The following is a 57,671-nucleotide window of genomic DNA, read 5'->3' as shown; positions in this document are numbered from 1 at the left end:
GCATTAAAAAATTATTGGCCTGATTTGGCCCTGCACCATAGTAAAAAAACAGTATTAACTAGTGATAGTAATTACTTTATGCAGCCTATGGATGAGTTACCTATTCACGCAGCATTTTACGAGCACAAACCTCAATTAATAAGCCCAATTAAGTATGAAATACTATTAGAGTTTGCATTTTTAACGCTATTTTTAAGTATTATGTTTGGTGTGTTTTTTTGGTTAAGTCAGCGCATTTTTATTAAGCCAATGACTCACTTAATGTCGTACCTAGAGAGTAACGGTACACAGCAAGAAGTGCAGCTCGATTATAAAGTACCGCTGAGCTGGCAGCCTTGGTTTTCTAAAGTGAAGCGTGTATTTACTAAAAACAAACAGTTAGTTGATTCATTACAAAGTGCAAATAAAGCTCTGGACGACCAGGTTCAGTTGCAATCAGAAAAACTAAGCCGCAGTTACGAAGCAAAAGAGCGCCACTTGGCTTTGCTCAACACTATGCTAAACAGTGTGCCAGATCTTATTTATTTTAAAAATATTGATGGATCATTCTTAGGATGCAATAAAGCATTTGAGGCGTACATCGGTAAAGATCAAACTGCATTAGTCGGTAAATATGTAGATGATTTAGGTGATAACGATCAACAAATAAATGCGCTTGAAAAACAAGTATTACAAAATAGAAACAGTGTTGAACAGCGAATAGAAACCGATAAAAAAACGTATCAACTTACTATTGCACCTTTTTATAACGAGCACCAACATCTGTTGGGGACTATGGGTATTGGTCGCGATATTACCGAACAGCAACAAGCATTATTGGCCTTAAAAGCATCAGAATCTAAATTTAGAAGTGCGATTGAATTTGCGGCTAACTGTGTGGTTTTACTCTCGCTTGAGCACACAATATTACAAGTAAATAAAGCGGCAAGAAAGCAGTTTTCTGAACAGCCAGTACTGGTTGGTGAGCAGTTAAAAGCATTGTTTGACGATACTCAATGGCAGCAAATAAAAAGCACTTTAGCGCAATTGCTAGATGACAAAAAACGCGTATACCACTTAACGCTTGCTCAAGGGCGCTTAACAAGTTGGTTGCAACTGAGTGTATCGCTTGTATGGGATGAAAACCGCGACCCAGCTTATTACGTTATTCACATTCAGGATGTGAGCGCATTAACTAAATCGAAACTAGATGCCGAACGAGCAACCCTTGCTAAAAGTCGCTTTATAGCCAATTTAAGTCATGAAATACGCACTCCTCTTAATGCTGTTTTAGGGCTGCTTGATATGCTTATTGAGCAAGGATTAACGCAAAAGCAATTACAACAAACGGATCAAGCTAAGCATGCAGCACAAAGCTTGTTGCTAATGCTCAATAGAATGCTTGATTTTGCACGCATAGAAAGTTCGCAAACCGATTTAAAACAAGCATCTTTTAGCATGGTTGAGCTGGTGGATATTTGTGAAAGTTTAACGGCTCCATTGTGCGAAGGAAAAGGTATTGAATTTGTTATTGATATTGACCCGTTAATAGCGACTGATTTGATATGCGACAGTATACGTTTACAGCAAATATTAGGTAACTTATTAACAAATGCTGTTAAGTTTACGAAAACAGGTTCTATCACTTTAAAAATGGAACTTATTGAAAGCGATAGCCTAGAGCAGCAACACATTTGCTTTAAAGTAATTGATACGGGGATGGGTATAGATGAAGCCGATCAAAGGCGTTTATTTGACGCCTTTACGCAAGGTGATGAGTCTTCAACACGTATACATCATGGTGTTGGGTTAGGTTTAGCGATTGTTAAACATGCGGTGTCATTAATGGGAGGGGAGATTGCTTTAAAGAGTAAAAAAGGCCATGGCTGTGAGTTTTACTTCAGCGTTAGCTTTTTGGTTGATACCACTAAAAATACGATGTTACCGACTAATACATTGGCTATTTTATCGGATCAAAGTAAAGAGCTTAAGCAAGTAACAAATGCTTATGCAAAGCTTGCTAATATTAATTTAGATGAAGTACTCAAATACCCAATTAAGCTCTCCAATACTCAGCAAATAATAATCGATGCGGCCGATTTACCTGCACTTTTAAATGTTGAAGCAATTAATGATTCGTTATCAGCTAAAGAAACATCGGTAATTATTATTAATCATCAGCACACACTTAATTTACCAACAAGTGAGCATTTAGCTGCGCATCACGTTAAAGCATCGGCATTGGGACAAAGGCTATTTAGCTTGAACTCTCAGCAACAGCCTAAAGCTAGTACCAATGCCGTAATATATAATATTGCTGAAACTAAAGTTGATATATCGGGTCTACTTGTATTAGCCATTGATGATAATCAACTTAATTTAGAAATAATTAGCAGTGTATTACGCCAAGCAAACGTAAGTGTTGTTACTGCTTTAAGCGCATCTATCGGCATGGAATTATTGCAAGTTTTAAAGCCTGACTTAATATTGATGGATGTGCAAATGCCGCAAATAGATGGCTGCCAAGCTACGGCTTTAATTCGTCAACAGTTTGACGCAAAGCAACTGCCTATTTTTGCTTTAACGGCTCATTGTGAACCCGCTGATATTGAACGTTCTTTAAAGTGCGGTATGAATAAGCATTTAACTAAACCAGTTGTTGCTAAGGTACTTATTGATGCAATTGCCGATTTAAACTTAGTTAAACCAAGCTTTTTTGAAAAATCATTCGCATTAACGCAGTTTAGTATGGATGAAAAGCTCCTCAATACAATGATTGGTAAATTTGCTAATTTATGCGAAACCCAGCTATTGCAAATAGAAGAAACAACCAATAAGGATGATTTGGTACGCTTAGTGCATAGTATAAAAGGTGTAGCAGGTAATTTAGGCTTTAGACGATTGTCTCACTGCGCTTTATTGTGTGAAAGAACACTTAAAACAACTAACAAGCCTGTTGAAATAACACTGAAAGAGCTTATTATGCATTTAGAACAGGTAATTGTTTTTATAAAAGGGGTAGGGGCTAGGGATGTCGAAAAGAGCTAAAGTACTTATTGTAGATGATGATCCAATCAACAGATTAGTACTTGAAAAAACACTTAAAGTAGAACACGACGTATTCTTAGTTGAAAGTGGTGAAAAAGCACTGACCTTTGTAAAAACTGCGCAAGTTGATTTAATTATCCTTGATGTGATTATGCCAGGAATTGACGGCTATGAAGTGCTTGTGCAACTTAAAGAAAATCCGATAACTCAATCGATCCCCGTTATATTTATATCAGCTAATCGTAGCCATGACGACGAAGCTAAGGGCCTAGAGCTCGGTGCTATGGATTATATCACCAAGCCATTTAGCCCTTCTATTGTGCGTGTTAGGGTTCGTAACCAGTTACTTATAAAGCAAAAAAATGATCTGCTAGAAATGTTAGCCTCAATCGACGGCTTAACTGAAATCCCAAATAGACGCTACCTAGACGAAAACTTAGCTCGTGAATGGCGCCGAAGTAAACGCAGTGGAACCCCGCTATCGGTGTTACTTATGGATATAGACCACTTTAAGCGTTACAACGATTGCTACGGACATCGTGCTGGCGATGAATGTTTAAAGGATGTTGCACAAGCACTCGCAGCTCAATGTGAACGTGGTAGTGACTTTATAGCTCGTTATGGTGGTGAAGAATTTGCAGCTGTATTACCTGGAATGAATAGGCATGAGGCTATGGAGTTTGCTAACAAATTACGCAATGCTGTAAATGCTTTGAATATAGAACATAAAGGCTCATTAAATGCAGACCACATCACTATTAGTATAGGTATCGCCACCACTCAAAGTGGTAAAGTGTATGCTGAGCAAGCGTTATTAGAAGAGGCCGATTTAGGCCTATATGCCGCTAAAGATGCAGGGCGAGATAGAATAGTTGCACTCTAAAAACTTAATATACAAAAACGCCAATATTCATATATTGGCGTTTTTGTATCAAACATTTTTTATTGGTTACTGCGTGATCATACCTAAAGCGGTTTCACCAATGCCCACTAACTTATCATTTTTAAATACAAGTGGCGTACATTCATCTTTCGTTGTTTTAGAATCTGAATGTTTGCTATGAGTTACATAAAAAAGTACTTGGTATACATCGTCATCTTTTTTTAATAGCTCTGTGAAATTAGGCGTTTTTAATTGCGTCAAAACAGATTGGTAACTGCTATCCATTTTTAGCTCTGATATAACTTCACGATTATTTTTATGTTGTGCTTGCCAGCTAGATGAATTCTTACCAGCCCAATGAGTCTCAGCTTCACCATCTGATACGGCAATAACACAGCCTGTTAAAAATGGAGCGATTAAAGCGGCTGCTAAAAGTGATTTTTTCATTTTTATTTACCTTAATAAGATTTTTAATTGGTTATTAGCTGTATTAAAGCAAAGAGTAGACCATATTTATAAGTTGTTATTAATCAGTTTGTTAAGTGGGTTAAGCTGTTTTTATCTAATAAAATATTAAATGTATTAGTAAAAACAGCCATTTTTTAGCTTATTTGATTACTACAATAAAATCACTACACCAAGCGGTTGCGTGATTCGCCTTTATTAAATGCAGCAATATTTAAACTTACTTCATTAATTAAACGCACAATAGATTCGGTGCTTGCCCATGCTATATGTGGAGTAAGTAAAAGGTTATTACCTTTGTAATTAGCAAGTGGGTTTGAAAGCTCAGCTGGTTCTTTAGTTAGTACATCAACACCGGCTCCAGCAATTAGGTTTTGCTCAAGCGCTGTCGCTAAGTCGGATTCGTTAATAATTCCACCACGTGCTGTATTAATAATTATAGCGCTTGGCTTCATCATTTTAAGCTCATTAAGTGCAATTAAATCACGTGTTTCATCTGTTAGCGGACAGTGTACGCTGATTATATCGGCTGTTTTAATGACGTCTTCAAAAGGCGTACGACCGTCGCGACATTTAACACCTTTGCGCTCTGCAACAATAACATTTGCGCCAAATGCCTCAGCCACTTTAGCAACGCCTTTACCTAGCGTACCACCGCCTATAATGGCAAATGTTTTACCTTGTAAGTCGTTAAAGCTGTAATCGAGTATGCAAAACATTTCACTTTTTTGCCACGCGCCTTGCTGGCAATCCGCCTGATAGCGGTGTGTGTTACCCAGTAAGTTAGTAATTAAAGAAAACGTATGTTGAACAACAGAAGGTGTTGAATAGCCAGCTACATTAGTTACGGCAATACCAAATTCTTTAGCGGCTTCTAGATCAACATTATTAGTACCAGTTGCACTTACACAAATTAATTTAAGCTGTGTAAGTTTGCTAATAGTGTCGCGGTTTAAAACGGCTTTATTAGTGATTAATACATCAGCACCTTGGCAATGTTCAATAACTTGCTCTGGGCTAGTAAGTTCATAAGTCGTTAATTTACCAAGTTGTTCAATACCAGTAAGAGACGTTTTAGCTAACGTTGCGTTATCAAGAATAGTAATGTTCATTATGAGCCCTAAAATAAGTGGATCTGAAAGAGTTAAAATCGTAAAAAGATGCCTACGATCCATCAAAAATCTAAAATACGAGCTTAAGGTACTACGAAAGAAAGGCTTTGTTAATGGTATTACTACCAAATGATTAGAGGGCTTTGTATTAGTGGTCTGCCCACTAGCAGATTGAGAACATGGTATTTTGCTAGACTGATCAGATTTTTGCACTTTTAAGCAAGCTCATGGTCATAGAAGGTAATTAAACTCGGCTTTAAAGCAAGTTGCTAAAAATAAAAATCGTTTTTTTGGTTATTTCGCATTTTAGATTGGCTGAGTTATAATCGGATATAGACATAAACGGTGCGCTTTGGCGTACCGTTTTTTAACATTGTAGATGTAGTAATGAGTGAATTAGAAGATAAATACGCAGATATACGCCCATACAACGACGACGAAGTTGCGGCGTCGCTTACACGTTTAATTAACGATGATGCGTTTATTGATGTAATAGCAAAGTATAATTTACCGCGCTTTTTATCGGCAGTGCCTTTTATTGCGCGTCCAATGGTAAGAAGTCAGTTACGCAAAAAATGGGGCAAAGTAAGCACCGTTGAAGATGTGCAAAATGAAGTGGCACAATACTTAGATAAACTAGTGAAACGCACCACATCAAAAGTTACCTTTTCTGGGTTAGAACAGTTAGATGCTAACCAGGCCTATTTATTTATTTCAAACCACAGAGACATAGTGCTTGATCCTGCATTAGTTAACTGGGGTTTATACCAACATAAAATGAAAACAGTGCGTATTGCTATTGGCGATAATTTATTGCAAATACCTTACATTACTGAGCTTATGCGTCTAAATAAAAGCTTTATAGTTAAGCGCTCTGCTAAAGCACCAAAAGAGATGTTAAAAGCACTGACTCAATTATCGTCATACATTTATGATTCTGTGGTCGGTGGAAATTCTATTTGGATTGCGCAAAAAGAAGGGCGTGCAAAAGACGGTTTTGATCAAACTGATCCTGCGCTTTTAAAGATGCTGCAATTAAATGGGCGTAAACAAAAGAAAGAGTTTGGCGATTATATTAAAGAGTTAAAAATAGTGCCTGTTTCTATTTCTTATCAATATGAGCCGTGTGCAATTGCTAAAGCCAAAGAGCTTTACCACAAGCAACATCATGGTGAGTACGTTAAATCGGCTGGTGAAGATATTGCGAGCATTGTTGAAGGCTTTAGTACTGCTAAAGGGCACGTGCATTTAGCATTTGGGCAACCAATTGAATCTAAATGTGATAGTGCTGAAGAGCTTGCTAAAACAATTGATAGGCAAATTGTTGATTCGTTTTATTTACACCCAGGCAATTACATCGCTGGTGGTTGTAAAGATGCGGTAATAGACTCTCCTGATACAGCGACATTTGAACAACGTTTAGCTTGTGTACCTGAAGAGTTAAAACCATTAGTGCTAGCTATGTACGCTAAGCCATTTCACCGTAAAACAGAGATAAATACTAATAGCTGTGAACATTAATACTCACAGCTCAATGAAATTAAGCAGCAATTAAATTGCTGCTTTTTTTTTGCTCAAAAATAACGCTATACTAATACCTCCTCTTCAACTGGGCGGTACTTATGCATGCAACAAATTGAAATATTTGATATTCCAAGTCCTTGCAAGAGTATTTGCTTAGTTAATAACAGAGGGTATTGCAAAGGGTGTTATCGTAGTCGGGATGAACGCTTTTCGTGGAATACCTTAACTAACGACCAAAAAAAGAAGGTGCTTAGTTTGTGCCAGCAGCGCTACAAACGTTATCTTCAAAAAAAGCAGCAAAATGCAGTGCCAAGCACACAGGCGCAGCAGCAAGGGTTCGACTTTTAAAAGCTTAATCCATACTTGGCTCTTAGTGCGTACACAGTGCCATTGTTAGTTAAGTTAATTAATGACATTTTAAGCTTTTCTACCAAGTTTTCATTACGCTTATTTAAATAATGATAAAGCGGATAGGTATTCAACACTTCTTTTACAAAGCAACCTTGAGGTGACGGGAGCTCATTGTTTTGCATTATAAAATTAATCATTAAAGCTCCCTGTACTTTTTTCTGAGCAAGCAAATTAAGTTGGGTATTCATGCTTTTAACTTTAATAATATTCCCTGCAAACTGTGTGCTTGCTAAATAATGTTCTTGGACAGGGTAGCCATCAACAATTGCGACGCTATCGAGCTGTTCTAAACTGCTAGGTAAACAGTTTTTATATAATACTAAGTCAAACTTAAAGAGCTCATAATCGACCCTAATTAAGTTTTCGTAATTTTCTTCAACGCTTGCATCTCTTCCTAACTGCCCATCAAGTACGCCATTATTTGCAGCTAGCAAAGCATTTTGGTGGCTAAAATCGATTATATGTATTTTAAAACCGATATCTGCGTATGCTAACTTTAATAACTCTAAGGCATAATCAGCTTGTGGTGTACTTTGCGGACGATTAAAAGTGAGGTTGTATTGATGACTAAAACAAGAGGCACTAAAAAATAAATTTACCAATAATAACAAGATACTTAAATGTCTATTCATTATCAGTTCCAATTACTACAGAAATAAATAAAATAAGACGCGTATAATAACAAGGAGATTACCTCTTGCCCAGTTTCGGGGTTAATCAAATAATTTTAAAAGCGAATGAGGAAGTATTGTGAGTTTTAATTTATGCCTATTGCCACGTGAAGAAAAATACCAAATTCAGTTAGATTATGAAGCGTCTTTTTGGGCGTATCAAATTAAGCGAAATAAAAAAACGAGAGAGCAAGTTTATAATACAATCCATAGCCGTCCAATGGCTGAACAAATGGTTTTGAAGCAAAAATTTGAGCAATATTTAGCGCTAATGCTTAGCTAAGTGTTGATATAAAAATGTATATAGTTGAATTGCTGGATGGGCTAAAAGTTCCACTCGTTAATAAATTTTATAAAAAACATAATGTAAGAGGACGGGCTAATAAACAAGATAAGGTATGGGTTACTTACTATAATAATGAAATAGTTGCAGCATGTAGGCTGCAAGATAAAACAGAGTTTTTATTTTTATCTACCGTGTTTGTTGCGCTGGAACATCGCGGTAAAGGTGTTGCTAAACAGCTATTATCAACACTCTTAAAGTCGCAAGATAAGATGATTAATACCTTCGCATATAAAAACGTAGTTGATTTATATTGTGCTATTGGTTTTAACCAGGTGTTAACATATACTCTTGCTTTACAAGTACTTTTTGATACTTACAAACATCGAAATATAGTCGCTCTAGAGTACCCATAATAATAAATAATAATATGGAATAAGCATGAGTAAATGCGTTAATGGGATCATTAGTTGCTTTGTAGTTTTAATAACTATCCTAAGTTGCCAAGTAGGCGCACAAGTAAAACGTTTATCTCCAAGCGAAGGCTTATCGCAAAGCTACGTTAATACAATGCTTATCGACACTAATGGTTACCTTTGGCTTTCTACTGAGGCTGGGCTTAATCGTTATGATGGCTATCAAGTTATTCCAATAAACGGCCCTAATGGTGAATTAGAAGAAGCGATCATTGATCGTATTTACCAAGACCCTCAAGGGCACATTTGGATAGCCTCTTTACTTGCAGGCCTATTTAGATACGACCCCGTAACAGATTCATATCAGCAATTTCTAGAAAAACCTACCAGTGAAGAAGAAATTATCAATCAGTCTGTTTTTAGTATGGTGGCAGTTGATAAAAAAACACTTTGGATTGGGCGAGGCCGCGATTTTGCAAAGCTTGATATCGCAACCGGAAAAATCACAACTATTTTTGAGCTGCCTGCTAAATATAAAAATACCCTTGTGAGAAAGCTGTTTGCTTACAATGGTTATATATTTATAGGTACAAGCCATGGCGCATACGTATTTGATATTGCCACAGAGCAAGTTAGACCCCTGCAGCATTTAAAAGGTGAAGCTGAACATATTTACCAAAATAATGTTAAGTCTTTCGCATTAGGTGAAAATAAACAGTTGTTAGTAGGGGCGGTACAAGGCTTATACGAAGTTGATATTAGTAACTTATCAAAAATGTTTGAACGCCCAGATTTACCTTTTAAAAGTAAAGTATTACTAAGCGATTTAAATGTTTGGAGCATAGTAAACGAACACGGAACAATAGATTTAGCTACCGACAAAGGCTTGTTTAAATTTGATTTAAACACCGGGGAGATGATTAAAAACACTCGAATAGCCCAAAGTAAGTACACACTTGCCGATACCAGTATTATTGATATGGCAAAAGATAAATCGGGTGGTACGTGGGTTGCGACTAAAACCGACGGTGCGTTTTACTTATCTCATGACAGCTACCATTTTAATAATGTCGATGGCACTTTGCTCGGGGGGGATGGTTTATCGCATCACTCTATCTGGGGAATTACCGAATATAAAGACAAGCTTTGGCTTGCAACGCATAACGGTATTACCGAGGTTGATTTAAAAACAAATATTGGTAAAGCTTATTTAAAAGATTACAAAGTCGACTTACTCACCACTGAGTTTACCGTATATGAAATAACGCCTTATAAAAATAATTTATGGCTTTATACAAATCGTGGTTTGTTTATTTTTGACCCTGTAACGCATCAAGTTAGTGAACCTAAAGTACATAACCGTGCTAATCAGGAGCTAATTACCGGTAGGGTACATGGCGTTACATTAATGCCAAATGGCGATCTATACTTTGTGCACTCAGATCATGGGGTATTTATATACAATATAGATTCTCAAGTAATAACGCGTTTGGGTGGTCAGTTTGATCAATTTGAACCCTTTTTAGCCCATGGCTTTTTACCTGCGCTGAGCAATAAACCAGATTCACCATTATTTTTTAATGCCGGTATTTTATACCAAGTAAACCCAAGTGATTTAGCACTTAAAATGATTTATAAAGTGCCAAAACAGCATGAAAACGTAGCCATTAGTGTGCTTTCTTACTTAATTGATAACAACAATATATTGTGGATATCACTTTCTAATTTCGGCTTAATAGGCCTTGACGCATCTACTTATCAATTAGTCCATACAATCGATTTAGAGAGGAATAAATTAGGCACTCTGCTATACGATATGGTGCTAGATGATGATGGCATGATCTGGATGAGTAGCCATAAAGGCATTTGGCGATTAAACCCAGAAACACTTCATTTTCAGCAATTTTCTACATCAGAAGGGCTACTCTCTGCTGAGTTTAATAGCAACGCCATGGCACAGCTTAAAGATGGCCATATTGCGTATGGTAGCTTAAAAGGCTTTACCTACTTTCATCCAATGGAGAACCAAAATTATCAATCGCTTATTGATCACGTAAATATTACGCGAGTAGATTTAATGTCACGAGATTTATCGCTTGATTTAAAACAACCGCTCAACGAGGTTGTTTTAAACCATGATGATATAGGGCTTGAAGTTGCATTTTCGGCCATGGCATTTAGTAATCAAGAACGCATCATTTATGAGTATCAACTTGATAACGGACAAAAAAGTTATACCCGAAATAACAACCGTGTATTGTTTCCAAAATTGAATCCAGGTAATTATCAATTAAAAGTTTGGGCTAAAGACCCCCTGACTGGCGAATATACCTCGCCTGCTATTTTAAAAATAAAAGTAAAGTATCCGCTTTGGCGTGCACCTTATTTTATGGTGCTTTACGGCATGCTGTTTATTGGCTTTGTTGCTATGTGGGTTATGCGCCGTAATAAAATTCAGCGTATTTTATTGGCAGCAAATAAAGAAAGTAAAGAAAGCGAAGCCCGTCTAAAGCTAGCGCTTGAAGGTAGCGAATCGGGTGTTTGGGATTGGGAATCAAGCAATCCAAGTATTTACCAACCTCGCTTAGCGAGTGAGTTAGGCTACGAAAATGAAACCGTGAGCCTTGATGAATATTTATCTAAAATTCATCCGCAAGATAAACAGCTATTTCGCTTAGAGTGGCTTGAGTTTTTATCTACCGATAAAGGTTACTTTAATTGTACCTACCGCCTGCGCCATGCAAAAGGCTATTGGCGCTGGTATAAGGATTTTGGAAAAGTCGTTGAATGGGATGATAAAACGCCACAAAAAGTAGCGGGTACCTACACAAATATGACCCGTGAGATGGTGTTTGAAGAACACGCTTTACTATTTACGGCAGCATTTGAGCAAACACGTGATTGGGTGTTTATCCTCGATAAAAATTTAAATATTCGGGCTTCTAATAAATCACTGCAAACCGCCTTTAACTTCTCTGCTGAGTCGTTATCTAGTCGAGCATTAAATTTAGGTATATCGCGCAGCAATCGTTTTGATTATTTACGCATAATGCAAAAGCTATCTATTGGAGAGCACTTTTCGTGTGAAGACAGTGTAGTTTTAGCAAGTGGTGAGTCGCGTCATGTACTTGTGAAAATAAGTGCAGTGGCGGATAACGAACAGCGCCTTAATAGCTATGTCATTATTTTAACCGATATAAATGCACAAAAATCAGCCGAAAACGAGCTGCACTTATTGGCCAACTACGATGCCTTAACAGGGTTGCCAAATCGTACATTATTTAATGACCGCGTTGAACACGCCCTTGAGCAAGCAAAATTTCACGAATGTAAAGTCGCTTTATTACATATAAATATTAAGCGTTTTAAATACTTTAATGACTCTTTGGGGCATGCAGTTGCTGATGAGCTAATTAAAGAAGTCGCTGAGCGTTTAAAATGCTCCTTGCGTCCATCTGATAGTGTTGCTCGATTTGGTGGCGATGAATTTGTAGTACTGGTGGAAGATATTCAGCAAATCGAACAAGTACTCATTATATGCACTAAGTTGATGGATTGTGTGAATCAAAATATTACGATTAATGGCCAAGTTGTAAACGTTAATTTAAGTATTGGTGTGTCTATATCACCAGATGATGCACAGCAAGGCTCTGCGCTTTTAAAAGCTGCGAGCATAGCGTTATATCATGCAAAAGACTCTTTGGAGGGCCGTTATCAGTTTTATAAGCAAGAGATGAATCAGCATGTTCAAAGAGCGTTGCATCTTGAGTCTCAGCTAACTAAAGCGTATCAAGAAGAAGAATTTTGTAATTACTACCAGCCTATCATTAACGCTGAAAGTCAAAAAACAGAAGGCTTTGAAGTACTGCTGCGTTGGCCTGAAAATAAGCTTGTGCAAACTCAAGAGTTTTCGGTGGCAGCAGAAGGTATAGGCCTAATTACAAAAATTATGCTGCAGACTTTTGCGCGCGCTTTATTAGAGCTAAAAGAGTGGCGAAAAGCCTCACCTAGCCTGTATTTATCTATTAATTTATCGGCTCTTGATTTTGAGTTTAAAGATCTTGTTCCTGAAATTAAAAAAGCGTTAAGTAATTCAGGAGTGTCGTCTGAGGCAATTGTTTTTGAAATAACCGAATCAATATTAATGCGTGATTCAAAAGAAGCGCTACACAGCATGGAACAACTTAAAAAGTTGGGCTGTAGATTGTACATGGATGATTTTGGTACGGGTTACGCATCGCTTACTTATTTAAAGCGTTTTCCTATTGATGTATTAAAAATAGATAGAAGCTTTGTACAAGACATAGGCATAGATTCTGACGATGAAGCTATTATTCAATCAATACTCGCGCTTGCAGATAGTTTAGGTAAAGAATGTGTAGCTGAAGGCGTAGAAAGCTCGCACCAACTCGCCTTTTTAAAGGCGCGAGGATGCATGCATTTTCAAGGGTACTTATTTAGTAAACCGGTACCTAATACCGAAGTACTACCGCTTATTAATCGCAATTGGAGTGATATATTTAATTAATAATAGCAGTACTTATTTAAGGCCTTTTACCGCAGTGCCTGCAAAACAAATGGCTATTATGCTCATTCAACTGCGTTTTAATGGCCTTATTAGCTTCTAGTTTACTCAAGCCTAATTTATAGCGTAGTTCTTCTAGGTGTTCTTGTTGAGTATTATTAAGGGTGCCATCTTGAATTTGTTCATGTACGGCATCTTCAAAAAATTGGCGGCGTTTACGTATTTGTTCTGAAAAACTAGACGCCAGTAAACCGGTAGGTATTGCAACCATTCCCATGCTCAGTAGTGTAATAACCCCGCCGAAAAACTTACCCAATGGCGTTATAGGTACTACATCGCCATAACCAACGGTTGTTAGTGTTGCCATTGCCCACCACATAGCCGCAGGAATAGAGCCAAATTTATCGGGTTGTATGTCGTGCTCAATTAAGTAAATTCCGCATGAAGCTAAAATAAGCACGACGGCCATAATAAAAAAAGCAGCCATTAATGAACTACCTTCATCGTTAAAGGCTTTTAAAAGTAGCTGCATGGCGCGTGAGTAGCGAGTGAGTTTAAATACCCTTAATAGTCGGAGCACGCGTAAAAAACGTAAATCGAGAGGAAATAAAAACATCATTAAGCTTGGTAAAATCGCAATTAAATCAACAATTGCCAAAGGAGAGAAAAAATAGCTAAGCCGACGTTTGGTATGAGACCCTTCCATTGCTGCATATCGTGTTTTATCTACGCAAGCCCAAAGCCTGGCTAAGTACTCAATAGCAAAAATAGCGACCGAGACAATTTCTAAAACTAAGAATTCGTTGTAATACTGCTCTGCCACACTTGGGATTGATTCAATAACAATGGCTACAACGTTGATCATTATTAAGCTAATGAGTGCAATATCAAGAATATGTCCCGCTCGATGGTACTGGCCTGTGCCTTCAAACAGGCAAGCCATTTTTTGTCTTAAAGTGTGTGGTTCATTCATTATTTAAGTTTAAGTACCATGTTAATACTGCCTTCTTCAAAGTCGCGACTAATTTTAAAACCTAACTTACGGGCAAGCTCAATCATCCCTGTATTCTCTGGTAAGGTTATGCCTTCAATCGATTCCACACCTTGACGTTTACAGTGGTTAATTGCTGCACTCATTAGTATGCGACCAAGCCCTAAACCTTGGCAATCTGAGCGTACTACAATGGCAAACTCAGCATGCAGGTTATCGGGGTCCATAATGACGCGAGACACACCTAATGTGCGAGTTTTACCTTCAAAGCGTTGGCAAACAATAAACGCCATTTCACGGTCGTAATCAATTTGCGTCATTTTCGCGAGTTGATCGTGGTTAAATTGTGGTAGTTCGCCAAAAAAGCGTTTATATCTGTCTTCTTTATTAAGTGACTCGTCAAATGCTTTATGAGCTTGTTCATCTTCTGGCTTTATTGGTCTGAGCGTAGCTTGGGTGTTGTTTTTAAGTGTTACCACTTCAACAAGTTCAATAGGGTAGGGACGAATAGATAAGCGCTTACGATTGCTCTGAGCTTGATAACGGCTAAGTGTCATGGTGGCATCGAGCACTAAAAACTGTCCATTACTGGCAAGTATAGGATTAAGTTCCATTGAGCTTATGTCAGGTTGATCAATAACTAACTGAGAAATACGCGTTAGCAGTGCACACAAACGATACTTATCAACTTTTTCGGGTAATATGCGCTCCTTTAATACGCCTTTATCGTGCGCTGCGGCAATTAAATACTTTGCTAAGTTCATATTTAGTGGAGGCAGAGCAACGGCGGCTTGCGCATATTCAAGGCCGGTGCCTGCTTCACCTAATAATATAACAGGACCAAAATTAGGCTCGGTTTTAATCGCAATTCGCAGCTCATTTGCGCCTGCTCGCGGCGCCATTTTTTGTAATGAAAACCCTTCAATAACAGCATCCGGATAAGTGTTTTTAATACGGATAAGCATTGCAAAAGCAGTTTGTTCAACCTCGTTCGCGTCGTTTAAGTTAAGCACCACACCACCTACTTCAGACTTTGAAGCAATACTTGGGCTAATAAGTTTTAACGCGACCGGAAAACCAAGTTCTATGGCTTGCTCTCTGGCTTCTGTTGGGGTGTAAGCCACCTCAGTTTGAATGCATGTAATACCATAGTGATTTAATACTTGGCTTGCCTGATGGGTAGGTAAGTAGCTTTGTCCGTCATCTAAAAACTCATTAATAAGCGCTTTAGCTGCTACTTTATTTATTTTTGCGTCATCTGTATTCGACTCAGGTGTTTGCGTTAAATGCTTTTGGTTACGGCGATACGTTACCAAGTGCATAAACGCGCCAACAGCACCCTCTGGTGTTCTATAAGTTGGTATTGCGTTGTTTGAGCACACTTTTCTGGCGGCGTAAGATGCGTCTTCACCCATAAAATTAGTTATAACGTAAGGGCGTGCCATTTTGGGTAATGTTTGTAAGGTTTCTACAATAATGTTGGCATAGTCTTCGCTGGGCGCAAGCGCTGAGGGGGTATGGATAATCAGTAAGTTTTTAACTTCTTTTGCGTGCAGTAAAATTTCTAATGCTTGCTTATAACGCGCTGGTGCTGAATCGCCAAAAATATCCACAGGGTTTGAGGTGGTTTCTGATTGCGGAATTACTTTATTTAGCGCATTTCGGGTTTCAGCGCTCAACTCGGCTAATTTACCGGAGCTTTGAATTAGCTCATCAACGGCCATAACACCGGGGCCGCCACCATTAGTTAAAATTGTCAGTTGCTCTACTTTTAATAATTTTGGATGCATGGCGAGTGTTTGTGTTGCTGCAAATAGCTCTCGTAAATCATTTACGCGCAGCATACCCGCTCGTTGAAATAACGCATCGTAAACAGCATCAGAGCTTTGCTTTCCGCCGGTGTGAATTTCGGCTGCAAGTGCGCCTGCACTTGTTTTACCTGTTTTAATTGCAATTACAGGTTTACTAAAGGCCGCAGCTCTTGCTGCTGATATAAAGCCACGAATATCTTCAATGTTATCAATGTAGAGTAAAATAGCTTTGGTTTTAGCATCACGACCTAAAAAGTCGAGTAGTTCATTAAAGTTTATATCAAGGCAATCACCTACCGATACAAAATATGAAAAGCCAATTTCTTTGTTTTTAGCCCAATCTAAAATGGTTGAGCATACTGCTGCTGATTGCGATACAAATGCAATTTTACCTGGGCTTGCTACTGTATGTGAAAAGCTCGCATTTAAACCAATATGAGGGATCAGCAAGCCCAAACAATTGGGTCCAAGCAAAGTAACCTGTTTGGCTTGAGCGCATGCTTTAAGTGCGCTTTTTTGCTCTCCAGACAGCCCATCGGCAATAACAATAGCGGTTTTACAGCCAAGCTCTCCAAGCTGCTCAATAATATCAATTAAGGTATTTTTGTTAGTACAAATAACAGCTAGGTCGGGTACTTTTGGTAAGTCAGCAATAGAGGGGTAAGCAAGTACGCCATGTACTGCGCTATGGCTTGGAGTAACGGGCATTATCGGCCCTTTAAAACCGCCTTGAAGTAAGTTGCGCATAACCACAAAACCAGCACGAGTTGATATATTAGAGGCACCAATAACGGCCACTGAGCTTGGGTTAAAAAACTGGGTAATGCGCTTAAGGCTCATGGTTTTTCCTAGGCTGATTAAATTTTGCGTTATTTATAGTCTCAATGTACCCTGTTTACTGTGTTATTTCGAGCGTCTAGATGCTTATTATTGATATCAATCAAGGAGATTATTGTGAATAAAACCCCCGGTTTTTACATTGTTATAGCGGCTATTTGTTTAAGTATAGGCTTAATTAGCTTAGGATTTATTTTAAAGAGCACAGCTCTCAGTGTAAAAGAGATGGAACGTACTGTGCAGGTTAAGGGATTGGCCGAGCGAGAAGTTATAGCCGATACGGTAATTTGGCCTCTGCAATTTAGTGATGCCGACAATAATCTTGAAAAATTAGTAAGCCGAGTTGAGAAAAAAAATGATGCGGTAACTGCTTTTTTAAAACTGCATGGTTTTGACGACGATGAAATAACAATAGGCAGCCAGTCAGTTATTGATAAGCAAGCACGTGAATACAGTAATGAAAATCAGCAATTTAGATATATAGTGCGCTCAAATATTATTGTTTATTCTGATGCGCCAGATAAAGTAAAAAACGCGCTGAGTAAAGTAAGCCAGCTTGCTAAACAAGATATCGCAATAGTGCAGGACAGCTACGAAACAAAAGTTGAATACATTTTTACTGGCCTCAATGATGTAAAGCCTGCGATGGTGCAAGAAGCAACTGAAAAAGCGCGTGAAGTCGCTAATAAATTTGCTAAAGACTCTAATTCAAAATTAGGCAAAATAAAAACAGCTCGCCAAGGGCAATTTAGTATCAGTAATCGAGATTCAAACACACCGCAAATAAAAAATATAAGAGTGGTAACCAGTGTTGAATATTATTTAAATGACTAGGGCCTGTTGACCTTTCAGGATTAAAATTTGTTCAATCTAGGGGCCGATTTAATCGCGGCGTGAGGTTTGTAACCTAGCGGGCTAAGTAAAAACCGAGCAAAGCTTCCGCGTCCTGCTCACGCCCCTTACCTACATCCATGTAGGCAACAAAGAGTAAATTGCCCCTAGGCAGAACCCTTCGGGCAGCGCATGTTTGGCATTTATTCCACGTTATCGCCTATTAATGGGGAATAACCACACTGCATAGGCTCTGCCTTGACTAAATACCAAACATACTGCTGTAAATTTAACCTCGAAAGATAAACAGGCCCTAGGAAATAATATGTCAGAGTCTAAATATGGTCAGTTTGTACTGGCGCCCCGTTCGTATTTTTTTACTGCTATAGCGAGCGTGGTGTTTGCGTTTATTGGCTTTAGTTATAATGCATGGCGAATGGAGGCAAGTGAAGAGAACAACAATACACGCATTGCTAGCTTTCAAATATTACAAGAACTAGCCGAGCTTGAGCTTATTGTATTTGCCGCACATTACGATAATAACAAAATAGATGGCAGCCCTAGAAAAGGCTGGGTTAAAGTTAACTTAATTCATGACTTAAGCTACTTAGCCGTTGATAAAGTACATTTAAAAACAAAAGACTTACAAAAGGTCTGGCAAACAAATTGGCCAAATATGGTTGATCACGAAAGTGCTGCGCAATCTATTACACATGCCATAGACATTGTGCGTACAGAAGTTGTGAGTGAATTAAAGCGCCTTGATTAAGTGAGCAACTTGCGCCGTTGAGCGTTGCAAGTAAGCGGCGCTCAGTAAAATTGTGGTCTCGTTAACTTTTTGCCCTTTTAGTACGTTGGCAAGCTGCTGTTTTGCGTTAGGATTTTGTTTTTGCTCTATTTCCATTAATGCTAACAAAGCTGAGAATTCATGCTTTACCGGTGTGCTCGATTTATTTGCATAGGCAATGTAGCAGGCAACTGGTGTTAATCCGTGAGAGTTGGGCTGCGCCAACGCTTTAACTAAGTCATCATTTGATTCAAACAACATTAAAGAGCGTACATAGTTAAATGGCAGCTTTGTAGCATCGGCATGCTTAAACACATTGTGCAGTACATTATTTCCTTGAGTATCTTGTACTAAAAAGCCTTTATTTACTCTCAGCGCTGGGGTGAAAAAGCTCAATGCGTCAATATTAGTGAGTTGGTTAATAAATAGAGAAGGTGCTGTATTAGTACTTAATATACGGATTGCTATGTTTTGCATAAAGTCATACTTAACACTCAACCGTTGGGCGCTGTCATATAAATGGTTAAGCTGTAAAGTTTGCTGGGCAGGGCTTAACTGCCTAAAGTCGTTATCGAGCTCATTTAACTGCTGCTTTGAAATACGCGCATTAAGTAGTTGTATGCTTAAATCCATTATTATTTCCAAAATCTTTTTTACTACTATAAAACAAAAAAGGTCGCAAATGCGACCTTTTCATATTTAAAGCAATTGTTTAAATTGGTTTTAAGCCTTTTTGCTTGCTACCCATTCATTAACAAAGTTTTCTAGTACATTAAGTGGTACAGGACCATTTTTAAGCACTACGTCGTGGAACTGGCGAATATCAAATTTATCACCAAGTTGCTTTTTAGCTTCTTCACGAAGCTCTAAAATCTTAAGCATACCCACTTTATAAGCTGTTGCTTGTGAAGGCATTACAATGTGACGCTCAACCATTTTAACACCGTCAGATGTTGCATTAGGCGTGTTATTTACGTAGTAATCAATACCTTCTTGGCGAGTCCACTTCATTGCGTGAATCCCCGTATCAACAACTAAGCGACATGCGCGCCATAATTCCATTGAAAGACGACCAAAATCTGAGTAAGGGTCTGAGTACATGCCCATTTCTTTAGGAATGAACTCTGAGTATAAACCCCAGCCTTCAATATACGCTGTGTAGCCACCAAACTTACGGAACTTAGGAATACCTTCTAGTTCTTGCGAAATAGCTATTTGCATGTGGTGTCCCGGAATACCTTCGTGGTATGCCAGCGCTTCCATTTGATACGTTGGCATTGCTTCCATATCGTAAAGGTTAGCGTAGTAAACACCTGGGCGTGACCCATCTGGAGCTGGCTGTTGGTAAAATGCTTTACCTGCTGCTTTTTCACGGAATGCTTCAACCGCTTTTACTTTTAAACCTGCTTTTGGTTTAACAATGAATAACTCATCTAAACGCGTTTTCATTGTATCAATAAGCCCAGTGGCTTCATCAAGGTAGCGTTGTTTACCTTGTGCATCATTAGGGTAGTAAAATTGCTTGTCAGTTTTCATAAACTGCATAAACGCTTTTAAGTCGCCTTTAAAGCCAACTTTGTCTTTAATTTCACGCATTTCATCATGAATACGTGCCACTTCAGATAGGCCAATTGCATGGATTTCTTTAGCAGTTAAATCTGTTGTAGTTGTGCGCTTAAGTGCGTTGTTATAAAACGCTTCGCCATCAGGTAATTTCCATGCGCCATCGCGATCATCTGCGCGTTTTTCAAGCTGTGCAAGGTAATTAATTAACTTAGAGTAAGATGGTTTAACAGCTGATTTTAATGCATCTGATGCATCGCTGATTAACGAGTCTTTTTCGTCTTGGCTAATTTCAAGCGCTGTTACTTTACGTTTAAAGTCAGCAAGCAATGTAGAATCATCGCCTTTTTCAAACGGTGCACCGTGAATAATGTTTTTGCTTGAATCAATAACATGCGGGAATACAAATTTAGGGGCTATGATGCCTTTTTCTGCACGTACAGTTAAATCAACGATAAGCTGATCAATAACACCAGTTACACCATTTAAACGTGAAATGTAGTCTTTAGCTTCTTTTACATTGCTAATTGAGTGCTGATTAATTAAAAACGCAGGGATCATAGAATGCGTACCAAACATTTGGTTCACAGGGTAGTTATGGTAACGCCATTTAAAGTCAGCAATTGAGCTTTCAAGATCTTGTTTTTTTAAGTCGTAGCTAACTTTTGTTGCATCATCTAATAAATCACGGCTGATTGCTTTTAGTGCAACTAGGTCAGCTTTTGTTTGCGCTAAATCTTTAAGCTGTCTTTCTTCGCTGCCATCATCCCACTTATCGTAATCTTGCTTAATACCCATGTATGTTTGATATACAGGACTGCTCATTACGTCGCGGTTAAATGTATCTTCAAAAAATGCATTGGCTTTGTCTATTTCACTTTGTTGTGATTGAACTGCTTGTGCAATAGGAGCTGAAGTCGCTTGTTGTGTTGTTTGCTGGCAACCAGCAAGTAGTGCAACGCTTACTGCGGCCGCAATAAAAGTAAGTTTACGCATTGTTTTCCCTTTTGTTGTTAGAAACCCATTAGGGTGTTTTATATTTATTTTTTGTGTAGCGCTGGGCGCTACACAAATAATTCTAGCAGGTCATTTAAAAAGCGATGACCTTTTAAGCTTACCTGCCAATGGCTGTCTGTTTGAGTCAATAAACCTTTATTAATTGCTTGGTTTAATGCGCTTTGCTGACTTTGCAGTGGCAGTGTTGTTAGTTTATTAAAATCATTAATTGGGCAAGGCTCAACAAGGCGAAAGCGATTCATAAAAAATTCAAACGCTAAATCGTCTTGCTCTACATGCCAGCTTTTGTACATATACGGTTTGATTAAATCCATATAGCCGCGTGGGTGTTTAACCTTTTCAGTACGCGTAATAAGCCCTGTATTTGCATCAGTAACCTTACCATGCGCGCCGCAGCCAATACCGAGATAATCGCCAAAACGCCAATAATTCAAGTTATGTTGGCACTGATAGCCCGGTTTTGCATAGCCTGATATTTCGTATTGTATGTAACCTGCTTGCGCGAGTAACTCGACCCCTTGTTCTTGTATGTCCCACAGTGTTTCATCTTGTGGCAAGGTAGGTGGTTTTGAAGCAAATTGAGTATTGGGTTCAATAGTTAGTTGATACCACGATATATGAGGAGGATCGAGCGCTATTATTTGCTTTAAATCGCTCAGTGCATCGTCAAGTGTTTGCCCTGGTAAGCCGTGCATTAAATCAAGGTTAAAGCTATTTAAACCGGCTTCTTTAGCTTGCTGCGCAGCATAATTAGCCTCGTCACTGCCATGAATCCGCCCCAGTGCTTTTAGCTTGTCGTTTTGCATGCTTTGCACACCGATAGAAATACGGTTAATGCCTGCTTTTACGTAATCTTTAAAGCGACCTGTTTCTACTGTGCCTGGGTTGGCTTCAAGGGTAATTTCGCAGTGTTCTTCAAGACCAATTAGGTTGTCGACTTCATTTAATAAACGAGTATAAGCCGCACCAGTTAATAAGCTCGGAGTACCGCCACCAATAAAGATACTGTGAATTCTACGTCCTTGCACTAAGTGCAAATCTGCTTTTAAATCATCAATTAAATGCTGAACATATTCAGCTTCAGGTATTTCACCTTTTTGCCCGTGGCTATTAAAATCGCAGTACGGGCATTTTTGCACGCACCAAGGTACGTGCACATATAAGCTCAGTGGTGGAAGGTTCACAGGCCGCCTTTTTGCTGTAGCTCTAGCAATAGTTTTTGTAGTGCTTGGCCGCGATGACTCACTGCATTTTTTTGCTCTTTTGTAAGCTCAGCACTGGTACAATTTTTCTCTGGTACAAAAAATACAGGGTCGTAACCAAAGCCACCGTTGCCATTTTGAGTGAGCGTAATTTCGCCTTCCCAGCTTGCACTGCAAATAAGGGGGGTAGGGTCATCTGCGTGGCGCATTAATACCAGTACACACCAAAAACGAGCACTACGGATAGGGTTATTACCCAAGTCTACGAGTAACTTATCAATGTTATCTTGATCGCTGGCACCTGGGCCTGCAAAACGGGCAGAGTAAACACCGGGTGCGCCATTTAGGCCATCAACTTCTAAACCTGAGTCATCGGCAATAGCAGGCATGCCAGTAATTTTAGCGGCATGACGCGCTTTAATAATGGCATTTTCAACAAAGGTAGTGCCGGTTTCGGCAACTTCACCTACGTTAAAATCGCTCTGTGGAACTACATTAATATTCAGAGGGCTTAGCATGTTAGCTAGCTCATTTACTTTGCCAGGGTTACCTGTAGCAAGTACTAAAGTTTTGGTCATGTTATTAATCTACGTAAAATTTTTGCTGAAACTGTAATTTTTGAAATTGATTACTTTGTTGTATTTCAATCTCAAAGCGTAAAATCTCTTCGTTGGTATAATCAACTTGGGCAAGGTAATAAATTGAATCACCTTCTTTTACTTCTTTAAAAGTAAGCGTTTGTTTGTTGCCAAGTAGGTTTTTAGCTGTGCCAGTCAGCTTTGCTGTTTGGGCTGTGTTTTCGGCATCATTTTTTAAAATAGAAATATTCACAATGCCTTTGTATCCGCTTCGCTCAAGGCCATACGCTTTTGCTATTTTTGGCTGAATAAAAGTAGAAGGAAAGGCGATGTAATGCACTTGCCAAGGGCCAAGCTCTTTATATTGTGCGCCTTGCATTTCTTCGCTTTGCGCGTTAAATACAAATGCTAAACAAGCAATAAAACAAAACTTAATTAAACGGTTCATTATGTATTCCTCAAAACATATAAAAAAGAGGCCTTTGGGCCTCTAATTAAAAAATCCATATTAGACTAAAAAATCCATAAGCAGCATTTGCAAAAACTGAATACCAATAATAAGTACTAAAACTGATAAATCTAAGCCACCCATTGATGGCAATATTTTACGAATTGGTTTTAGCATTGGTTCAGTAAGCTGATGGAAAACCGCTTCTATAGGGTTATAACCTTGGCTAACCCAGCTTAAAATAGCGCGAATAATAAGTACCCAAAAAACTAAGTTAAGGCCTTCTTTTAGTACCGTTATAAGTGCTTGTATAATTACAGGCTGTATTGCCCACGCATTATATATAACAAGCATTAAAGTACTAATTTTGGCTACAGCCACTATAAATGCCAGCAACAGAGATGCTAAATCAAGTCCGCCAAATCCCGGAATGATTTTACGCAGTGGTTTTACCGCAAACGAAGTGGCTTTAACCACAAACTGGCTCATTGGATTATAAAAGTCGGCTTTTGCCCACTGCAGCCAAAAGCGCAGTAATACCACCATTAAAAACAAATCAAACAGGGTACTGATTAAAAATTGCATGGCATTCATAGTGTAACCTTCAATAAAAAAGTGGTTTTAAAGTTCTTTTTCCATTTGCTCTGCACGCGCAATACACGCATCCATTGCATCGCCAACGGTTTTAGTTAAGCCTTCATCTTTTAAGTGCTCAACAGCTGCGTGAGTAGTACCGCCTTTAGATGTTACGTTTGAACGTAGTTGCGAAATAGTAATATCAGGCTGGCTAAGTGCCATTTCGGCGGCGCCAAGGGCTGTTTGCTGTACTAAACGACGAGCGTCTTCATCATTAAAGCCCAGCGCTTTAGCTTTTTCTTCTATGGCTTCCATAAATAAGAAAAAGTAAGCCGGCGATGAGCCAGTCACAGCAATAATATCGTTAATTTGTGATTCTTTTTCGACCCATACAACAATGCCCGTGCATTCAAAAACTTGTTGTACAAACTCGTGTTCGCTTTGTGTTTCGCCCGCGCCATATAAACCTGATACACCACGGCCTAATAAAGACGGTGTATTTGGCATACAACGTACCATTTTAACGTCTTGACCTAGCATTTCACGTAAACGTTTTACAGTTAAGCCAGCAGCAACAGAAATAAACAGTTTATCGCTAAAATCTACGCCCGACTCTTGAAACGATTTACATAAATCGCCCATCATTTGTGGTTTAACAGACAAAACAATTACATCAGCATCGCGCAGGGCTTCGTTATTGTCACTGGTGGTTTGCACCTTGAAATCAAAGGCTACCTTTTCAAGCTTTTCTTGGTTGCGGTTAGTCGCAATAATGTTACTTGCGTTAAAACCGTTTTTTACCATGCCACCAATAATGGCGTAGCTCATATTACCTGTGCCTATAAATGCGATTTTTTTATCTGACATAAATCTGTTATCACCTTTTAAGTTCGTGTTCCAAAAATGTCTGTGCCGATCCTTACCATGGTTGAGCCTGCACTAATGGCAGCTTCAACATCGTTACTCATACCCATCGACAAAGTATCTACTTGAGGATATTGGGTCTTTAGTTTATCAAAGCAAGTTTGTAATTGCTCAAAAGATTGAATTTGCGTATCCAGTTTGTCGCTTTTAGCGGGAATCGCCATTAAACCTCGAAGTGTTAAGTGCTCACATTGGTTAATAAAATCGGCAAGTTCATCTATTTCATCGCGGTGGCAACCCGACTTCGCTTCTTCATTACTTATATTTACTTGAATAAGTATATTAAGAGGCTGTTTATCGTCTGGGCGCTGGGAATCTAATCGTTTCGCTATTTTTATGCGATCAACACTTTGCACCCAATCAAAGTTGGCAGCCACTAAAGCACTTTTATTAGATTGAATAGGGCCAATGAAATGCCAAATGATGTCGCTATATGACTGTAGTTGAGCTATTTTATCTATAGCCTCTTGAACATAAGATTCACCAAATTCGCGCTGACCATGCTCATAAGCTGCAATAACATCTTCGCTTGGTTTAGTTTTAGACACTGCCAGTAGAGTGACTTCGTTAGTGTTTCGTTGTGCAATTTTTGCCGCGTCTGCAATTCTAGCGTAGGCGGATGTGAGTCGTTCTGCTATTGTAACCATATATTTATCAGTTAGTTGTGGAGTCATAAATGGATATTACCGAATTATTAGCGTTTAGTGTGCAACACAAAGCATCCGATTTACATTTATCGTCGGGTGTTTCACCTATGATACGCGTAGACGGTGATGTTCGCCGCATTAATATACCAGCCCTTGCAGACAAAGACGTAAACAGTCTGGTTTACGATATTATGAACGATAATCAACGCAAGGACTATGAACAAAATCTCGAAGTGGATTTTTCGTTTGAAGTGCCTAATTTAGCACGTTTTCGTGTGAATGCGTTTAACTCTAATCGCGGGCCTGCTGCGGTATTTCGTACCATACCAAGTGAAGTGTTAACGCTTGATGATTTAGGTGCGCCAGATATTTTTAAAACAATCTCCGATACCCCACGTGGACTCGTGTTAGTGACGGGCCCAACGGGCTCTGGTAAATCGACAACACTTGCCGCTATGGTCGATTATATAAATCAAAATAAACATCACCATATTCTAACAATAGAAGATCCAATCGAGTTTGTTCACGATAATAAATTAAGCCTTATTAATCAACGTGAGGTACATCGCGATACTCATAGCTTTTCAAACGCGCTACGTAGTGCATTGCGTGAAGATCCAGATGTAATATTGGTCGGTGAGTTACGTGATTTAGAAACAATTCGTCTTGCAATGACCGCTGCTGAAACGGGTCACTTAGTGTTTGGCACGTTGCATACAACATCTGCACCAAAAACCATTGACCGTATTATCGATGTATTCCCAGGTGAAGAAAAATCAATGGTACGTTCAATGTTATCTGAATCTTTGCGTGCTGTTATTTCGCAAACACTGCTTAAAAAGATTGGTGGCGGGCGAGTTGCAGCACACGAAATTATGATTGCAGTACCTGCTATTCGTAACTTAATTCGTGAAGACAAAATTGCACAAATGTACTCGTCTATTCAAACCGGTGCGTCTGTGGGCATGCAAACAATGGATCAATGTTTAACTAATTTAGTTAATCACGGCATTGTTACAAATGCGGCAGCGAAAGAAAAAGCACAAGACAAAACACAATTTGGCGGGTAAGAAACTATTATGACTTTATCTTTAAACGACTTTTTACTCATCATGATTGAGAAAAAAGGTTCTGACTTATTTGTATCGAGTCAGCTACCTGTAAGCGCAAAAATAAACGGTGAGCTAACAGCCCTAAGTGACGATAGGCTTACTGATGAGCAATCGCTTGAGTTAGTAGAATCTGCAATGAGCGAAAAGCAAAAAGCAGAGTTTCATACAACGAAAGAATGTAACTTTGCGATTGCCACCGACGAAGGGCGTTTTCGTATTTCTGCTTTTTGGCAACGCGATAAAGCAGGTATGGTTATTCGCCGCATTGTTACGCAAATACCTGATGTGAGTGAGCTAGGTCTTCCTTCTATTCTTACCGATGTAATTATGTCTAAGCGTGGCCTTGTTTTGTTCGTCGGTGGTACTGGCACGGGTAAATCAACCTCGCTAGCCGCACTTATTGGTTACCGTAACCGACATCAACGTGGTCATATACTGACTATTGAAGATCCGATTGAATTTGTTCATGAGCATCGCAAAAGTATTATTACTCAACGCGAAGTAGGGCTTGATACCGAAAGCTTTGAGTCAGCACTTAAAAGCTCATTACGCCAAGCTCCCGATGTAATTTTGATTGGTGAAATTCGCTCTCAAGAAACTATGGAATACGCACTAAGCTTTGCCGAAACTGGGCACCTGTGTGTTGCAACACTGCATGCTAATAATGCTAACCAAGCGATTGACCGTATTATGCATTTAGTTCCAAAAGAAAAACACGATAAGCTTAAGTACGATTTAGCACTTAACTTACGTGCAATTGTGGCCCAGCAATTAGTACCGACTGCTGATGGTGAAAGCCGTGTTGCAGCTATTGAAATATTGCTTAACTCACCAATGGTTGCTGAACTGATTAAAAACGGTGATATTGGTGGTATTAAAGAGGCAATGGCTAAATCGAAAGAAATGGGCATGCAAACCTTTGACCAAGCATTATTTGAGCTGTATAGACAGCAGCGAATTAATTACGCTGATGCACTGCATCATGCTGATTCGCCAAATGATTTACGTTTAATGATTAAACTGCGCAATAACGAGCAGCAAGGTGCGGGCTTTTTACAAGGCGTTACTATTGATGGCCTTGACGATAAAAATAGCGATCAATAATTTAAAAAGTAATAAATATAAATACTTAATATAAAAAAAGCGCCAATTGGCGCTTTTTATTTATATAACAGGTTATTTATATAATCTGTTTATTCACCGTAACTAGACTCAAAAAAACTTTCTAAAATAATAACCGCAGACATATTATCTACGTTACCTTTGCCTAAGTTTTTATAGCCACCACTTTCAAAAAGTCGCGCTTTAGCATCCGCAGTCGTTAAACGCTCGTCTTGTGTTTGCACTGGAATGCCATAATGATTATGTAATCTGTTGGCAAACTTTTTTGCTTTAAAGGTAACCTCTTGTGACGTTCCATCCATATTTAGTGGTAAGCCAACAACCATTAAGTCAGGCTGCCATTCGGTTACTTGTACAGCAATATTGTCCCAGTTAGGAATGCCATCTTGTGCTTTTACAGCTTTAAGGCTAGACGCGCTGCCTGTTAGCTCTTGCCCAATAGCAATACCAATACTTTTGGTGCCAAAGTCAAAGCCCATTACAGTGCGTTCGCCTTGCGGCTTAAGCGATTTTTTTGTCATGTGTATCTTGTTTAAGTTTGCTAAGGGTTAAATTACTATTATGCGTGACCAGCTTCAGGGCTGAGTTGGCTAATATCAAAGCCCAACATTGAAACTGCTTTTTCCCATCGTTTTTCAACGGGGGTGTCAAAAATGATCTTCGGATCGGCTTCTATGATCAACCAACTGTTATCAAGTAACTCTTGTTCGAGTTGTCCTTGCTCCCATCCTGAATAACCCAATGTAATAATAAATTGTTCAGGTGCTTGTGCGGTAGTTAAGCTTGCTAAAACATCTTTTGAGGTAGTGATCATAATATCGCTACTGAGTTTTTGGCTTGCTGAATAACCTGATTGAGGAGAGTGCAAAACAAAACCACGGTCAGTTTTAACGGGTCCGCCTGCAAACACACTTACTTTTGCTGCGTTTTGAGTTTTGTCGTTATCAATTTCTATTTTATCTAAAAGTTCGCCAACAGTAACATCAATAGGTTGGTTTATTACCAAGCCCATAGCCCCATCTTCATTGTGCTCACAAATATAGGTAACAGCACGTTTAAAAAAAGGGTCTTGCATCGACGGCATCGCGATTAAAAAATGATTTTCTAATGACTGCATAGATTTCACCCTTTTTAGTTAATGAACTTTGAGTATGGCACATACCTTTGTTTTTAAAACTAAAAAAGCACTTTCATACAGTTTAAAAATTAATAGTTAATAACTATATTAAAATTTATGACACAAAAGTGCTTTTAATAACGATAGGTAGATACTTATTTATCTAGCTAGCTTTCTTTCAATGGCATCAAACAAAATACCTGTAATAGAAATATCATAAGCAGCTTCAATTTCGCGTACGCACGTTGGTGCAGTTACGTTAATTTCAGTTAATTTATCGCCAATAATATCTAAACCTACAAATATTAAGCCTTTTTCTTTAAGCGTTGGTGCAACCGCTTGCGCTATTTTTAAATCTGACTCGCTAAGTGGACGCGCTTCGCCTCGACCGCCAACAGCTAAATTACCGCGTGTTTCACCATTTTGTGGAATTCGCGCTAAACAATACGGAATAACCTCACCATCAATAACCAATACGCGCTTGTCGCCTTGTTTGATCTCTGGGATGTAATTTTGCACCATAGCAAAGCGGCTGCCGTGCTCGGTTAGCGTTTCACAAATTACACCAATGTTGGCATCGTCTTCTCTAAGGCGGAAAATAGATGCGCCACCCATGCCATCAAGGGGTTTTAAAATAATGTCTTTATGCTGCGCTAAAAACTCACGAATTTGTTTTTGGCTACGTGTAACAAGTGTGTCTGGCGTATGTTCGCTAAACCATGCTGTAAATAGCTTTTCGTTAGCATCGCGAAGGCTTTGTGGCTTGTTAATTATTAACGTACCTTCTTGTTCTGCACGCTCTAAAATATACGTCGCGTAAATGTATTCGGTATCAAAAGGAGGATCTTTTCGCATTAAAATAACATCAAGGTCGGCAAGGGCTATAGTGGCTTTTTCTTCAAGCTCGTACCATTTTTCTGCATTATTAAACACTTGCGCTTTAGACGCTGTAGCGTACGACTTACCTTTACGAAGAGATAAATCATCCATCTCCATATAATAAATTTCGTAGCCGCGTTCTTGCGCTTGCATCATCATTGCAAAACCGGTGTCTTTTTTGATGTTAAATCCACTAATAGGATCTGAAATAATACCTAACTTAATTGCCATGCGCTGTGCCTTACTATAAATGTTACTGTTTATATGAGGGTGCTTTTAGTTATTTCAATTAGCTAAATCGCCAAATTGAAGTTGTAATGCACTTAAGACCGTTAAAGCGGCTGTTTCCGTTCGTAAAACGCGCGGGCCTAAGCGAATATCCACAAATTCTAGTTGTTTAGTTAGTGCCATTTCATCGTCGGTAAAGCCACCTTCTGGGCCGACTAAAAAGCGTACGCCATCTTTAGGTACCGTAATGGTTTTAATGCTGTGCTCAGCACGAGGATGAAGAGTGAGCTTAATTGCATTGGTTTGTTGTGCAAGCCATTGTTTTAAATCTACAGGAGGATGAATAATTGGCACAAAATTACGCCCAGATTGCTCTGCCGCTGCTATTGCAATTTTTTGCCATTGTTGGTGTTTTTTCTCAAGACGATCGCCCATTAGTTTCACGCCACAGCGCTGACTAAAAATAGGGGTGATTTCGGTAATGCCCAGTTCAACTGACTTTTGAATTGTAAAATCCATTTTATCACCACGGGATACACACTGGCCTAAATGAATTTTAAGCGGGGATTCTACATCATGAGGATTAAGCTCTAATGGCATTACGACGACTGTTTTTTTTGTTACCTCAATTATTTCACTAAGGTATTCGCCGCCTTCGCCATTAAAAATAGATACATGCTCGCCTACTTTCATGCGCAGCACTCTGCCAATATGCCCTGCAGCATCGTCATCTAAAGTTACAGGGGTGTTTAGGGCAATACTCGATGTTTGATAAATATGAGGAACTCGCATAGGGCGTCACTTATTACTTAGCGTAAAAATATATACTGCTATGGTAAGTAAGCTGGGAGCTGTGCGCAATTATTTATTTTTATTAAGTTGCTCTGCAAGGTCTATTAAATCTTGTGGTGTGTGCGCTATATCGTGGTGATTTTGCGAAGGTTCTGTTAACGTCTCGTCAGTAACTAGGCTTAGTGTATAGCCTGTATCATCAAAGCTTATTAAAAAGCGCTTTTCATGTAACGAGTTATAAATAAAGCGTTGTTTATCGCTTGCTAGTAAGTAATCGGTACTATTAAAAAGGACTCCGTGTAAATCGTGATGCTCTTTTAGATAGTTAATTAATTCAGAAACGCTTATTTCGTTTTCAAGGTCGCAATAACTATAGTCTTTAATAAGTTCGTCAAACATCATTTTTACTAACTGGCGGGTATTACTGCCTGCGGCAATAAGCGTACTCGCTTTTGTTTTACCATTATTATTTACATAGTATTCGGCAAATGCTCGGCTAAATTCGTTGTCTATGTCAATTAACAAGTAATTCGTTATTTCAAGTGGCATAGAGCTAGGACCTTGTTGCATTTAAGTAATTACCATTATTACTTAAATGCAGACTTTTAATGGCTGTATTTTAGTAAAAAGGTCTAAAGAGAAAACATGCTAATAAGTAAATAGCCTATAGCACAAAAAACAGCAAACTCTATACATGCTACCCCAATATTATCTTGATGGTCTATTTCAAGAGCCGTATCAATATTTGGTAAAGAGATAACTTTTATCACATACGTTAAGCTGTAAAGCAGTATCCACATTACACCGCAATGCATAACGAGTGTAAATATGTTTTCTACCATTTTACCGTTTTGAAATGCTGCGCTAGATAAACCAGCATACACAGCCAATGCTAAACCGATTGATTTGCCAGCATACCTTATACCAATAGATGTATTCTCTAGGTTAAAGTTACTTTGTAGCGAAGCTCCTTGATTTGCTTTTGCAAAACGGTGTTCTCGTATTTTACTATCCAGTGCAAACATTCCCTGAAGCGTAAAAAAGCTAACACAAGCAATAAGTAAGTTGCTGAATCCTTGGGTGTGCGTCCACGTGTACAAGCCAAGTGCGATAATACAGTTAGCGATTAACATGCCTGAATCTACCAATGCAGCACATACATTTTGTTTTAGTATGGCAGCTTCTTCGTTAAACCTGTGAAGTATCCATTTTCTGTGAATTAAATGACCCACTTTTATAAAAGTGAATAAAAGAATAATAATAATTAACACTTTTAACGGGTTTGACTGTGCGGTACTTATGCTTATTTCGTCAAATAAGAAAGCCATAGTGGCTATAACAACTGATATTTCAGATGCAAAACTAATACCCATGGCAAAGTTGTCGTGTTGTGCTAGCTCATCTTTAAGCGCTTGTTTTGCTTTGATTTGAGTGACAACTCGTAAACAAAAAATAGTTATGCAAATAACCGCAAAACTAATGGCAATCGCAATAAAACTAGTGTTAGATAAAGACAAATATGACATGGTGATCCTAATTAAGTTAACCTTTCTAGGTTTTAATCATTCTAGTACGGTTATTGATGATATAAAAGAGAGGATTGATGAGTAACGTAAAGCAACTTCCTATTCAATTACAAAAACTTGGCTTGATGCGCTTTGAACAGTTATACCTGCAGCAAAGTAAACAAAGTGAAGTTGTAAGGTTATTAGCATTAAGCGACTTTGCTTGGCGCAGTTTAGAATCACAACCTGATTTAAATACTTGGCTATTATGCAAAGACGAAATACAAAATAGAGTAATAGATTCTCCTTTTAAAAACCTTAACTTAGCTGACATTGATGAAGTACAGTGCCATAAAGTACTTCGCCAATATCGTGAAAAGTACTGGCTCAAAGTCGCCTTTTTAGATTTATGCTGTAACAATCCCATTGCCGATAGTATTAATTACATAAGCCAACTGGCTGACATGCTAATAAATAGTGCTAACCAATGGGCGCATGCACAGGTGGCAAAAGTAAATGGTGAGCCGCTTGATGAGCAAAACCAAGCAATGCCGTTAATGGTGTTGGGTATGGGAAAACTTGGCGGACAAGAGCTAAATTACTCCTCTGATATTGATCTCATTTTTGCATATCCGCGCAGTACAAAAACCCAAGGTGGCCGCAGAAGCCTTGAGGCTCAAGTATTTTATACCAAAGTTGCACAAAAGCTCATTGCATCACTTAACCAAGCCACCGGTGACGGGCAGGTATTTAGGGTTGATATGCGCCTACGCCCGTTTGGCGAAAGTGGCCCTTTGGTTATGAGCTTTAATGCCATTGAAGATTACTACCAAGAACAAGGTCGCGACTGGGAACGCTACGCGATGTTAAAAGGGCGCTTAATTGGCACGCCTAACAAATATTGGGATGAATTTATTAAGCTTTTAAAGCCGTTTGTTTATCGCCGGTATATTGATTTTTCGGTGATTGAATCTTTGCGTAAAATGAAGTTAATGATTGCACAAGAAGTGCGCCGAAAGCGCTTAACTAATAATATAAAACTAGGCGCTGGTGGTATTCGTGAAGTTGAATTTATAGTGCAAGCCCTGCAAATGGTACGAGGTGGGCGAGAGGCTAATTTACAAACTCAATCATTACTTAAAGCATTAAATGAGCTGGCACTTAACCAAGTTATAGATGAGCAAGAAGCGAGCGAGCTTAAACGCAATTACCTTTATTTGCGAAAAGTTGAACAGTACTTACAAATATTTGACGATCAGCAAACGCAAACACTCCCCGATGATGAATTGAACCAGCAGCGCTTAAATTTATTATTAGAACAAGCTGATTTTTCTGCCACTTTAATCACTATTGAAAAGGTAATGAAGCAAGTTAACGGCGAGTTTGCACTCGTTATTGGTGAAGAAACCGCGCCACTAGATACCTGTGAAGGTGCATTTATTAGTGCTTGGGATCATGGTGATGTGAGCTTTCTAAAAGAGGCTAGAGATGAATGGCAAACACCCCTTAACGATTTTAAATTAAGGCTGTCTAAGGTCAACATAGGTAACCGAGGGCGTGAAACCCTTGATAAATTAATGCCTGTTTTATTGAGCCAGTTAAATGACTTTAATGCCAGCGCAGCTGCTTTTACGATGGTTTGCCAAATTTTTAATAAGATAATTTCACGTACTGCTTATTTAGAATTGCTGTACGAAAACCAAGGTGCATTAAAGCAACTTGTTTTACTGTGTTGTCATAGCAAATGGATAGGCGAGCATATTTCTCGCTACCCCATATTGCTAGATGAGCTAATAGACCCGGCTGTTCTTTATAAACCGACACCATTAACCGCTTATAAAGATGAAATAAGACAGTATTTTTTACGAATAGAGCATGACGATTTAGAACTGCAAATGGAGTCGCTTAGGCAATTTAAGCAAACGCATCAATTACGAATTGCTGCTGCCGATGCAACCGGTGTTCTTGATGTGATGAAAGTAAGCGATCACTTAACCGTACTGGCCGAAGCGATTGTTGATCAAGCTGTTAATATTGCATGGCATAACACCGTTAAGCGTTTTGGTATGCCCCCTGGCACTGATGATGAAAACAAAGGTTTTGCTGTTATTGCATATGGTAAAACAGGCGGCTTAGAAGTAGGGTACGACTCAGATTTAGATTTGGTGTTTGTGCATAATCATGATGGCTCAAGCCAAACCAATGGTGAAAAACCGATAGATTCTCGCCAGTTTTATTTAAAACTCGCTCAGCGCTTAATGCATTTATTTAATACTCGTACTGCATCGGGTATTTTGTATGAGCTTGATACGCGATTACGCCCTGAAGGTGCATCAGGTTTACTTGCTATCAATTTAGAGAGCTTTAATCACTATCAGCAAACTCAAGCATGGACGTGGGAACATCAAGCACTTGTGCGGGCTCGGTTAATTTTGGGCCAAGACGATCTTATAGAGCGTTTTTCACAAATTCGTAAAAGTATTCTTTGCCAACAGCGCGATGATACCGTGTTAAAAGCCGATGTAATAAAAATGCGCGAAAAAATGCGCGACCATCTAGCGAAAGGAAATACTGAACAATTTGATTTAAAACAAGATATTGGCGGTATGGCTGATATTGAGTTTATTACGCAATATTTAGTACTTAAACACGCGAATGAGTTTGAGCAGCTTACCGTTTATTCAGATAACGTAAGAATATTAACGGATGCAGCAAATATAGGCTGTATTACTAAAGAGCAAAAACAGCAGTTGATCAAAGCGTATATTGATTATCGCTCGTGTTATCACGTGCTGAGCTTGGATCAAAAAGGCAAATTGATCTCGCGAGAAGCTTTTTTACAAGATATTACTAACGTAACGAATATTTGGAATAGTATTTTTGAATTGAATTGAATTGAATTGAATTGAATTGAATTGTAAAACCCAAGCGCTTGCTTGGGTTTTTTGTACGTGTAAACCCTTAAACCCTTAAACCTTTAGCTTTAAACAGTTTGTTCGCACAAATTCTGATGGTAACTCTGTAATAACCGCTGCTCTTTGTTTGTGGCAAAAGTAAGTGTAAACCTCATGCTCAAAGTCGTCATTTATAGCACGACCAATTTGATAAAGTGCTGAAGTAAAGTTGCTGTCTACTCTAAAATGATCTTTAACTACGTAGTCTTTACTTAAATACCAGTAAAGCTCAATACCTTCATTTTTAGCATATTGATAGAGTACGTCTTTAAGTGTTGTGCCATTTTCAAAGCGCCTAGGTTCAACTTCTCCAGTCCAAGTGGTCGGCATTGGATCAACTGTTCGCGCACGTTCCGCTAATACTCTATCCAAGGTTTGTTCTGGTGTTTTAAGTTTTAAAACAAATTGATCTCGTTCTTTATTACTTTTTACTTGGTTACGAATAGAGGAGTAAAAACGTGATAATCCTTCGGCAGCTGCATTTTTAGATTTTTTAATATCAAATAAAGAACCATCACTCAACAAAAAGTATACGGCGAGTGCTATTAGTACAGCTGCAAATGATAAATGCCTAATCCAAAACCACATGATTATTACCCACCTTATTTGTTCCTATTATTGTTATACCATTACTTTTTATAAAAAGAAGGGGCATTTTTATCAGGTCGAGTTTTAAAACGACGGTGTAGCCACATATATTGTTCGGGTGCGGCATTAACAGATTGTTCCATGCGTTGATTTACACGTGTTACATCAGCCTTATTATCACCACTGGGGAAGTTTTCAAGCTCTGGCAGTATTTCTAAGTGATATTTACCATTTTCATCACGGCGAGTTATTAAACTCATTGTTTCGCAGTTTTTACTGCCTGCAAACATAAGAGTACCCGTTGTAGTTGCAGCGTCAGGTACTGCGTAAAATGGGACAAATTCACAGCGATTACGACCGTAATCTTGATCGGGTAAGTAATAACATACCTTTTTATTTTTTAATGCTTTTAGTAAACCTTTTACATCTTTTCGACCGATTAAATATTCGTTAGAGCGAAGGCGCCCATTAGTCGTAAAGTATTCCATTAGTGGGTTGTTATGAGGGCGATAAAAGCCAACACCCTGACACTCTAAGCCCATAATACGGCTAGCCATTTCAAGATGCAGAATATGAGGTACAAGCAATAAAACACCTTTACCAGACGCTTGTACGCGTTCAAAGTGCTCAAGCCCTTTAAAAGACCCTAATGCTTTTTGTGCTCGCCACTGCGGCCACCACCAGGCCATGCCAGTCTCAACCATTGCAATACCGGTGTTTTCCATATTTTTGAGCACAAGGTCTTTTTGATCTGCTTCGCTCATATCAGGAAAACACAGCTTAATATTTACTTCTGCAATATGGCGACGGCGCTTCATAAATTTATGAACTAAGCGACCAAGCTGTTTACCCATTGCCAATTGTAGTTTTTGCGGTAACCAAGAAATTAAATATAAAAATAGAACGCCAATCCACGTTAACCAGTATCGAGGGCCCAAAAAAGTTGCTTTAAAAGGAGATGAGGTGACCACAAAAATATCTCTGAGAATAAAAACGATAGTTTAACGCTAAGCGCTGTAAAATACAAAAAGCCAGCATTTAGCTGGCTTCCAATGTGTTCATACTGCACGAGTAATGAAAATTAAGCGGCTTTTAAACCTTGGTTTATAGCAACTAAATCTGCACTTGTTAATGTACCCGCAGCTTGTTTTAGGCGAAGGGTAGATAACACATAACGGTAACGTACATCAGCAAGGTTACGCTTTGCATCGTACAAATTTTGCGTACTTACTAGTACGTCAACAATGGTACGAGTACCTACTTCAAAACCAGCTTCAGTTGCTTTAAGGGCACTTTGAGCTGAAACAACCGCTTGCTCTAGCGCTTTGTAAGTAGCAATGTCTGAAACAACTTGATTATAAGATGTAATCACTGTGCGAGTTACTGCGCGGTAATTTGTTTCATAGTCTTGGCTCGCACCTACGTAAAACGCACGGGCCTGATTTGTTGCAGCAACTGTTGCACCACCTGAATATAAAGGTACGCTAAAGTTAAGCCCTACAGAGCTTGAGTCTGAACGTGGCTGATCATCAAAGTTAGCGCCATTTATTTGATTGTCTGTAAGAGAATCGCCGTAACTAGCACTTAGGGTTAGCTTTGGGTAATGACCCGCTTTTGCTAATTCAATTTGATCTTTTGCAATATCAACCGTTACTTTAGACACTTGTAGGTTTATATTTTTATCTTCAGCTACTTTAACAAAGTCGCTTGAGCGCTTAGTTGGTTTAGTTGTTGAGAAAGTATCTGTATTTAAAAAGTCTAATTTTTCGTGATATTTACCTGTAATCTCACGAAGTTGCTCACGTGCTGTTTCTACAGCATTACCTGCAATAATTTCTTGAGCTACAGAGTTATCAAACTGAGCTTGCGCTTCGTGTACGTCAGTAATTGCTGTTAAGCCTACCGCATAACGTTGTTTTGTTTGCTCAAGTTGACGTTCAATTGCACGTTTTTCAGCTTCAACAAATTCAAGGTTATCGCTTGCACTTAATACGTTAAAATAACCTTCAGCAACGCGTACAATTAAGTTTTGTTTAGCTGCATCGTATAGGCCGCTCGCTTGAAGCGCTTGCTTGTCGGCAATATCTAACGTATTCCATGCACCTAAATCAAATAATGTTTGGCTTAAGCTTACACCGCGAGTGAATTGGTCTGTATCACTTTCAACTTTTACTTGGTTAGATAAGTCGCCAACGCTTTGGTACGACGTTGCATCGCTTTTTGTATAACCCATAGTTAAACCAATTTGAGGTAATAGTGCACTCATCGCCAAATCGCTTTGGTAAGACTGCGCATCGGCTTGGGCTTTTGCTTTTAAAACAGTAGGATCGTTAGCTGTCGCTATTTCAAAAACTTGTAGTAAATCTTCAGCTTTCACTGCTGTTGCACCTAATGCGCATGATAAACTAACTAGCGCCGCAAGAATGTTCTTTTTCATGTGGGGTTCGGTCCTTAGACAATTTTTGTACTAAAAGCATGTTAACCTGTTTTACTGCATAACAAAAAAAATAATTAGTAAAACAGTATGTTCAAGTGTAACAGAATATATTAACGCATTTTAAAGCTTTAGATAAGTAGGAGGTAGCTACGTGGTTGATAAAAAACTCGTTCAATTTACACATAAAGATGTGAATTTAAAGCCAATAAAAAACCTTTATAAAGGTTTTTTTCAGGTTGATTTATACCAATTTGAACATGCTCTTTTTGAGGGTGGAAAATCTAAAGTAATTAGCCGAGAAATATTAGAACGTGGCGATGCAATTGCAGTACTCCCTTACGATCCAATATCAGATACTGTTCTTTTAATTGAGCAAATACGTATTGGCGCTATTAAAAGCAAGCATTCGCCGTGGCTACTAGAGTGCATAGCCGGAATGACTGACGGCAGCACTGATTACGAATCAGTTGTAAAAAAAGAAGCGTATGAAGAAGCTGGGCTTGAATTAACTGAACTTGAATTTATGCTTTCATACCTATCAAGCCCTGGTGGTACAACTGAGCGCTTGCATTTGTATTTAGCGCGTACTGACTTAAGCCAAGTGAAATCAGGTGTATATGGTCTTGAAACTGAAGGGGAGGATATAAAAACTCACATTCTATCAGTTGATGATGCGCTAATGCGCCTCAATAACGGTGAAATGGATAATGCGGCAGCGGTTATTTGTATGCAGTGGCTTGCGCTTAATCGTGAAAAAATGGCAAGTAAATGGGCATAAACTCTTACTAATATTATGGTGGTACTTTGACAGCACAATTAGCAACAAAGCGATATATTCAGAGCCTCCCAAAGTATTTAACACTTTGTGAGCATAACTATGTGCGACTATTAAAGTTGTTACCGAGCGAGCGCAATATAGGAAGCATTCGTGAAGTTAAACTTGGCAACAGTGAGTTTGCTACAAAAATTGATGGCAGCGCAAAATACACCATGGATATTTCAATTAAGCAGCTAACAGGAATGGTTAAAGGGATTACGCCACTGTATTTAACGGTACGCATGTATCACGATGCCAAAGTGGCTGAAATTGTTCATCACGATTACCATCAACGCATAAAACCATCTTATGGATACCCTAACCCTAAAATGCATCAAAAAGATGAAAAGTATCAACTTAATGCTTTTTTATACGACTGGTTAGTGGCCTGTGTAGAGCACGGACAAGCGACGTTGAATTGGGATGTAAATAATGGCTTGGTTTGATGATACATATACATTTGATAAATCATCTTTGTGCATTGCTCATATTACTGACAGTCATTTATTTGCAGACAAATGCGGTGAGTACTTTAATGTAAATACCGCAGATCATTTTGAACAAGCCTTGGCACACATAGCTAAGCAATCAATAGACTGTATTATTTTTGGTGGCGATTTAACACAAGATCATAGTTTTGAATCGTACTTATTATTTAGTGAACTTATAAATGCCAGTGACATTACTTGTCCTGTATTTTGGGTGCCAGGTAATCATGATGAACTAGCAATGCTTAATCGCATAAGTGGTGGGCAAATAAATTCGGCTAAACATATTATTGCTAATGGGATTGAGCTACTTCTTATTAATTCTAAAGGGCCCACGCCCGCAGGATGGGTTACTGGCACGCATTTAGATGAAGTAACGGACGCTTTAGTCAACTCGAATAATAGTAAAGTTATATTTTGTCATCATAATCCGCTGCCAATAAACGGCTACCTTGATAAACACTTATTAGAAAATGGCCCACAGCTTTTAAATATCTTAGTTAATAGTAATAATGTATCTGCGCTTTTTCATGGGCATGTGCACAATGATTACGAACAAAGCTTTAGAGGGCTGCCCATATATGCGACCCCGGCCAGCTCAATACAGTTTGTAAAGCACACTTTAGAGTGGGAGCAAAAAAATGCGGGACCAGCTTACAGAACGCTAAATATAAAGAGTAAAAAAGATAAAGTAGAAGTAAAAACGGAAGTAGTATGGCTAAACGCGTAATTTATATTCATGGCTTTAATAGTTCACAAAAATCATATAAAGCTGTGCGCTTTGGTGAGCTTATGGCAAACTATGACGTTGATTATTGTGTACCGAACTTAAACCACGAGCCCCTACAAGCTATAATTGAGCTTGAACAATTACTAACGCCAAATACCGTTTTATTAGGTAGCTCGTTAGGTGGTTTTTTTGCCACGTATTTATCGCAGCGTTATCAAATTCCTGCAGTGGTTATTAATCCCGCGGTCGCACCCTATAATTTATTACAGTCGTTACTTGGACCTAATTATAATCCGTATCAAGATTATCATTACGATTTAAATAACAGTCATATTGAGGCACTTAAATTACTCGCTGTAGATAAATTAGCATACCCTGAGTTACTGTACTTATTACAGCAAACAGGCGATGAAGTGTTGAACTTTCAACACGCAGTAAAATATTATTCGCAATGCAAGCAATTGATAGAATTTGGTGGCGATCATAGCTACGTTGAATTTGAACGCACCTTTGCAAGTATTGTAGATTTTCTTAAAATCACGTAAAACTAGTTAGCCTGAACTGAGGTTAGTTACTATATTAACGCTTTAGCGCATATAACAATAAAACTAGTAAAACGTATTAGAGCCTTAGCGGATATAAAGACAAAAACTATGAGTGATCAAAATTATAACGCCGAAGCCATTGAAGTACTTAATGGATTAGATCCGGTAAAACGACGCCCAGGGATGTACACAGATACAACACGTCCCAATCATTTAGGCCAAGAGGTTATCGATAACAGTGTCGATGAAGCTATGGCGGGTCATGCTACTCGTATCGACGTAATACTCCACGAAGACAATTCGCTTGAAGTAAGTGATGACGGGCGTGGTATGCCTATTGATATTCACCCAGAAGAAGGTATCCCTGGGGTTGAATTGATCTTCACTAAATTACACGCCGGTGGTAAGTTTTCTAATAAAAACTACCAATTTTCGGGTGGTTTGCACGGAGTAGGTATTTCGGTAGTAAATGCGTTATCTACGCGTGTAGAAGTAACAGTACGACGTGATGCTCAACAATACAGAATGGCATTTGAAAGCGGCGATAAAGTAGAAGACTTAAACGTAATTGGTACAGTCGGTAAGCGTAACACCGGTACTACGGTTCGTTTTTGGGCTGATGTTAGCTACTTTGATTCACCAAACTACTCAATTACCAAGCTTAATCATTTATTAAAAGCCAAAGCCGTTTTGTGCCCAGGACTGCGAATTAAGTTTGTTAATAAGCAAACAAAAGAAACCCAAGAATGGTTTTATGAAACAGGCTTAAAAGACTATTTAGTTGAAGCAATTAAAGGTTTTGAAACATTACCGCAAGACCCGTTTGTTGGCGAATTTAAAAGTTCAATTGAAGGCGCTGACTGGGCTGTTGTATGGCTACCAGAAGGTGGTGAATCAATAGCTGAAAGCTACGTAAACCTTATTCCTACCGCGCAAGGTGGTACGCATGTAAATGGTTTACGCCAAGGTTTGCTTGAAGCAATGCGTGAATTTTGTGAGTTTAGAAACTTACTCCCTCGTGGTGTGAAATTAACTCCTGATGACATTTGGGATCGTTGTAGTTACGTGTTATCGGTTAAAATGCAAGACCCTCAATTTGCCGGTCAAACAAAAGAAAAACTATCATCACGCTCGTGTTCTGCGTTTGTATCGGGGGTTGTAAAAGACTCGTTTAGTTTATGGTTGAATGAACATACTGATACCGCAGAATTATTAGCTGAGTTATGTATTTCAAATGCGCAAACTCGCTTGCGTGCAGCTAAAAAAGTAGTGCGTAAGCGTGTTACTGCAGGTCCTGCCTTACCGGGTAAACTTACCGATTGTAGCGCGGCCGATAACGACCGTACCGAATTGTTTTTAGTGGAAGGTGATTCTGCTGGTGGCTCTGCTAAACAAGCAAGAGACCGTGAATTTCAGGCTATCATGCCGCTACGTGGTAAAATTTTGAATACCTGGGAAGTTGAGTCAGGCCAAATACTAGCATCACAAGAAGTACACGATATTTCAGTGGCGCTGGGTATTGATCCAGAATCAACCGATATGTCGGCATTACGCTACAATAAAATTTGTATATTAGCCGATGCTGACTCGGATGGACTACACATCGCAACACTATTATGTGCACTGTTTGTTCGCCATTTCCCTGAGTTAGTAAAAACAGGGCATGTGTATGTAGCAATGCCGCCATTATTTAGAATCGATATTGGTAAAGAAGTTTATTACGCACTTGATGAGCAAGAAAAAACCGCTATTTTGGCGCGCATAGAAGCCGAGAAAAAACGCGGAAAAGTAAACGTACAACGATTCAAAGGTCTGGGTGAAATGAACCCGTTACAACTGCGTGAAACCACGATGGATCCAAATACACGACGTTTAGTGCAGCTTACGCTTGATGAAGAAGTAGAAACCATGGAAATGATGGATATGCTGCTTGCTAAGAAACGATCGCCTGATCGTCGTCAATGGTTAGAAGATCATGGTAACAAGGCACTCGTTTAATTACCTGTGCTTAACACTAGGAGAGGCGAATGAAAAAACTACTAGGAAGTTTGCTGTTACTTGGGCTGACTACCGCTCCTGTAATGGCGAAAAATATACTCGATAAGCTCACAGTCGCACCGGGATTTGAAATAAGCTTATTTGCAAATGATGTAGAAAATGCACGTCAAATAGCCGTTTCAAAAAAAGGTATTGTGTATGTTGGCTCTCGTAAAGCGGGCAACGTATATGCGCTTATTGATCATAATAGCGATGGCGTAGCAGATAAAAAAATTGTTGTGGCTAAAGGCCTAAACATGCCCTCTGGCATAGCAATTAAAGATGGTGATTTATACGTAGGCGAAGTACATCGTATTATTCGCTTTAAAAATATTGATACCCAATTAAAAGATCCAAAATTTGATGTGGTTTATGACGCATTACCGAGCGAGCGTCATCATGGTTGGAAATTTTTACGTTTTGCACCAACGGGCGAGCTAATCATTCCGGTGGGTGTGCCGTGTAATATTTGTGCTGAAGATGAACGTTTTGGTCGTATTTTTGCGCTTAATGTAGAAACAAAACAAATAAAAACAATAGCCAAGGGCGTTAGAAACACCGTCGGTTTTGATTTTCATCCAGCTACTCAAGCTTTATGGTTTAGTGATAACGGTCGCGACATGATGGGCGATGATATTCCGCCTGATGAGTTAAACCGTGCAACGCAAGAAGGTGAGCATTTTGGTTTTCCGTATGTTCATGCCGGTGCAATTATTGACCCTGAGTTTGGTGAAGGTAAAAATATTGCCGATTACACGTCGCCAGCTCTTGCACTTGCTGCGCATGTAGCGCCACTGGGTATTCATTTTTATAACGGTAAGCAATTTCCAGCAAGCTATAAGCAACAATTATTTGTTGCTGAACATGGCTCATGGAACCGTTCTAAAAAGTCAGGTTATAAAGTAGGGCTAGCAACAATTGAAGTAGGTCGCGTAACTAAATATACGCCATTTATTACTGGCTTTATGAAAGACGAAACAACATTTGGACGCCCTGTTGCATTTGCAGAATTAGGTGACGGCAGTCTGTTAGTAAGCGATGATTACGCCAATGTAATCTACCGTGTAAGCTATAAGAAAAACTAGGTAAGCTTTAATGAGTGATACAGATACCTTGCTAATGCAAGGAATTGAGCAACAAACAATGGGGCGTTTTACCGAAGACGCCTATTTAAATTATTCCATGTACGTGATCATGGACCGCGCCTTACCGCATGTAGGTGATGGTTTAAAACCAGTACAGCGTCGTATTATTTATGCGATGAGCGAGCTGGGTTTGTCGGCTAACGCTAAGTACAAAAAATCAGCCCGTACAGTGGGTGACGTGCTTGGTAAGTACCATCCACACGGCGACAGTGCATGTTACGAAGCGATGGTATTAATGGCGCAGCCGTTTTCTTACCGCTACCCTTTGGTAGATGGACAAGGAAACTGGGGTGCGGCAGATGACCCTAAATCGTTTGCAGCAATGCGTTATACCGAAGCGCGTTTATCTAAGTTTTCAGAAGTACTATTAAAAGAGCTTGGCCAAGGCACCGTAGATTGGACACCAAACTTTGATGGTACAATGGATGAGCCTGTTGTACTGCCTTCTCGTTTACCGCATATTTTACTAAACGGTATAACGGGTATTGCCGTAGGTATGGCAACCGATATTCCGCCACATAACGTACGTGAAGTGGCTAGTGCATGTTGTTTATTACTTGATAAACCAAAAACAGAGCTTGAAGAATTACTTGAGCTTGTACATGCACCAGATTACCCAACAGATGCTGAAATAATTACTCCAAAAGCCGATATTCATAAAATATATAAAACCGGTCGTGGGTCTATCAAAATGCGTGCGGTTTATACCGAAGAGCATGGCGATATTGTTATTACAGCGCTGCCGCATCAATGTTCTGGTGGTAAAGTACTTGAGCAAATTGCAGCGCAAATGAACGCTAAAAAATTACCAATGATTGCCGATTTACGTGACGAGTCAGATCACGAAAATCCAACACGCATTGTAATTATTCCGCGCTCAAACCGCATTAAAGCTGAGCCATTAATGGCGCATTTATTTGCAACCACCGATCTTGAAAAAAATTACCGCGTAAACTTAAACATGCTAGGCCTAGATGGCCGCCCGCAAGTTAAAGACTTACGCTGTATTTTAAGTGAGTGGCTAATATTTAGACGCGAAACAGTGCGTCGTCGTTTGCAGTATCGTTTAGATAAAGTATTAGCACGTCTACATATTTTAGAGGGTTTGCTAGCCGCCTTTTTAAATATTGATGAAGTGATTGAAATCATTCGCAGCGAAGATAAACCAAAGCCTGTATTAATGGAGCGCTTTGATTTAACTGATACGCAGGCAGAAGCAATTCTAGAATTAAAACTTCGTCATTTAGCAAAACTTGAAGAGTTTAAAATTCGTGGTGAGCAAGACGAACTGGCTAAAGAGCGTGATAAATTAGCGCAAATTTTGGGCTCAGAACGTCGTATGTCGACACTGCTTAAAAAAGAAATTCAAGAAGCCGCTGAAATGTACGGTGACGATCGTCGCTCACCAGTGATTGAGCGCTCAGAAGCGAAAGCACTTAACGAAAAAGATTTAATTCCGTCAGAGTCAGTTACTGTTGTGCTATCAGACAAAGGCTGGGCACGCGTTGGTAAAGGTCATGACTTAGATGTACAAGGCTTAAATTATCGCTCAGGTGACGGCTTTAGAGCCTCTGCTCGTGGTAAGAGTAATCAACCTGCGGTATTTTTAGATTCAGCAGGGCGGGCGTTTGCAACTGATGCGCACAGTCTACCTTCGGCGCGTAGCCAAGGGGAGCCAATGACAGGTCGTTTTAACTTAACACCAGGCGCTAATTTTGAGCACGTGGTAATGAGTGAAGACGAGCAAGTATTGCTTATGGCGTCAGATGCAGGTTACGGCTTTATTACCGACTTCAAAGACTTGGTTAGTAAAAATAAAAACGGTAAAGCGCTCGTAAGTGTCCCTAAAGGTGGAATATTACTTTCTCCTATTAGAGTGAACGATGTTGCTAGCGATTACTGTATGGCTATTTCTAACGAAGGTCGAATGCTTTTATTCCCGCTGCGAGACTTACCAAAATTAGGTAAGGGTAAAGGTAATAAAATCATCTCTATACCAGGTGCTAAAGTACAAGCCCGTGAAGAGTTTGTAAAAGTGCTTGCTGTTGTACCACAAGGAAGCAGTGTTACGCTTCATGCTGGCAAACGTAAACTAACACTCAAACCAAGTGATTTAGAGCATTATCATGGTGAACGAGGGCGTAGGGGTAATAAACTACCGCGTGGATTACAGCGTGTTGACGAAGCCGTTGTGGAGTTAACACCTCAAGATGATGAGCCTGTAGAAGTAATTAATGAAGAATAATTGATTACTTTTATATGATTAAAAACGGTCTGCATTTGCAGGCCGTTTTCGTTTTAAAACCATTTTAAAGCAATATTAAAACAAGCAGCTTAAATATTTCAGCGTACACTTGTGCGCTATTGACTCGTTTGTGTCACAAAATAACGCTATAATAATCATAATTGATTTTTGGAGAAGCCCATTTGCTAGCTGTTATACGCGTTTTTATTATGCTGCTGTTTATATTATTCAGTTGTATTTTTGGTTTATTACTTTCAATTGTAAGACCATTTCACCCTAATAATGTACATATTATAGCGGGTTGGTTTGGCTCAATGGCTAAAATGGTTGGCGTTAAGCTAGTTCTAACACGTCATAAAGATGCCGTTGATCCAGGTCCTGCAGTTTATGTTGCTAATCATCAAAATAGCTACGACTTATTTACAGTGCCAGCAATGGTGCCAAAAAACTGCGTAAGTTTGGGTAAAAAGAGCTTAAAGTGGATCCCATTTTTTGGTCAGCTTTATTGGTTGTCGGGTAATATATTAATAGACAGATCGAATCGCTCCAAAGCGGCAGGAACTATCTCAAAAGCAGCCGAAAAAATTAAAAATAATGGCTTATCTGTATGGATGTTTCCAGAAGGCACACGAAGCTATGGAAGAGGGTTACTACCATTCAAAACGGGTGCATTTCACACCGCAATGAGCGCAGATGTACCCATAATTCCGGTATGTATGAATACAACACATAAAACCATTAAGCTAAATCGTTGGGATAATGGTACAATTCACATCGAAATGTTAGCGCCTATACCGCTTGATAAAGAAATTAGCGCGCGTGAGCATGCTAAAAGCGTGCATAGCATTATGGCTGCTAAAATAACTGAATTAGATGCTCAAGTGAGAGAAAAATAATGGAAAACTGGCGTGAAATAAGTGAAGACATCGTAAGTTCACTACTTGAAGATGGGTCAGACCCTGAAATACTTTATGAAGTAGAGCACCACTTTGTGTGTGAAGACTTTCCTAAGTTAGAGCAAGCTGCACTTGCTGCTTTTAAATTGGGTTACGATGTTGAAGAACCAGCAGAGCTTGAGCTTGAAGACGGTAACAAAATTTGGAGCTTTGACATTGTAGTTGAAGCTGAGCTAGACGTAGACGTTATTATGGAAGACGTTGATAAGCTAGCGCAACTAGCCGTTGAGTGCGAAGTTGAGTACGATGGTTGGGGTACTTACTTTCAAGAGTAATTAGCTGACTGTTATAAAAAAGACGATCATTGCAAAGTGCTCGTCTTTTTTAATGCCTGTAAAAGCGTGCTACCAAACATGCGCTTCCCCTAGGTTTTTTTCTAGGGACGATTAACTCTTTGTTGCCTAAATGGATGTGGTAAGGGGCGTGAACAGGACGCGGAAGCTTTGCTCGGTTTTTACTTATTTTCACATGGAAGTAAGCCAGTAGCGTAACGCAGGAGTAGTTACCGAGCCAGCTAGGTTACAAACCCCGCGCCGCGATTTAACCGCCCCCTAGATTAAACTAATTTCAATCCGCAAAGGACAACATGCCGAGTTCTGCTAAAACTTTTAATTCGAACTAAATCAAATCAACCTTCTAGGTGTTTTCAATAGTTTATTTAAAACTTATTGGTATATTTTGTACAAATATTATTAATAAATTATCTATAGAAAATAAAATATCCACCTTCACTGAGCTCAAACACCTCTTAAATTTTCTAAGCTACCCTTCACTAATATAATAATACTTTCATCTTTAAATTCTTATTTCAAATGCATTTCGTTCTGCCATTATTAAATTTTATTTTATATAAACAGTCTAAATTAATTGGTTAACCAGTGGTATTCTAGTTAATTAAACTGAACGTAAGCTTTACTGCATAAAATAAAATGAAAACCAATTTTGTTATTACAGGAAATGCGATTTTTGAATTTTTAATAAATTACCAATTAAAGTTTTATTTAATGCTTTTTCATTATTTTATATTTTTCCCTTATCTGGGTTTTGTTATTTTTTGACGGTGATTTATTTTAAGTCTCTGTTTTTATTTGTTTTTATTGTATGTTGATTTAATGAATCTAAATGAAATCAATACTTATTACCTATTAAATAAATTGTTGCAAATTTATTACAAGCAATATAACTTGTGTCTCAGCCCAGCTGGCAATAATCATTGGTAATATTTATTTGTAAACCAGGAGCGGTTTTTTTACATTTAACTTATTACCAATTACACATAAAAACACAAGTTAAAACCTATTTGCAGGCGGTGATCTAGGCTCAAGTGAAATACTCATTTATAGCCATGTAGTAAGATTTTTTCATGTACAGGTTTGGAGAAATAAAGATAATGATTAACCAAAAATCCCTATTTATGCTTGCAGCAATGACTGCTAGCTCAAGTTTTGTACAAGCGGCAACTGTTAATAATGCTGGATTTGAAGATGGTTGGAATAACTGGAATGAAACAGAACCAGCGGCTATTTCAGGTAGTGCTTACAAGGGCTCTAAATCATTAAAAATTCAAGGTAGTCCAGGGCGTGTTTACCAGAATGTAGATGTAGATCGAAATACTCAGTACACGTTAAGTGCGTACGTACTTGGCAAGGGACAAATCGGCATTAACGATCTTAATGGTTTGTTTAAAAGTGAGAAATTTAACGTTTCTTCGTGGACAAAAGTATCTAAAACTTTCACAACAGCTAGCACTAATTCATTGCAAGTATTTGCTAAGCATGACAATAGCTCAAACGATGTTCGCTTTGACAGCTTTTCATTAACTAAGGGAAGTTCTTCTGGCGGCGGAGACACGGGTGGTGGTGATACTGGCGGTGGCGACACTGGTAGTGGTTCCGGCATAGCAAGCAATATCACCAACGGTAGTATTTTTGACCTTGAAGGTAACGATCCTCATCCATTAGTAAATAGCGACACTTTAGAGTTTGTTCCTCTAGAAGCGCGTCATATCACTCCAAACGGGAATGGCTGGCGTCATGAATATAAAGTAAAAGAAAGTGCACGTGTTGCAATGACCGAAACCTATGAGGTTTTTGAGGCAACTGTAAAAGTTGAAATGTCAGATGGTGGTAAAACGATTATTTCTCAGCACCATGCTAGCGATACGGGTACGATTTCAAAAGTATATGTTTCAGATACTGATGAATCAGGTTTTGATGATAGCGTAGCAGATAACGGGATTTTTGACGTTTATGTTCGCCTGCGTAACACCAGTGGTAAAGAAGAAAAGCATGCACTAGGTACTATCAGAAGTGGTGGTTCATTCAATCTAAAAGTAGTTAATAATTACGGTGATGTAGATGTGACTGCATTAGGTACTACCTTTGGTATTCCGGTAGAAGATGATTCAGAATCTTACTTTAAGTTTGGTAATTATTTACAATCACAAGACCCATATACACTAGATGAGTGTGGCGAGTCAGGAAACTCAGATTCATTTAAAGAGTGCTTTAAAGATTTAGGAATTACAAAAGCTAAAGTAACAATGACTGACGTTAGTTATACGCGTAAAACTAACTAATTATTTAGTAGTTTAGAAAGCCACTCAGTTTAAAGCTGAGTGGCTTTTTTAATGCTTTTTTAATGCTTTTTAAATGTATAAACTTAATTTATAACCATTTTTTATTTTTAAAATACACACCAATACCGCCAGTAAGTACAATCAAAAATATAACAAACGCACTAAACGCATAGGGGCTCTCGGTACCCGGAATACCTCCTACGTTTACGCCTAACAGGCCGGTTAAAAAGCCTAAAGGTAAAAACAATGCAGCTACAACCGACATTACATACATACGCTGATTTAATTGCTCAGACACTTGGTTAGTGATTGTTTGCTGAATGATTTGCGCACGTTCAATAGAGCTATCAAGCTCCTCTAAATAACGAATAAGTAAGTTTGTTGTTTCGTTTAATTTTGCTTTATCGTCATCTAACAGCCACGGGTAGTGATTATTTACCATTGAGCTAAGGGCTTCTTTTTGCGGTTTTAAATAACGCTTTAAGGCAATTGTTTGACGGCGCAACTGTGATAAACCTTGGTTATCAAACTTTTTACTTAGTTCATCTATTTCTTCTTCAAACTCGTCGAGTGTTTCATCTAGTGAGTCAATAACGCTTTGCATGCGAGAAGTTAGTTTTTGTGTAATAGAGCATACTAGCTCAGAAATATTGCATGGGCCTTTATTTTCATTTAAACAAGCGATCGTATCTTGCACCGATAATAAACGACGTTTGCGGGTAGTAATAAGAATGTCTTCGCTAATAAATAAACGGATTGAAACCATGTCTTCAGGGCTTTGTGCTGGATTTAAATTTACACCACGTAAAAATAACATATGTCCGTTAGTCGTTGATGTAATACGCGGGCGTGTTTCATCAGCAATTAAGGACTCTAATTCGTAGTCGTTTAAATGAGGTTGTGCCTTGAGCCATTCAACAGCCTCGCTTTGGCTATAGTCCATGTGCACCCAAAGTTTTCCGTGGCTTGGTTGCCAGCTATTTAGCTCATTAGTGCTTTCAATAGGGCGAGCGCCGCCTTGTCCATCAAGTACAAGTGCATGTAGTAAACCATTAATCATAATTATTTCTCATAATAGTGTATTTTTAATACCGTTAACTATAGTGTATCTACTTAAGTATTTTAAACTTACCTTTATTTTTAATAAGTTAAGCTTAAATAGCAAAGTATATGCAGAGCCTTTGGGCTGAGTAAAGTGGCATAAAGTACTATTCAGCAAGGCGTGCATTGTGTGACCAGTTGTTTAAAAAGATCAATTTAATTTACTAATCGACTAGATAAATTTATTTCGTTGGTGTTTTTTTACCTGTAGCGTATAAGTCACTTTTTTATTAAGGGCACATTTATGACAGCAAAGATCACAGTTGGTTGGCGTGAGTGGTTAAGTTTACCTGGGCTTGGTATTAACGAGATAAAAGCAAAAATTGATACTGGCGCTCGCACTTCATGTATTCATGCAATTAACATTGAAGAATACGAAGTTGACTCAGAAAAATGGGTTAAATTTACGGCCCAGCCACTGCAAGATGATGAGCAAACGCAAGTCACTTGCAATGCAAAAGTTAAAAAAATGAAGTACGTAACCAGCTCAAGTGGGCAAAAAGAACTACGTTACTTTATAGAAACTACATTGCATGCAGGCGAGCACAGCTGGCCTATCGAGCTTACTTTAACAAGCCGTGCAACAATGAAGTTTAGAATGTTATTAGGGCGTACAGCCATGGAAAATCGTATAGTCGTTGACCCGGCTTTATCTCAACTATTAGGTCGTAAGGTTTAACTATGAAAATCGGTATTTTATCTCGCAACAGAAAATTATATTCAACACGTCGCTTAATTGAGGCGGCAGAGGCACGCGGTCACGAAGTTAAAGTGATTGATGCATTGCGCTGTTATATGAATATCAACTCTGAGCAACCAGAAATTCACTATCGCGGTGAAAACTTAAAAGAATTTGACGCAATCGTCCCGCGTATTGGTGCATCGGTTACATTTTATGGCTGTTCGGTACTTCGTCAGTTTGAAATGATGGGTGTTTACCCTGTAAATGAATCAGTCGCTATTTCTCGTTCGCGCGATAAATTACGCTCACTTCAGTTACTTTCGCGCAAAGGCGTTGGTATGCCAGTAACAGGTTTTGCTAGCAAACCAGATGATGTAAAAGACTTACTAGAAATGGTAGGCGGTGCACCTGTTGTAATTAAATTACTTGAAGGCACACAAGGCATTGGTGTTGTACTTGCTGAAACACGCAAAGCGGCAGAAAGCGTTATTGAAGCGTTTATGGGCTTAAAAGCTAATATTATGGTTCAGGAATACATTAAAGAAGCGGGTGGTGCCGATATACGTTGTTTCGTATTAGGCGATAAAGTAATAGCAGCAATGAAGCGCCAAGCACAAGAAGGTGAGTTCCGCTCTAACCTTCACCGTGGCGGTAGTGCTACATTAGTTCGTATTACTCCAGAAGAACGTAAAACGGCAGTAGCCGCGGCTAAATCAATGGGCTTGAACGTAGCGGGAGTTGATTTACTTCGCTCATCTCGTGGACCACTTGTGATGGAAGTAAACTCATCACCAGGTTTAGAGGGCATTGAAATAGCAACAGGTAAAGACATTGCAGGCATGGTGATTGATTTCATCGAAAAAAATGCTTCAAGTAAAGGAACAGCAACACGTGGCAAAGGTTAAAATTAACCGTCCTTTTTCCTTATTAGGAGAGAGTGTAGGCGTAGGCGAGCGTAAAACACTTGCCTTAGAGGCCGCTAAACTTTATACCCATTCACCACTTAATATTCCTATTGAAGTGGTTAACGGTGTAATGGAAGGTCCTGTGCTTATGGTGTGTGCGGCTATTCATGGTGATGAGCTAAATGGCGTAGAAGTTGTGCGTCAGTTAATTGCTAAAATAGACCCAAGCCAACTGCGCGGCACAATAATCGCTGTGCCTATTGTGAATGTGTTTGGCTTTATTCATAAATCGCGTTACTTACCAGACAGACGCGATATGAATCGTAGCTTTCCAGGTTCTGAGCGTGGCTCACTTGCTGGGCGTATGGCTTATATGTTTTTTAATCAAGTGGCAATACATTGTACCCACATTATTGATTTACATACTGGCGCTATTCATCGAACTAACTTACCGCAAATTCGCGCTAACTTAGCTGATGAAGCAACTGCTGAAATGGCTAAAGCATTTGGCACGCCAGCAGTTATAGATGCATCATTGCGTAATGGCTCATTACGAAGTGAAGCTGCAAACCTAGGTATACCGGTTATAACCTATGAAGCTGGTGAAGCACTGCGTTTTGATCCAATCGCAATTGCGGCAGGTGTGCAGGGTGTTGATTATGTTATGCGTCATTTAAAAATGATCCGTGGCAAGCGTCCTAAAAAGTTACCAGATCCTATTATTGCAGGTTCAACTAGTTGGATACGTGCCGAAGTTGATGGCATTGTGCGTGCACAAGTATCACTAGGGGAGCATGTAACTAAAGGGCAAGTACTTGCTTATATTAGTAGCCCACTAGGTGACTCTGAGCTTGAGCTTTTAGCGCCTAAAGGCGGTATTGTTATTGGTCAGCAAACTATGCCATTGGTAAATGAAGGTGATGCGGTATTCCACCTTGCTTACTTTGCAAATGACAATAGTTTAGTAGAGCAGCAACTAGAGAACTTTATTGACGAGATAAACGATTTAGATGACGAGCTTAAAACCGCTGAGCTAAATAACTAATAGCTAGGGCGTGTTTAACTTTGCGGATTGAAATTTGTTCAATCTAGGGGCGATTAAATCGCGGCGCGAGGTTTGTAACCTAGTGGGCTAAGTAAAAACCGAGTAACAAAGAGTTTATCGCCCCTAGGCAGAACCCGAAGGGCAGCGCATGTTTGGCATTTATGCTGCGTTATCGCCTATTTATGGGGAGTAACCACACTTCATAGGCTCTGCCTTGCCTAAAAACCAAACATACTGCTGCAAATTCAACCATCAAAGATCAACACGCCCTAGTCTTAATTTTGGTTAGTTAAAGCATTAAAAAGCCGCAGAAGTTAATTACTTACTGCGGCTTTTTTGTGACTATTACTTTTTTAACTATGTTTTTTAGGGCCAATAATACGTTTTATAACGGGAGCTTTTGTTGGCTTTGGTTCTTTATTTAAAACCATGACAGGGCGTGTCACAAATAAATTATTAGGGTAAATTACACGGTGCCCATCAATATGCTCAAGTACTACATTCATTAAGCCCATTTCAACAATGCGCCCTTCAATATGATTTGCACCATCAATAATTCGTACCCAATAACCAACGCGGCAATCGTTTTGAATAAACATTAGTAAAAATGCGGTGAGATTACTTAATAATGACCAAGCAGCGAAGAGTGCTACGCCCAACATAGCAAATAAAGAGGAGCCTAAAACCAATAAGCCACGCAGCTCTATACCCCAAAATACTAAAACTAAACACAGCACGACAAAGGCGAGTATAATTTTTAGTAAGAGCTCTGCACGATATTTTCGGTGTAAATCAACTTTCCCTTTAATTGCTTTTTCGAGTAATTTTTTGGTTATTTTTAATAGCAGAGGGAAAACCAAAATAGCGATTATAGTTACAATTAACTTATATTGTGATGCAAACAATTCTAAAACTTCTATTATTTCCACATTAGACCCTGAACTTTTATACCAATTTAATTTAATGCAATTGGTATTAGTTTAACGCGTTTGTATTATTTAAAAAGTATTTTTAACGCTCACTAGCCACTGGACTGAGTCTACGTCATCGTAGCTATCAACTGGGGCTGCAATATCAATGTGGATCATGGTTCCTGAATTTGCACGACTCGGTGCTAAACGAAGACCCACGCCTATATTTTTTAATACATGTGCGTTTTCACCATTATCTTTATCGTTAAACCATGCTCTGCCCACATCTACAAAAGCTGCGCCACCCACTTTAAATAGTTGTAGTAAATCGTACTCCCAGTAATAGCGCTTTTCTAGATTAACTAAAAAGCTGCGGTCGCCATGTTGATAATCCATAGGGTAACCACGCAGGCCTGTTTCGCCGCCTAAAGTAAGCTGTTGATCAGCAGTAAGGTTTTTGGCGTATTGCACCCGGGCTTTAACATACCAAGATTGGTCTTCACTGGTATTTAAATAATATTGTACTTGGCTAGTGGCCATAAAGTTTTCGAGTTTTTTCTGTTCTTTATTCCAATAGCCATCAATATCAGCACTAAAACGCCATAAGGTATTATCGTTAGTAAAGTGGGCTTTTTTAAAGTTAAAAGAATACACCGCGCGGCTGTCGTCATTACTTAATGATTCGTCTGAATAGCCAATTAAGCTTTTAATATTCCAACCTAAGTTTAAATCCTCAGTGCGAGATATACTGTCAAAATTGCGTACTTTTATGTAGTTATCTTCAAACCAATGGCCGCTTATAAAGGGATAACTTAAACTTCTGTCATCGGCAAGTGGTGCAAATGTAGTGTCTATAGCTTCAAAGGTATGCTGCTCGTCGGTATAACCTAAGGTTAAGCGTTGGGTCCAATTATTATTAAGCGCTTTAGAGTGTCCGATAAATGCACGGTTTAAATCGGTAGTTTGATCAAATTCACTAAACTCTTCGCCGCGTTTATATAGCGACTCTTCGCGCTGCTCAGAATAGCTTAAAATACCGTAACTAAAAGGGGTGTCTATCGCGTAAAATGGATAGGTTAGCTCAAGCAAATGGCGCTTACCGTCGCTGTTATCCGCGTATTCTAATCGACCGCGGTAGCGAGTAGATAAAATATTAGGATCGTCGTAAACAAATAAATAACCGCTACGATCGCTGTCGGTCGTGCGTGACAACGAAAGGCGCTTTCCCCAACCAAGTAAGTTTGACTCTCTAAAACCTATACTCGATTTATTTTCTCCGCCGCTACGGCTAAAGTTTACCTCTGGTAAAAGTGTCCACAAATCACGGGTAACCACTTCTACATTAACGTCACCGTCGCAGTTTTCGATTGCACTAATTTGTGCATCATATAAGTAACTTTCTTTACGAAGTAAGCGCTCAGACTCGGCAAGCTTTTTAGCATCGTACTTGTCACCAGGGGAGAATAATAAAAGGTTATTAATGACATCGGGCTCTGTTTGAATATGAGCGCGGTTAGCAAATCGGAATAGGGCATTATTTTCCTCTTCAAGCTCAGTATTAAATACATTAAGTTGCTTGAGCTTTATTGAGGCTATTTTAGCGTTACTATTACTGTGCGTGAGGGTTGTTTTGTCTTGAACTTCTCGGCGTAAGTTTTTATTTGTGCTTAAATCTGTCTGTTCTACAAGGCAGTTATCAGTTTTCGTTGAAGATTGTTGTGCGAATGCATTAGGCACATAAAAGCTTAAAACCGTTAAGCTAATACAACATTGTGCTATCCATTTCTTGTTCACCATTAAACCTCTTTACTGCTACGTAGCAAATGACTATCGTAATATCAGCTTACATCATTGTTATTATAATGTAAGTAAAAGGTATGGATTTTGAAACTAATTAATTGTTACTCATATTCACTTATGTTAATAACCAACCTGGTTTAGAACCGCCTGTGGGCGGGGTATTAAAAGCTAACTTAAATAAAATGCTAAAGCGGCTAATAAGTGCTCAGCTTCATGGCCTTCGGCATTAATCCAAATACTTTGGCTGTAATGCTCATAGTTTAAATTAAAGGTCTGCTGATTATAGGTAAAGCGGACTTGATGGCGATCGGCGCCTGCAGAATACTCATTGAGTGTTACATCGTCCGAGTGTAAAAAGAGTGTGCTCCACAGTTCAAAGTCCTCATCGTGTGGAGGCTCGACTGGCGTAATTAAAATGTATTTATGGGCGTGGTCATATTCTATTTGGGTCATAACATTCTTAATTTGTAGCTAGGTAATTGCGAATTGCAGTTAAAAATTCGCCGCCGTATTTATTTAACTTAGTAAAACCCACACCCGACACTTTTAAAAATTCGCTGTCGTTTGTTGGCATAAGCTGCGCCATTTCTGCTAGCGTTTTATCATTAAATACCACATAAGGTGGTACATCATCGGCATCAGCAAGTTCTTTACGTAGTGCGCGCAGGCGAGCAAACAGTTTTTTGTCGTAATTAAATTGCGCTAACTTATCTTGATAAACGTGTTTGGCTTGCAGGCGTGGCTCGGCTAATTGCAGTGCGTACTCACCTTTTAAAATTGCACGCGCGGCTTCGGTTAACCTAAGTGACGCACCTTGCGTTATATCTTGGCTAAGTAAGCCTTGATGAATAAGCTGGCGTAAAATACTAAGCCAAAATTCACTGCTTTTATCTTTACCTATGCCGTAAGTGCTTAGCTCATGATGATTGTTATCGCGTATGCGGCTAGTATTTGCACCACGTAGTAATTCAACAATGTACCCAAGACCAAAGCGCTGGTCAGCTCTATACACACAAGAAAGCGCTTGTTGGGCAACCAATGTACCATCAAAGCTTTTTGGCGGATTTAAGCAAATATCGCAGTTGCCGCAGGGTTCGCGTTGATATTCACTAAAGTAGTTAAGCAAAATTTGGCGGCGACACGTTTGTGCTTCGGCAAAGCTTGCCATTGCGTTAAAGCGTTGTTCTTCTACACGGCGGCGTTGCTCGTCGTCTATGTCTTCAAAAAAGCGTCTTACACGGCCAATATCAGCTGGGTCAAAATACATTATGGCTTCTGCGGCAAGTCCATCTCGCCCAGCACGCCCCGTTTCTTGATAGTACGACTCGATACTTTTTGGAATATCGTAATGCAGTACAAAACGTACATTGGGTTTATTAATCCCCATACCAAAAGCAACGGTTGCGACCACTATTTGTATATC

Annotated in this window: 52 protein-coding genes (2 of these 52 only partly in view); 25 read left to right on the top strand and 27 right to left on the bottom strand. The window is 39.0% G+C overall.

The genetic code is table 11. The annotated features are described in order from the left end of the window. On the top strand, nucleotides 1–3,027 hold the 3' portion of the coding sequence (locus I6F45_RS05070) for a PAS domain-containing hybrid sensor histidine kinase/response regulator (protein ID WP_197159812.1). Its footprint begins 783 nt before the window's first position; only the last 3,027 of its 3,810 coding nucleotides appear in the window; the start codon falls outside the window, past its left edge; the stop codon is at nucleotides 3,025–3,027. Further along, nucleotides 3,011–3,910: a diguanylate cyclase gene (locus tag I6F45_RS05065; protein ID WP_007581985.1), complete on the top strand. Its 900-nt coding sequence runs from the start codon at nucleotides 3,011–3,013 to the stop codon at nucleotides 3,908–3,910. The genes I6F45_RS05070 and I6F45_RS05065 overlap by 17 nt, the downstream gene beginning before the upstream one ends. A 66-nt stretch (nucleotides 3,911–3,976) precedes the next feature. On the opposite strand, the gene I6F45_RS05060 is transcribed toward I6F45_RS05065, so the two are convergent. Further along, a complete protein-coding gene (locus I6F45_RS05060; protein WP_007586943.1) occupies nucleotides 3,977–4,357 on the bottom strand; it encodes a DUF3192 domain-containing protein in 381 nt (126 codons plus the stop codon). Between the two features lie 185 nt (nucleotides 4,358–4,542). Next, complete coding sequence (locus tag I6F45_RS05055; protein WP_007586942.1) at nucleotides 4,543–5,487, bottom strand: D-2-hydroxyacid dehydrogenase; 945 nt, start codon at nucleotides 5,485–5,487, stop codon at nucleotides 4,543–4,545. A gap of 387 nt (nucleotides 5,488–5,874) precedes the next feature. On the opposite strand from I6F45_RS05055, the gene I6F45_RS05050 reads away from it, so the two are divergent. Both I6F45_RS05050 and I6F45_RS05045 read left to right on the top strand, forming a co-directional pair. After that, complete coding sequence (locus I6F45_RS05050) at nucleotides 5,875–7,008, top strand: 1-acyl-sn-glycerol-3-phosphate acyltransferase (protein ID WP_024590668.1); 1,134 nt, start codon at nucleotides 5,875–5,877, stop codon at nucleotides 7,006–7,008. A 105-nt stretch (nucleotides 7,009–7,113) separates the two neighbouring features. After that, nucleotides 7,114–7,359 carry a DUF1289 domain-containing protein gene (locus I6F45_RS05045; RefSeq protein ID WP_007586940.1) on the top strand — a complete coding sequence of 82 codons (246 nt, stop codon included), beginning with the start codon at nucleotides 7,114–7,116 and terminating at the stop codon, nucleotides 7,357–7,359. On the opposite strand, the gene I6F45_RS05040 is transcribed toward I6F45_RS05045, so the two are convergent. Beyond that, nucleotides 7,356–8,054 (bottom strand): substrate-binding periplasmic protein, encoded by a 699-nt coding sequence (locus I6F45_RS05040; RefSeq protein ID WP_197159810.1) that lies wholly within the window; start codon nucleotides 8,052–8,054, stop codon nucleotides 7,356–7,358. The two genes, I6F45_RS05045 and I6F45_RS05040, sit on opposite strands and share 4 nt — an antisense overlap. A gap of 118 nt (nucleotides 8,055–8,172) precedes the next feature. Here I6F45_RS05040 and I6F45_RS05035 point away from each other — a divergent pair, with 118 nt between their 5' ends. Genes I6F45_RS05035 through I6F45_RS05025 form a run of 3 tightly spaced genes read left to right on the top strand, consistent with a single transcriptional unit; the run spans nucleotide 8,173 to nucleotide 13,320 of the window. Then, nucleotides 8,173–8,376: a DUF3283 family protein gene (locus I6F45_RS05035; RefSeq protein WP_002962585.1), complete on the top strand. Its 204-nt coding sequence runs from the start codon at nucleotides 8,173–8,175 to the stop codon at nucleotides 8,374–8,376. 14 nt (nucleotides 8,377–8,390) lie between these two features. Next, nucleotides 8,391–8,792, top strand: coding sequence for a GNAT family N-acetyltransferase (locus I6F45_RS05030; protein WP_010553303.1), 402 nt, complete (start codon nucleotides 8,391–8,393; stop codon nucleotides 8,790–8,792). 25 nt (nucleotides 8,793–8,817) lie between these two features. Next, entirely contained in the window at nucleotides 8,818–13,320 is a 4,503-nt protein-coding gene (locus tag I6F45_RS05025; RefSeq protein ID WP_197159808.1) for an EAL domain-containing protein, read from the top strand. Nucleotides 13,321–13,336: 16 nt separating this feature from the next. Here I6F45_RS05025 and I6F45_RS05020 read toward each other — a convergent pair whose 3' ends face one another. Together I6F45_RS05020 and I6F45_RS05015 are read right to left on the bottom strand one after the other, a co-directional pair. Continuing rightward, on the bottom strand, nucleotides 13,337–14,290 hold the full coding sequence (locus I6F45_RS05020) for an ion transporter (RefSeq protein ID WP_165722135.1): 954 nt from the start codon (nucleotides 14,288–14,290) through the stop codon (nucleotides 13,337–13,339). After that, nucleotides 14,290–16,959 carry a bifunctional acetate--CoA ligase family protein/GNAT family N-acetyltransferase gene (locus I6F45_RS05015; protein WP_165725176.1) on the bottom strand — a complete coding sequence of 890 codons (2,670 nt, stop codon included), beginning with the start codon at nucleotides 16,957–16,959 and terminating at the stop codon, nucleotides 14,290–14,292. Before I6F45_RS05015 ends, I6F45_RS05020 begins: the two co-directional genes overlap by 1 nt. 114 nt (nucleotides 16,960–17,073) lie before the next feature. Between I6F45_RS05015 and I6F45_RS05010 the strand changes: the two genes are divergently transcribed. Both I6F45_RS05010 and I6F45_RS05005 read left to right on the top strand, forming a co-directional pair. Beyond that, on the top strand, nucleotides 17,074–17,790 hold the full coding sequence (locus I6F45_RS05010; protein ID WP_197159807.1) for an SIMPL domain-containing protein: 717 nt from the start codon (nucleotides 17,074–17,076) through the stop codon (nucleotides 17,788–17,790). A 322-nt stretch (nucleotides 17,791–18,112) separates the two neighbouring features. Further along, complete coding sequence (locus tag I6F45_RS05005) at nucleotides 18,113–18,556, top strand: hypothetical protein (RefSeq protein WP_197119794.1); 444 nt, start codon at nucleotides 18,113–18,115, stop codon at nucleotides 18,554–18,556. On the opposite strand, the gene I6F45_RS05000 is transcribed toward I6F45_RS05005, so the two are convergent. From I6F45_RS05000 to I6F45_RS04965, 8 genes are all read right to left on the bottom strand, one after another. After that, on the bottom strand, nucleotides 18,539–19,207 hold the full coding sequence (locus I6F45_RS05000) for a hypothetical protein (protein ID WP_165725178.1): 669 nt from the start codon (nucleotides 19,205–19,207) through the stop codon (nucleotides 18,539–18,541). The genes I6F45_RS05005 and I6F45_RS05000 overlap by 18 nt on opposite strands. Before the next feature lie 90 nt (nucleotides 19,208–19,297). After that, the gene (locus I6F45_RS04995; protein WP_165735494.1) at nucleotides 19,298–21,133 is read right to left on the bottom strand and encodes a DUF885 domain-containing protein; all 1,836 of its coding nucleotides are present in this window, start codon (nucleotides 21,131–21,133) and stop codon (nucleotides 19,298–19,300) included. A 68-nt stretch (nucleotides 21,134–21,201) separates the two neighbouring features. Beyond that, nucleotides 21,202–22,338 carry a radical SAM family heme chaperone HemW gene (gene hemW / locus I6F45_RS04990; RefSeq protein ID WP_197119793.1) on the bottom strand — a complete coding sequence of 379 codons (1,137 nt, stop codon included), beginning with the start codon at nucleotides 22,336–22,338 and terminating at the stop codon, nucleotides 21,202–21,204. Then, nucleotides 22,335–22,934 (bottom strand): XTP/dITP diphosphatase, encoded by a 600-nt coding sequence (locus I6F45_RS04985; protein WP_007585416.1) that lies wholly within the window; start codon nucleotides 22,932–22,934, stop codon nucleotides 22,335–22,337. Before I6F45_RS04985 ends, hemW begins: the two co-directional genes overlap by 4 nt. A gap of 4 nt (nucleotides 22,935–22,938) precedes the next feature. Then, nucleotides 22,939–23,382, bottom strand: a complete 444-nt coding sequence (locus I6F45_RS04980; protein ID WP_165727190.1) for a DUF4426 domain-containing protein — start codon at nucleotides 23,380–23,382, stop codon at nucleotides 22,939–22,941. A 60-nt stretch (nucleotides 23,383–23,442) separates the two neighbouring features. Next, nucleotides 23,443–23,976 (bottom strand): YggT family protein, encoded by a 534-nt coding sequence (locus tag I6F45_RS04975; RefSeq protein ID WP_007585413.1) that lies wholly within the window; start codon nucleotides 23,974–23,976, stop codon nucleotides 23,443–23,445. 27 nt (nucleotides 23,977–24,003) lie between these two features. Continuing rightward, nucleotides 24,004–24,825 (bottom strand): pyrroline-5-carboxylate reductase, encoded by an 822-nt coding sequence (gene proC, locus I6F45_RS04970; protein ID WP_007585412.1) that lies wholly within the window; start codon nucleotides 24,823–24,825, stop codon nucleotides 24,004–24,006. A gap of 17 nt (nucleotides 24,826–24,842) precedes the next feature. Further along, nucleotides 24,843–25,556, bottom strand: coding sequence for a YggS family pyridoxal phosphate-dependent enzyme (locus tag I6F45_RS04965; protein ID WP_165741288.1), 714 nt, complete (start codon nucleotides 25,554–25,556; stop codon nucleotides 24,843–24,845). Nucleotides 25,557–25,558: 2 nt separating this feature from the next. On the opposite strand from I6F45_RS04965, the gene I6F45_RS04960 reads away from it, so the two are divergent. Then, on the top strand, nucleotides 25,559–26,599 hold the full coding sequence (locus I6F45_RS04960) for a type IV pilus twitching motility protein PilT (protein ID WP_007585408.1): 1,041 nt from the start codon (nucleotides 25,559–25,561) through the stop codon (nucleotides 26,597–26,599). A 9-nt stretch (nucleotides 26,600–26,608) separates the two neighbouring features. After that, nucleotides 26,609–27,745, top strand: a complete 1,137-nt coding sequence (locus tag I6F45_RS04955) for a PilT/PilU family type 4a pilus ATPase (protein WP_165741289.1) — start codon at nucleotides 26,609–26,611, stop codon at nucleotides 27,743–27,745. Between the two features lie 89 nt (nucleotides 27,746–27,834). Here the strand turns inward: I6F45_RS04955 and ruvX are convergent, their stop codons facing one another. The 6 genes from ruvX to I6F45_RS04925 form a co-directional block, all read right to left on the bottom strand. Further along, the gene (gene ruvX, locus I6F45_RS04950; RefSeq protein WP_165739973.1) at nucleotides 27,835–28,284 is read right to left on the bottom strand and encodes a Holliday junction resolvase RuvX; all 450 of its coding nucleotides are present in this window, start codon (nucleotides 28,282–28,284) and stop codon (nucleotides 27,835–27,837) included. Between the two features lie 38 nt (nucleotides 28,285–28,322). Then, a complete protein-coding gene (locus I6F45_RS04945) occupies nucleotides 28,323–28,880 on the bottom strand; it encodes a YqgE/AlgH family protein (protein ID WP_007585401.1) in 558 nt (185 codons plus the stop codon). 159 nt (nucleotides 28,881–29,039) lie between these two features. Then, nucleotides 29,040–29,990, bottom strand: a complete 951-nt coding sequence (gene gshB, locus I6F45_RS04940; protein WP_165739975.1) for a glutathione synthase — start codon at nucleotides 29,988–29,990, stop codon at nucleotides 29,040–29,042. 54 nt (nucleotides 29,991–30,044) lie between these two features. Further along, a complete protein-coding gene (rsmE, locus tag I6F45_RS04935; RefSeq protein ID WP_007585397.1) occupies nucleotides 30,045–30,779 on the bottom strand; it encodes a 16S rRNA (uracil(1498)-N(3))-methyltransferase in 735 nt (244 codons plus the stop codon). A 69-nt stretch (nucleotides 30,780–30,848) separates the two neighbouring features. Next, on the bottom strand, nucleotides 30,849–31,349 hold the full coding sequence (locus tag I6F45_RS04930) for a hypothetical protein (RefSeq protein ID WP_165739977.1): 501 nt from the start codon (nucleotides 31,347–31,349) through the stop codon (nucleotides 30,849–30,851). Between the two features lie 62 nt (nucleotides 31,350–31,411). After that, on the bottom strand, nucleotides 31,412–32,305 hold the full coding sequence (locus I6F45_RS04925) for a DUF350 domain-containing protein (RefSeq protein WP_007585393.1): 894 nt from the start codon (nucleotides 32,303–32,305) through the stop codon (nucleotides 31,412–31,414). 77 nt (nucleotides 32,306–32,382) lie between these two features. Here I6F45_RS04925 and glnE point away from each other — a divergent pair, with 77 nt between their 5' ends. After that, nucleotides 32,383–35,178, top strand: coding sequence for a bifunctional [glutamate--ammonia ligase]-adenylyl-L-tyrosine phosphorylase/[glutamate--ammonia-ligase] adenylyltransferase (gene glnE / locus I6F45_RS04920; RefSeq protein ID WP_165739980.1), 2,796 nt, complete (start codon nucleotides 32,383–32,385; stop codon nucleotides 35,176–35,178). Nucleotides 35,179–35,253: 75 nt separating this feature from the next. On the opposite strand, the gene I6F45_RS04915 is transcribed toward glnE, so the two are convergent. From I6F45_RS04915 to tolC, 3 genes are all read right to left on the bottom strand, one after another. Continuing rightward, nucleotides 35,254–35,826: a toxin co-regulated pilus biosynthesis Q family protein gene (locus I6F45_RS04915; RefSeq protein ID WP_101163672.1), complete on the bottom strand. Its 573-nt coding sequence runs from the start codon at nucleotides 35,824–35,826 to the stop codon at nucleotides 35,254–35,256. A gap of 41 nt (nucleotides 35,827–35,867) precedes the next feature. After that, entirely contained in the window at nucleotides 35,868–36,797 is a 930-nt protein-coding gene (lpxL, locus tag I6F45_RS04910; protein WP_165727196.1) for an LpxL/LpxP family Kdo(2)-lipid IV(A) lauroyl/palmitoleoyl acyltransferase, read from the bottom strand. Nucleotides 36,798–36,907: 110 nt separating this feature from the next. Next, entirely contained in the window at nucleotides 36,908–38,263 is a 1,356-nt protein-coding gene (gene tolC / locus I6F45_RS04905; RefSeq protein WP_165739981.1) for an outer membrane channel protein TolC, read from the bottom strand. 151 nt (nucleotides 38,264–38,414) lie between these two features. Here tolC and I6F45_RS04900 point away from each other — a divergent pair, with 151 nt between their 5' ends. The 10 genes from I6F45_RS04900 to I6F45_RS04855 all read left to right on the top strand — a co-directional run bounded on the left by I6F45_RS04900 (nucleotide 38,415) and on the right by I6F45_RS04855 (nucleotide 49,804). After that, nucleotides 38,415–39,041, top strand: coding sequence for an NUDIX domain-containing protein (locus I6F45_RS04900; RefSeq protein WP_197159805.1), 627 nt, complete (start codon nucleotides 38,415–38,417; stop codon nucleotides 39,039–39,041). Between the two features lie 26 nt (nucleotides 39,042–39,067). Beyond that, entirely contained in the window at nucleotides 39,068–39,526 is a 459-nt protein-coding gene (locus I6F45_RS04895) for a DUF1249 domain-containing protein (protein WP_007585381.1), read from the top strand. Further along, entirely contained in the window at nucleotides 39,513–40,298 is a 786-nt protein-coding gene (locus I6F45_RS04890; protein ID WP_165727198.1) for a metallophosphoesterase, read from the top strand. The genes I6F45_RS04895 and I6F45_RS04890 overlap by 14 nt, the downstream gene beginning before the upstream one ends. Continuing rightward, entirely contained in the window at nucleotides 40,283–40,843 is a 561-nt protein-coding gene (locus I6F45_RS04885; protein ID WP_007585377.1) for a YqiA/YcfP family alpha/beta fold hydrolase, read from the top strand. The genes I6F45_RS04890 and I6F45_RS04885 overlap by 16 nt, the downstream gene beginning before the upstream one ends. Before the next feature lie 108 nt (nucleotides 40,844–40,951). Continuing rightward, on the top strand, nucleotides 40,952–42,841 hold the full coding sequence (parE, locus tag I6F45_RS04880; protein ID WP_024590690.1) for a DNA topoisomerase IV subunit B: 1,890 nt from the start codon (nucleotides 40,952–40,954) through the stop codon (nucleotides 42,839–42,841). A 29-nt stretch (nucleotides 42,842–42,870) separates the two neighbouring features. Further along, the gene (locus I6F45_RS04875) at nucleotides 42,871–43,965 is read left to right on the top strand and encodes a PQQ-dependent sugar dehydrogenase (RefSeq protein ID WP_010553286.1); all 1,095 of its coding nucleotides are present in this window, start codon (nucleotides 42,871–42,873) and stop codon (nucleotides 43,963–43,965) included. A gap of 10 nt (nucleotides 43,966–43,975) precedes the next feature. Then, nucleotides 43,976–46,270 (top strand): DNA topoisomerase IV subunit A, encoded by a 2,295-nt coding sequence (gene parC / locus I6F45_RS04870; RefSeq protein ID WP_197119792.1) that lies wholly within the window; start codon nucleotides 43,976–43,978, stop codon nucleotides 46,268–46,270. 182 nt (nucleotides 46,271–46,452) lie between these two features. Continuing rightward, entirely contained in the window at nucleotides 46,453–47,166 is a 714-nt protein-coding gene (locus tag I6F45_RS04865) for a 1-acylglycerol-3-phosphate O-acyltransferase (RefSeq protein ID WP_024590693.1), read from the top strand. Next, entirely contained in the window at nucleotides 47,166–47,501 is a 336-nt protein-coding gene (gene rraB, locus I6F45_RS04860) for a ribonuclease E inhibitor RraB (RefSeq protein WP_007585369.1), read from the top strand. Before I6F45_RS04865 ends, rraB begins: the two co-directional genes overlap by 1 nt. A 1,115-nt stretch (nucleotides 47,502–48,616) precedes the next feature. Next, complete coding sequence (locus I6F45_RS04855; protein ID WP_165742187.1) at nucleotides 48,617–49,804, top strand: polysaccharide lyase family 7 protein; 1,188 nt, start codon at nucleotides 48,617–48,619, stop codon at nucleotides 49,802–49,804. Nucleotides 49,805–49,892: 88 nt separating this feature from the next. Here I6F45_RS04855 and I6F45_RS04850 read toward each other — a convergent pair whose 3' ends face one another. Beyond that, the gene (locus tag I6F45_RS04850) at nucleotides 49,893–50,864 is read right to left on the bottom strand and encodes a zinc transporter ZntB (RefSeq protein WP_197159803.1); all 972 of its coding nucleotides are present in this window, start codon (nucleotides 50,862–50,864) and stop codon (nucleotides 49,893–49,895) included. A 285-nt stretch (nucleotides 50,865–51,149) separates the two neighbouring features. Here I6F45_RS04850 and I6F45_RS04845 point away from each other — a divergent pair, with 285 nt between their 5' ends. Genes I6F45_RS04845 through I6F45_RS04835 form a run of 3 tightly spaced genes read left to right on the top strand, consistent with a single transcriptional unit; the run spans nucleotide 51,150 to nucleotide 53,537 of the window. Beyond that, nucleotides 51,150–51,584: an ATP-dependent zinc protease family protein gene (locus I6F45_RS04845; RefSeq protein ID WP_007585784.1), complete on the top strand. Its 435-nt coding sequence runs from the start codon at nucleotides 51,150–51,152 to the stop codon at nucleotides 51,582–51,584. 2 nt (nucleotides 51,585–51,586) lie between these two features. Continuing rightward, nucleotides 51,587–52,492 (top strand): 30S ribosomal protein S6--L-glutamate ligase, encoded by a 906-nt coding sequence (gene rimK, locus I6F45_RS04840; protein ID WP_002961977.1) that lies wholly within the window; start codon nucleotides 51,587–51,589, stop codon nucleotides 52,490–52,492. Beyond that, a complete protein-coding gene (locus I6F45_RS04835) occupies nucleotides 52,479–53,537 on the top strand; it encodes a succinylglutamate desuccinylase/aspartoacylase family protein (protein ID WP_007585786.1) in 1,059 nt (352 codons plus the stop codon). The genes rimK and I6F45_RS04835 overlap by 14 nt, the downstream gene beginning before the upstream one ends. Nucleotides 53,538–53,890: 353 nt before the next feature. Here I6F45_RS04835 and I6F45_RS04830 read toward each other — a convergent pair whose 3' ends face one another. The 4 genes from I6F45_RS04830 to recQ form a co-directional block, all read right to left on the bottom strand. Further along, the gene (locus tag I6F45_RS04830) at nucleotides 53,891–54,466 is read right to left on the bottom strand and encodes a mechanosensitive ion channel domain-containing protein (protein WP_010553281.1); all 576 of its coding nucleotides are present in this window, start codon (nucleotides 54,464–54,466) and stop codon (nucleotides 53,891–53,893) included. A gap of 69 nt (nucleotides 54,467–54,535) precedes the next feature. Then, the gene (locus I6F45_RS04825; protein WP_024609055.1) at nucleotides 54,536–56,245 is read right to left on the bottom strand and encodes a ShlB/FhaC/HecB family hemolysin secretion/activation protein; all 1,710 of its coding nucleotides are present in this window, start codon (nucleotides 56,243–56,245) and stop codon (nucleotides 54,536–54,538) included. Nucleotides 56,246–56,416: 171 nt separating this feature from the next. After that, on the bottom strand, nucleotides 56,417–56,701 hold the full coding sequence (locus I6F45_RS04820) for a DUF3630 family protein (protein WP_007583724.1): 285 nt from the start codon (nucleotides 56,699–56,701) through the stop codon (nucleotides 56,417–56,419). A 7-nt stretch (nucleotides 56,702–56,708) separates the two neighbouring features. After that, a protein-coding gene (gene recQ / locus I6F45_RS04815) for a DNA helicase RecQ (RefSeq protein ID WP_010553279.1) crosses the window boundary here: on the bottom strand, nucleotides 56,709–57,671 show its 3' portion. Its footprint extends 861 nt past the window's final position; only the last 963 of its 1,824 coding nucleotides appear in the window; its start codon lies beyond the right edge, outside the window; its stop codon occupies nucleotides 56,709–56,711.

It is taken from the genome of Pseudoalteromonas sp. SWYJZ19 (genome assembly GCF_015864375.1).
GTDB classification, from domain to species: Bacteria; Pseudomonadota; Gammaproteobacteria; order Enterobacterales; family Alteromonadaceae; genus Pseudoalteromonas; species Pseudoalteromonas arctica.
This window is presented reverse-complemented; position numbering and strand designations above follow the sequence as displayed.

Excerpts from the sequence above, each read along its gene's own strand:
- I6F45_RS05015 (WP_165725176.1), bottom strand. The coding sequence starts at position 16,959 with ATGAGCCTTAAGCGCATTACCCAGTTTTTTAACCCAAGCTCAGTGGCC.
- I6F45_RS04875 (WP_010553286.1), top strand. The coding sequence starts at position 42,871 with ATGAAAAAACTACTAGGAAGTTTGCTGTTACTTGGGCTGACTACCGCT.
- proC (WP_007585412.1), bottom strand. The coding sequence starts at position 24,825 with ATGTCAGATAAAAAAATCGCATTTATAGGCACAGGTAATATGAGCTAC.
- I6F45_RS05050 (WP_024590668.1), top strand. The coding sequence starts at position 5,875 with ATGAGTGAATTAGAAGATAAATACGCAGATATACGCCCATACAACGAC.
- I6F45_RS04850 (WP_197159803.1), bottom strand. The coding sequence starts at position 50,864 with ATGATTAATGGTTTACTACATGCACTTGTACTTGATGGACAAGGCGGC.
- I6F45_RS05060 (WP_007586943.1), bottom strand. The coding sequence starts at position 4,357 with ATGAAAAAATCACTTTTAGCAGCCGCTTTAATCGCTCCATTTTTAACA.
- I6F45_RS04825 (WP_024609055.1), bottom strand. The coding sequence starts at position 56,245 with ATGGTGAACAAGAAATGGATAGCACAATGTTGTATTAGCTTAACGGTT.
- I6F45_RS05000 (WP_165725178.1), bottom strand. The coding sequence starts at position 19,207 with ATGGATTTAAGCATACAACTACTTAATGCGCGTATTTCAAAGCAGCAG.
- I6F45_RS05040 (WP_197159810.1), bottom strand. The coding sequence starts at position 8,054 with ATGAATAGACATTTAAGTATCTTGTTATTATTGGTAAATTTATTTTTT.
- I6F45_RS04845 (WP_007585784.1), top strand. The coding sequence starts at position 51,150 with ATGACAGCAAAGATCACAGTTGGTTGGCGTGAGTGGTTAAGTTTACCT.
- I6F45_RS04975 (WP_007585413.1), bottom strand. The coding sequence starts at position 23,976 with ATGAATGCCATGCAATTTTTAATCAGTACCCTGTTTGATTTGTTTTTA.
- rsmE (WP_007585397.1), bottom strand. The coding sequence starts at position 30,779 with ATGCGAGTTCCTCATATTTATCAAACATCGAGTATTGCCCTAAACACC.
- rimK (WP_002961977.1), top strand. The coding sequence starts at position 51,587 with ATGAAAATCGGTATTTTATCTCGCAACAGAAAATTATATTCAACACGT.
- I6F45_RS04965 (WP_165741288.1), bottom strand. The coding sequence starts at position 25,556 with ATGACTCCACAACTAACTGATAAATATATGGTTACAATAGCAGAACGA.
- parC (WP_197119792.1), top strand. The coding sequence starts at position 43,976 with ATGAGTGATACAGATACCTTGCTAATGCAAGGAATTGAGCAACAAACA.
- ruvX (WP_165739973.1), bottom strand. The coding sequence starts at position 28,284 with ATGACAAAAAAATCGCTTAAGCCGCAAGGCGAACGCACTGTAATGGGC.
- I6F45_RS05020 (WP_165722135.1), bottom strand. The coding sequence starts at position 14,290 with ATGAATGAACCACACACTTTAAGACAAAAAATGGCTTGCCTGTTTGAA.
- glnE (WP_165739980.1), top strand. The coding sequence starts at position 32,383 with ATGAGTAACGTAAAGCAACTTCCTATTCAATTACAAAAACTTGGCTTG.
- I6F45_RS05025 (WP_197159808.1), top strand. The coding sequence starts at position 8,818 with ATGAGTAAATGCGTTAATGGGATCATTAGTTGCTTTGTAGTTTTAATA.
- I6F45_RS05005 (WP_197119794.1), top strand. The coding sequence starts at position 18,113 with ATGTCAGAGTCTAAATATGGTCAGTTTGTACTGGCGCCCCGTTCGTAT.
- I6F45_RS04930 (WP_165739977.1), bottom strand. The coding sequence starts at position 31,349 with ATGCAACAAGGTCCTAGCTCTATGCCACTTGAAATAACGAATTACTTG.
- I6F45_RS04960 (WP_007585408.1), top strand. The coding sequence starts at position 25,559 with ATGGATATTACCGAATTATTAGCGTTTAGTGTGCAACACAAAGCATCC.
- parE (WP_024590690.1), top strand. The coding sequence starts at position 40,952 with ATGAGTGATCAAAATTATAACGCCGAAGCCATTGAAGTACTTAATGGA.
- I6F45_RS05045 (WP_007586940.1), top strand. The coding sequence starts at position 7,114 with ATGCAACAAATTGAAATATTTGATATTCCAAGTCCTTGCAAGAGTATT.
- I6F45_RS04885 (WP_007585377.1), top strand. The coding sequence starts at position 40,283 with ATGGCTAAACGCGTAATTTATATTCATGGCTTTAATAGTTCACAAAAA.
- I6F45_RS04995 (WP_165735494.1), bottom strand. The coding sequence starts at position 21,133 with ATGCGTAAACTTACTTTTATTGCGGCCGCAGTAAGCGTTGCACTACTT.
- I6F45_RS04985 (WP_007585416.1), bottom strand. The coding sequence starts at position 22,934 with ATGACCAAAACTTTAGTACTTGCTACAGGTAACCCTGGCAAAGTAAAT.
- I6F45_RS04820 (WP_007583724.1), bottom strand. The coding sequence starts at position 56,701 with ATGACCCAAATAGAATATGACCACGCCCATAAATACATTTTAATTACG.
- I6F45_RS04955 (WP_165741289.1), top strand. The coding sequence starts at position 26,609 with ATGACTTTATCTTTAAACGACTTTTTACTCATCATGATTGAGAAAAAA.
- I6F45_RS04855 (WP_165742187.1), top strand. The coding sequence starts at position 48,617 with ATGATTAACCAAAAATCCCTATTTATGCTTGCAGCAATGACTGCTAGC.
- I6F45_RS04945 (WP_007585401.1), bottom strand. The coding sequence starts at position 28,880 with ATGCAGTCATTAGAAAATCATTTTTTAATCGCGATGCCGTCGATGCAA.
- tolC (WP_165739981.1), bottom strand. The coding sequence starts at position 38,263 with ATGAAAAAGAACATTCTTGCGGCGCTAGTTAGTTTATCATGCGCATTA.
- I6F45_RS04925 (WP_007585393.1), bottom strand. The coding sequence starts at position 32,305 with ATGTCATATTTGTCTTTATCTAACACTAGTTTTATTGCGATTGCCATT.
- I6F45_RS05065 (WP_007581985.1), top strand. The coding sequence starts at position 3,011 with ATGTCGAAAAGAGCTAAAGTACTTATTGTAGATGATGATCCAATCAAC.
- I6F45_RS05030 (WP_010553303.1), top strand. The coding sequence starts at position 8,391 with ATGTATATAGTTGAATTGCTGGATGGGCTAAAAGTTCCACTCGTTAAT.
- I6F45_RS04890 (WP_165727198.1), top strand. The coding sequence starts at position 39,513 with ATGGCTTGGTTTGATGATACATATACATTTGATAAATCATCTTTGTGC.
- rraB (WP_007585369.1), top strand. The coding sequence starts at position 47,166 with ATGGAAAACTGGCGTGAAATAAGTGAAGACATCGTAAGTTCACTACTT.
- I6F45_RS05055 (WP_007586942.1), bottom strand. The coding sequence starts at position 5,487 with ATGAACATTACTATTCTTGATAACGCAACGTTAGCTAAAACGTCTCTT.
- gshB (WP_165739975.1), bottom strand. The coding sequence starts at position 29,990 with ATGGCAATTAAGTTAGGTATTATTTCAGATCCTATTAGTGGATTTAAC.
- I6F45_RS04915 (WP_101163672.1), bottom strand. The coding sequence starts at position 35,826 with ATGTGGTTTTGGATTAGGCATTTATCATTTGCAGCTGTACTAATAGCA.
- I6F45_RS04980 (WP_165727190.1), bottom strand. The coding sequence starts at position 23,382 with ATGAACCGTTTAATTAAGTTTTGTTTTATTGCTTGTTTAGCATTTGTA.